Here is a 57,026-nt window from a genome sequence, read left to right as displayed (position 1 = left end):
AATATCGGTGACATATTCCCAAATTTCCATTTTGTAGGGATCAATCCATTTAACACCAGCCTTGTCTGACCAAATCGTACCATCTTTTCGCTTCAACGCAAATTCGTTTTTATGCTCTGCTAAATACGGATCCTTGAAAGTAACAATTCGAGCAATGGTGTAGATATCTTCTTCCTTTAAACGCTGTATGAATGACTGAAGGTCAGCAACAGTGGGGTCAGAGTCAGAGCCAACTTCATCTACACGGTCGACATTGGAGTCATAGCTAAGTTTACCGTAGTCATCTTTAATATCAATGACAACTGCGTTAAGGTTTGAGGATTTCACTAAGTCAATATACGTTTCAATATTTTCATCTTTAATTGAATTTCGATTGAGGTAAATACCTTTTACGTCTTTCTTACCTGGTTTTTTAGGTTCTTCCGTTGTTAGTTGCTGTTCTTCTTTTGATGGTTCATTTTGTTGTGCTTCTTCGTCTTTGTTAGTCACTTCATTGTCAGTGGCGTTTTTCAATTTATAATTATTTATTTGATCGCCTTGATTATTTGTGTTTTCAAATGAAGAAGGCGTTTCTTTGGTTTCGTGTTGTGATTCATTTGAGGTACATCCAGTACCGGTTAGCAAAAGTATAATGATGAAATGAAATATTATTCTCAGCATCAATCCCTCCTTTTAACTTTACGTTGTGTTTTTCTCGCTTTTATATTCGAGTCATTTATTTACAACTTTAGTTAAGGTAGGAAAATGCATGACAGTGAAAATTTTGGGAAGACTATTTTGTAAGAAAATGATTAAATTATTTTTATCCGCTCATTGATTGAATTTTTCTGAAAAATAATACAGGTAAATATACCTATATTTAACGTAATGTGGTATAGTGAAATTAGAAGAAATTAACTACTTGGCTCGTGAAAATTTTAACAAAGAGCGTGATAATAATGGTCGATAGAGATTTGTTTTATAGTAACATTTTAATGAACGGAATAAAGGATATGGTCTATGTAATGGAAGTAGATAATGGCCAATTTATCTATAAGTTTATTAACCAGGTTGTTAAAGAACTTGCGGGCTTTACGGACTCTATCATAGGAAAAACATTTCAAGACGTTTTACCGAAAGAAAAAGCTAGCTTTTTAATAGATAAATATAATGCAGTTCTTAGGTCGAAGGAAATAGTAGTTTATGAGGATGATTACCCCTCCATTAAGGGTGAAATTCGTTATGGAGAAAACACTCTTAGTCCTATTTACAATGAACATAATGAATGTACCCATATTGTTGGTGTTGTGAAAGATATAACAGAACAAAAAAAGGCGGAAAAGGTAGCAGAAAAGTCTAAGGAGATGTTAATTGAGGGAAAGGAAAGATATCAATCTCTATTTGATTACAACTTAGATGCTGTTATAACGCTAGATATTAATGGATTACTGATTACAGGCAATCATTCTTTGGAAACAATGACTGGATACCACATTCATGACCTGACAGGTAGCTCTTATTTGCGACTAATTTTTCCAGGTCAAATAAAGAAAGCGAAAAAATATTATGAGCAAGCATTAAATGGGGTTCCAGAAGAATTTCGTCTTACAATTAAGAACAAAGATCGTAAAAAGGTAGAATTGGTTGCTAAGTTTTCTCCAATCGTTGTAAAAGAAGAAATTGTTGGAGTTTATGTTATCTGTAAGGATATTACTGAACAAATTAAGTTTAAGGATAAGTACAATGAGAGTGAAAATATATTTGAGATTATTACAGAACATTCGAGAGACCTCATTACGATGCTGAACAGTGAAGGAGAATATATTTATGCCTCACCTTCCTATAAAGATGTACTAGGGTTCACTCGGGATGAATTTTTAGGAAAGAAATTCTATCATAATATTTATCCTGATGATATAGAGCATCTAAAGAAAACCTTCTATTTATCTAAGAAAAAAGGGGAACCATGGAAAGAACAATTTAGACAAAAGCATGAAACGGAAGGATACATTTGGTCTGAGTTACATGGTTCACCAGTATATGATGATCATCATAATTTTAAACAAATGGTAGTTGTCTCTCGTGATATTTCTACACGTAAAAACTATGAATCTAAGTTAGAGGCATTTGCTTATCATGATGAATTAACTGGATTACCAAACCGAAGATACTTTATTGAGAATCTAGAGAAATCGTTAAGCGAAAAACGAAGTCTTAAAAATCGGTTTGCTGTTATTATGATCGACCTTGACAAACTTAAACCAATTAATGATACGTATGGTCATGATGTTGGTGATGAATTCTTAAAAGAATTTTCAAAACGAGTAAATCAAGTGATCAGAGAAGGTGATACATTTGCTCGTTTAGGAGGGGATGAATTTGCTATTTTTATTCCTAAAATTGACATCATACAAAATGTATCAAATGTAGCTAGAAGGATTATAAAGGTGTTAGAACAACCATGGGATATTGATAATAATTCGATATTTATTAGGGCTAGTGTTGGTATAGCTATTTCAAGTTTCAAAGCAGAGTCTGTGCAAAACTTACTAAAGACAGCAGATGAAGCTCTTTATGAAGTGAAAGATATGGGTGGAAATAATTATAAATTGAAGTATATCTAAATGCGCGCTTAACAAGTTATGTTTGGCATGTTTTTTTCTTGCATATCATCAACAAATCCCTCATGATAAGGATTAAGCAAAATTGGGGGAGAGTAAAATGAACTACGTGATACGTTGGACCTTCTTTATCGTTGGGCTTATCTTTTTTAGTTTAGGTATTTCGGTTACCATTAATGTTCAACATTTAGGGGTCCATCCATGGGATGTATTGAGTGTGGGCCTCTTTGAAAAAATTGGCCTGTCAATTGGTACATGGAATATACTGATCGGTATGATGCTAATTATTGTTACGTGGGTTCTTGATAAATCGTATATCAAATTAGGTACCTTCTTGAATGCTTTTATAGTAGGGTCATTTGTTGATCTTTTTTTGTGGCTTGATTTTTTACCAAAGGCTACACATACATGGATAGATATGATTACTATGCTCGTTGGGATTGTTTTGATGGGCATAGCTGGTGGAGTTTATAATGCTGCAAGAGTCGGATCTGGACCAAGAGATGGTTTTATGCTTTCGGTATCAGAAAAATTAGGAGCACCAATTAGGAGAGTACGAATCATTACGGAAAGTTCTGTTCTTGTAGGAGGATTGCTTTTAGGAGGACCGGTCTTCGTATTTACTTTCATTTTTACCTTCATACAGAGTCCATTATTTCAGTATGCATATTTACACTTTGTGAGATTGATAGATCGTTTAAGTGCGGAAGAGAATTTAATAAAATCAAAAGCTAGATAGTTGAAAAGTATATGCCTTTTTCTGTGAAATGAGGAACCACTTCATAGATCTATCGGTTCCTCATTCCACTATTTTCTAAAATTTTCTTGTGATCATAACTAAACAATATTCGTTTAGGTTCTCTGTACATCCTCTTTAATATGCATGATATAATAACCATTCGCATTTTCATCAATATCATGCTTTTCTATGAAATCTTTAATGTACAACCATAATAAAGCAGTTACTATTAACGTAACAAAAACAATAGATAGTATTAGGAGTTTTCCTTTCAAAATACCCCTCCTCCGTCTTTCTGTAGTGCTCCGGCAACATCATAATCCTCTAAATTAATGTCAATCTCTTCTCCGAGAGCTAATTTAGCTAATTGTATTCCAATGAATGGTCCAGTGGTTAATCCAGAGGCACCAAGACCATTAGCAAGTAAAATACCTTTAAATCCAGGAAGAGGACCGACTACTGGTAAAAATCCCGGTGTAAACGGGCGGAAGCCTACTTTTGTTTTCTTCATCGTACTATCGGATAAACCTGGAGCAAAGCTTATTGCTTTTTCAATTATTTCGTGTATCGCTCCTGCAGTAACACGATGATCAAAACCAACGTCATCTTCATGTGTTGCTCCAATCACAATGTGATCATCAAAGGGAACAATTGCTTGATCCGATGGAGGCATCACAAGTGGCCAGGTGGAAGTGTCTGTATTAGGAACCTGTAAGTGAATAAGCTGGCCACGTTGAGATGTCCCTTGGAAATTTACCCCTAAAGGCTCGAGTAAATGATTAATCCATGCGCCAGCAGTAGCAATCACCGTATCTGCCTCAAATTTCAAGTCATCAACCATAACCCCAGTCACATGTGAATTTGTAAAGTCTAATTTAGCATCGCCAATTATAAGTTGTGCACCATGTTTCTGTGCACCACGTAGTAACGCTGCCCTTAATAATGTTCCGTCTACGCGAGCAGCTCCACTAATATGAATAGAGCTATATTTTTTATCTAGTAATGGAAAAAATTCACGAGTTTTCTTTGAACTGAGAAGGGAAATCTCTCCAATTTCTGGAGCATCTTCTCGACGCTTTAATGCTCTTTCCTTCATTTGTAGTAGCTTTTCTTCATTATCACGAATACTTAATGCGCCAACTTTCGCATAGCCTGTGTCTGTCTCGCCATCTTCTACTAACTCTTGAATTAAACTCGGGTATATTCTAGCACCATTTTTAGCTAGATGGTACCAGGCTTTATTCCTTCGCTGCGACAACCACGGGCAAATAATACCTGTAGCAGAACTTGTTGCTTGTCCAGGCTCTTCCCGATCGATTATGGTTACATCTGCCCCATTTTTTGCTAACTTATATCCAGTTGTTGCACCTAAAATTCCTGAACCTATAATAATAACTTTTGTCATAGAAAAAAATCCTTCTCTTGTTTATTTACTACGTTCTACCATTACTATAAAAATAGTTTACACAAATGTAAATAAAAATGGAGGGAAAAGTATGTATAATAAAGAATAATTATGGTATAGAAGGGAGAGGTTTGATGAAGGAAAATATGATAGCAAAAATTCTATTTATAATAGGGATTGTTAATATAGTATTAGGGTTTATAATAGGATTAGTCGGAGCAGCAGAGGATCAAGTTGTTTATGATGCCTTTGGAATGGGGCGAGTACAATCAGGATTTAACTTTACATACTTTATTTCATGGGCAACAGGTGGATTTGTAACAGGTATGCTATTTATTGGCTTTTCAGAAATAATCAAGCTGTTGCATGTTATTAACTGGAAAACGCCTATGCCCCAACAAGTATCCAATAAAGAAAATCTCTTAAAAGAAACAACTTCACCGTCCAACAAAACAGTCCAAACATCGGTTGATTGGACATTGGGGGAAACGGAAGTTGAAAAAATCAAAGAGAAATATGCAGAATATCATATTTTAGATATCATTCCTTCTAATGTGGAGGGCTATTGTGTAGTCAGATTACAAACCGGAGCAGAGGAATTTGTTCATGTTGTGGACATTAATGGATTTGGTGTAGTAGAAGTAAAAGATGCAGGGATAAAAAAGACGATTATTTCGTGGTATAATGACCTCCAAAAATAAGTAAATTGCTATTCATTAAATGTCTATTTATGTTAATCTTGTAACTGGATATAACATTGAAATAAAAAAAGATCTACATATATAAAGGAGAAATGAACATGGGAAAAACATTGATTTTTGGACATAAAAATCCAGATACAGATACAATCTGTTCTGCATTAGCTTATGCTGATTTAAAAAATAAATTAGGAGTTCACGCAGAACCTGCAAGACTTGGAGAGGTAAACAAAGAAACACAATTTGCTTTAGATTATTTTGGGGTAGAATCTCCACAACTAATCGAAAAAGTAGCGGATGATGTTGAGAACGTTATTTTAGTAGACCATAATGAATTCCAGCAAAGCGTTGATAACATTAAAGATGTACGCATTAGTGAAGTAATCGATCATCACCGAGTATCTAACTTTGAAACAAAGGAACCTTTATACTTCCGTGCTGAGCCTGTAGGGTGTACTGCTACCATTCTGAACAAATTGTATAAAGAAAATGATGTGGAAGTAAGTAAAGAAATCGCAGGACTCTTAGTTTCTGCTATTGTATCAGATTCTCTTTTATTAAAATCACCAACTTGTACACAGGAAGATGTGGATGCAGCTTATGAATTGGCGGAAATTGCTGGTGTAGACCTCGAAAAATATGGATTAGATATGTTGCAAGCTGGTGCTGATTTAAGTGATAAATCACCTGCTGAGTTAATCTCAATGGACGCAAAAGAGTTTGCAATGGGTGATGCAAAAGTTGAAATTGCGCAAGTAAATACAGTTGATGCAAGCAAAGTGTACGAAGCACAGGCGGAAATTGAAGCAGAGATTAACAAAAATATCACGGACAAAGGTCTAGATTTATTCTTGTTTGTGGTAACGGACATTTTAAATAATGACTCAGAAGTGTTAGCTGTTGGAACTGGAAAAGTTAAAGTAGAAACAGCGTTTAATGTCTCACTAGATGATAACAACAGGGCATTACTTAAAGGTGTTGTTTCTCGTAAGAAACAGATCGTCACAGCGTTAACAGATGCGTTTACAAAGTAATAACAAGTAACAATTCACGAGGTTAGGTATAAGGAATAAACTCCTTATACCTTTTTTTATATTTTACAATGAGAGGTGGTAAATTACATTAAAACAACCCAAGTTCACGAGCACGGGCCACAGCTTCGGTTCTGCGACGGACTTGAAGCTTGCCAAAAATTCTGCGATTGTGTCCTTTGACGGTATCGAGGGCCAGGTATAGCTGCTTTCCAATCTCATCGTTCGATAAACCTTGCGCAATGAGCTGTAAAACTTGTAGTTCACGCTTGGTTAATGGCTCTACAAGTGATTTTGTAGAAGAAATTTGTGTGTCTTGTTGTACATCTCCAGCTGACAGTAGTTGACTTGTATAGCTCGGCATCCATCCTCTAACATGTGCTTCTTTTAAAAGCTGCCTCATTGGCTCACCCTCATCTGCGAAGAGACGGATGTAGCCGCCTGGCTCTGCAAGCTTCAAGGCTTCTTCCAGTATTTGTAGAGAAGCTTCTATCTTATGGTCAGTTTGCAGGATTGCAGCCTTAATAACTAATATCTTTAGCACCTCATATTTTTGACGTTTTCGATCCATTTTTTGTAACATTAACTCAAGTAGTTTCCGTGCTTCTGTAGTTTTTCCTTGTGCCCATAGGACACGTGATCGGATGATAGTATTGGTGTCATTTGGCTTCTCTGTCAACTTGTCAGCAGCGGTAAACTGCCCTCGACTAAGTAGTAGCAATCCTTGTACTTCGGTTAACTCAGGCATTTGATATTGAGGATGTCGACTATGCAGGAACTCCTTAGCTTGCTCTATATATGATGCAGCTCTATTGTTATCTTTTTGCGCTAGCTTTATCCTTGCAAGAAGTACATAGCAGGCAGCGGGAGTGTCGATAGTTTCTAGCTTTAAAGCTAACCTTACTCCCAGTTGTCCGTACTCCTCAGCCTCATCTAAGCGATTCCATTGATAAAGTAGACGGGCCATTCCGAAATACGCTTCGCAGGTACTGGGCAACGGCGGATCCCCTGCAAGTTGTAAAACTTTCTTGAATTTCTCCTTAGCCGAATGTAGCATGAGTTCGGCTTCCTGTACCTGACCTAAACAGATGGTAGCAGCAATTGTGATTAGTAAGTTGTCTGTAGCCTTAGCCGATGCAATTGCTTCGGTGTAGGCCTTGCTCGCCAATTTATAATCGCATTTAAGCTGATAAGCAAATCCTAGTGTCCAAGTAGCGGATGTCCGAATCGACAAATTGTCTGGCCGAAGCAGCTCTAAAGCACATTTGGAATGAATTTTTATCGCCTCGGCATCATTCTTAGGAATGGCTAACATCGCTCTTATAGCGGAGACATGACCGGTAAGATCACTTTTTTCTTCACTTGATTCCTTCTGCTGTAGTGCTAGCTCAGCCATCCTCAGCTTTTCTTCTACGTTGCTGATGGGATGCCCAGACACTGTTAATGTGGATGCATACGTGACCCACAAGTTAGGTCTGTCATCCAATATGGATCTGTCGAGTGATTCTAACCAGTGCAGAACTGGAGCAGTAGCACCTCTTAGATGTAGAGGCATACCGTCCCCTTCAAGTAGACGTGCAGCCCGGTCGATATCATTTGCCTCACTTGCATGATGGAAGGCTTCAATAAACAGACCTTTCATTTCATACCATTTGCTCGCTTGGATATGAAGTACTGGTACACGGGTAGTTGAACATCGTAGCAGCCTGTGTCGAAGTAGATCTGAGAATAAATGGTGATACCTGTACCAGTATCGATCATTGTCGAGGGGAATGATAAACAAGTTAATCCTCTCTAAATATTCCAGGATGTCTTGTCCTGTGCCGTAATCTCTTTCAAGTTCATTTTCGGACAAAGCGTCACAGAGCGAACCACACATGCGATCTAGGACTGCGGTTCGCAGCAAAAAGTTTTGTATGGGCTTCGGTTGCTTCTTCAACACTTCTTCTAATAGGTAATCCAATACTAGATGGTGATTGCCACTGAAGGAGCGAATGAACTCATGGTAATCTGTACTATTTCGCATGGAAAGCGCGGCTAACTGTAGCCCTGCAATCCATCCTTCGGTACGGGATTCAAGTAAATGTACTTCTTCAGGCTCGAGTGTAAGCCCCATCGTATGGTTCATGAACCTCTCCGTTTCTGATTTATTAAATTGCAAATCTTCGGCACGTAGTTCTGTAATCTGGTCTCGAACCCGTAATGAGGATAAGCGCAGCTTTTTCGTCTCACGAGTAGAGATCACCAAGTGCATCTCAGACGGCATATATTCAATTAGAAAATGAATTGCATCGTAAATTGGTTCAGATTGAATGACGTGGAGGTCATCCAAGATAAGAATACAGGGAGTTTGAAACGTGGATATTTCATCGACTACATAGGTCATGATTGTTTCCACAGGAAGTGACTGAGAGGAACGAACTAATGGAAGTATCCTGTCTCCAATTGATTCTGATATGCTCTGTAACGCTAAAACGAGGTAGGTTAAAAAACGTGTGAGATCATTATCTTCCTGGTCTATCGAGAACCACGCAATCTCTTGTTTGCATACTGTAAGCCATTCACTGATCAAAGTAGTTTTACCGAAACCTGCCGGTGCTGAGACCAGTGTTACTTTACGATAGAGCCCTTCGCTCAGTCGTTCACTCAATCGAGTGCGAGGAACAATATATTTACGCAGTATAGGAATATGAAGTTTGGTAGCTAGTATACCATCATCTTTCAATTGAACACCACCACAGCTTTCTATTGAGTACTTTTAACCTACAGTAACCCGTAGTGGGAAGGATTGCAACCCTAAATCCTATACTTGCAGAAAAGCTCTGCTCTATGCTGAAAACTAAGATGGAAAACCTTTCCTCCCTCTAATAAATAGCCAGATAATCAATAGTAACTCTCCGATAAAAGTATATATGGAGATTTCAAAGCTATAATTTTTAAAGAAAAGCAAGCCAAGTGAATCCATGAGATATCCTAACCCTGCAATGAAGATTAAAACCCCTAATATTTTCGGAAAATAATTTGAATGAAGCATTAGGTATCCAAGTACTAGCAAATGGAGACCGAATATAATAAGACTTATATTCCACTCATTATTAAAAGCGTTTATATACAACATAGCATGTGCATAGTGTTCTGCAGGTTCCCAAATAGATAAGAACTCTGTATCGATCAAGATTTGTAATGCGTTATAAAGCTGGTGAATAGCAACTCCAAACATAGTTGCATACACAACGCGGAAGCATGCTGCTAGCAACGAAAGTGTATGATGGATGGGCTTAAACACCTTGTAGAGCGACCAAGCAATAATAACATCGAGAATCACTACAGCGACGAGACTTATGATAGCACTGCGAAACAATCCCTTTGAGGCCAGGATATTTGCTGCTGTTTCCACTGCATTATCATTTACAATCAAACTCTGAAGTACAAATAAATAAGCGAAGGGACCTAGTACGGACATCATAAGTAAGCTGTATCCTGCGATCCTGGCCGCCTTCTGCTGTGAAGCTAATTCCGTTAACATATCATCACATCCATTTGAATTATTTTTATCTATAGATTAGTGGATATCACACAGATGTGTATAGACACTAAAGTGTTTTTTTAAGGATGCTTTACCACTAGCGATCATTTTGGATAATATCTATGTTTTGATTTAGTTTAAGGTTGTTCAGCCCTTTTTTTGCTTTAATCTTGAATTTTATTCCGATAAGTTATAAAATAAAATTAATTTAAAGGAATCGGAGGTGGAGTTAAGATGTTAAATCGAGCTGTTTTAGTGCACGGATACTGGGCTGAGTTCCTTTATTTTTGCCGTGCAAAATTTGCTGTTGCAGTTGCTAACGGGACACGTGTGTCTTTTTTTAGCAACTAAATAGTAATCTAAAACGGTGAAAACATCTCTTAACCCACATAATAGTAGGACGGTTGAAAGGAGGGCATTTTCATGCTCTCCTTTTTCTAGAAGATAAGAATGATTTCTTATCTTCATGGTAAAATGAAGGCTTTGCCATATGGTAATAGTCAATATTTGAACAGAAATATGAAGCTGTTTTGAATCAGGTAAACGGCTTGATTAATTGTCCAATTAGTAGCCATGGGAAGGTATGTCTTCTCATGGCTTTTTTTGATAGTTAAGAAAGTATAAGCCTTTTAATCTGCTTCAGTACAAAGAAGGCTTTTGCATAAATAGCCAAGTTGTCTATTTAACTAAGAATTTACTACTTATTTTAAGGAGGAATAATCGGATGATTGTATGTAGTGTAAATAAGATAGCAAAGATGTATGGAGGAAACTCCATTTTTGAAGATATATCATTTGAAATAAAAGATAAACAACGTGTGGGTCTAGTAGGGAGAAATGGTAGCGGAAAAACAACTTTAATTCGCTTACTAGCAGGTGAGGAAACAGCTGATTCAGGTCAAATACACTGGAAAAAAGGTGCTACCATTGGTTATCTTACACAAATTCCAGAATACCATGATACGACAACGACCAAGGATGTATTACGCTTAGCTTTCTCCCCTCTATTGCAGCTAGAAGAAAAAATGAAAAAGCTTGAAATTAAAATGGGGATGGAAAGAGACGCAGAAAGGTTGGAAAAATTCATTGTCGATTACGGGAATTTACAAGAACAGTATACGATCAATGGTGGATATGAAATAGAATCTAATATCGAAAAAATCGTTCACGGCTTAAATATACACCCTTTACTTAATCAACCATTTGCTCAATTAAGTGGAGGCGAAAAAACAAAAGTTGGTCTAGGTCTGATGTTACTCAAACAGCCAGATTTACTGTTGTTGGATGAACCGACAAACCACTTAGATTTAATGGCAGTCGAATGGCTCGGAAATTTTCTTAAAGAGTATCAAGGGACAGTCCTTGTTATTTCTCATGATCGCTATTTCCTTGATGAAGTAGTGAATATGGTAATTGATTTAGAAGATGGGGGAGTAACTTCCTATCACACAAATTTTTCTGGCTTTGTACAAGAAAAAGAAGAGAGGCTCCTAAGAGAATTCCAAGCTTATGAGGAACAGCAAAAGAAAATTAAAAAGATGAGGGAAGCGATTAAACGATTAAGGGATTGGGCAAACAGAGCAAATCCACCAAATGACGGCCTGCATAGAAGGGCAAGGAACATGGAAAGAGCATTAGAACGAATGGAAAAGTTACATCGACCGATATTAAAACGAAAGAAAATGAACTTAGAAATGGAAGCTGCGGATCGAAGTGGGAATGATGTCATTATCCTTACCGATATTTCAAAAAGTTTTGATGAAAAGCAGTTATTTAAGAATGTAACTATGCATGTGTCTTATCAAGAACATGCTGCTTTAATAGGAGAAAATGGAACAGGAAAATCTACATTAATCAAATTAATCCTGCAGCATCTTGAACCAGATGATGGAGAAGTGCGGATTGGTAGTAATGTCAAAATTGGATACCTATCTCAAAATATTTTTTCTTCTATTGAAAATGAAACGGTTATGGATGCCTTTAGGAATGAGGTGAATGTAACAGAAGGAGAAGCAAGACATATCTTAGCAAGGTTTATGTTTTATGGGTACACTGTTTTTCAAAAAGTATCTCAACTAAGTGGTGGTGAAAGGATGCGTTTAAGGTTAGCTCAATTGATGTATCAAGACATTAATTTGCTTATCCTAGATGAACCAACCAATCATTTAGATATTGAATCAAGGGAAGTGTTGGAAGAAGCACTCGAAGATTATCAAGGTACTATTTTGGCAGTGTCCCATGACAGGTATTTTCTTAACAAGCTATTTGGAAAAATATATTGGATAGAATCAAAGAAGATCCATTGTTTTGACGGGGACTATAACTGGGCAAAGGAGAAAATGGCTGAATTAAGAGAAAATACCGTTCAGAAGTATGTGGAAGAAAAAACAAAATCTACCCTACGTAAACAGAAACCAGATAAGAAAAAGTATATCAAGACTGAAAATATAGAAAGGGAAATAGTTTCATTGGAGGAAAGCATAACAGAGATAGACAAAAAGTTATTAGAAGTAGAAGATTTGGAGCTATTACAGCAGGTATATAAAGAAAAAGAAGATTTAGAACAGAAATGGGAAAAGCTTTGTAACCAGTTGGAAAACGGTTAATATTTTCGTTAAACCGATCATTGACATCATACACAATAGTGATATCCTAATAATAGGAGAAATATGGAAGGTGGAATTAGATTTGCCAGCATACTTGTAATGGTTAAGCAACTAAATAGTACACTTCTTTTTGAACGTTATTGTTCGAACACGGGAGAAGTGTGCCTATTTTTAGCCATTACAGGGAACGCGGGATAATCAGTTGTTTTACATCCAAGCGGGATACCTATAAGGGATTCTGCTTTTTTTAGCAGATAAGAAAGTATAAGCTTTCTTATGCTGCATAAGTGCAACTAAGGCTTTTGCCATAAATGCTTGGCAAATGCCAAGTTTTCTAATGGGAAATCTTTCTCCATCCAACCGTTATTGGCGTTCCTCTGAAAAATAGGAGGAGCAGGTGTATGAGTTCTAATAATATAGAAACCTATGAGATCATTCCTCAGGAGACACCATATGTCATACGAAATTGTAGCAAATGTAAAAGGAACACAGAATTTTATTGTAGTGAGAAGTTCAGGGTAAATGCAAATCAGAAAACAGTTGATATCTGGCTCATCTATAGCTGTATTCATTGTGAGGGAACTTGGAATTACCCTATTTTATCAAGAATTAACGTAAATAAAATTGATTCTGTGCTACATCAAAAGTTTATGAATAATGATAAAGAAACAATCTGGTTTTATGCATTTCAAATCAATAAGCTAAGAAAGCATTGTCATCAAGTCAATACAAATATTAGGTACGAGATAAGAAAGGAATCGCTTGATCAAAAGTCTAAGCAAGTTACCATTAAAATTTGCTGTAAATATGATTTTGGTCTCAGGATAGATAAACTGCTAGCAGAAATCTTTAATATTTCAAGATCAAAAGTAATTAAATTGGCACAAGAGGGAATGCTTTTGCTTCATCCAGATATCAATCTAAAAAATAAATTGATTGATGACTTACAAATTACAGTTATGAGTGGATGGTAGCAAAGTTTGGCTGAATATTATTGTTTAACAAATAACAGTCTTGAGGTGTTTTTGAGGGAAATAAGTATATTATTTTAAGGAAAATCAACAAGAAATAGGGTTATGCTCTAAGAAGAGCATAGCCCTTTTCAAATTGTATAGAAGGTATTAAAAGTTGATTATCATAAATGGGGTTATTCCTATTCCACATAATTTGTGAATACAAAGTTTAATCTCGATAGTAATTTTAGAATATTATGTTATTATTGACGTGTGTTAAGTTATCAAAAAGACACTAGATTAAATCAAAAAGATTAATATAAATACGAGAGATTTTACTTAAAGCAAGTTATGCAATAATCAGTCATACATCATCACCTTTACAATAAAATTATAATGTCATCAACGTATGGAGGATAACTATGGATCAATCAATTAACTATAAACTATGGACAGTTTGTATGATTCAAAAAGAGGATCAGGTTTTACTTCTTAATAGACAACATGATAATTTCAAAGGTTTTATTCCACCAGGTGGCAAAGTAGAGTTTCCAGAGAGCTTAGTAGAAAGTGCCATACGAGAAGTGAAGGAAGAAACTGGATTAGAAGTTAGTAACCTAATCTATAAGGGATTATATGAATATGTTAACCCAATTGCAAAGGATAGATATTTAATTTTCAATTATATTACAAACGAGTTTAAAGGAAAACTATTAGAAAATCCTCCAGAAGGAAAATTAGAATGGGTAAATATAGATGATGCATATAATTTACCTATGCAAAAATCAATTCGAAGAAGGTTTCCTTTTTTCTTTAAGGATGGAACGTTTGAGATTCATGTTGAATGGAATCACGAGGAGAATAAAGAAGGTAAGGTTACTATTACAACTACATAAACTATATTCAACTTATAGTGGAAACACAAGATTTTATTAAAAGGAGAAATAATGAGCTCATATTTTTTTATTATGTCTGTTTTGACCGTTATCGTATGTTTTGCTGCGTTCTTGCTTCGAAACAAACGAGAAATCACAGCAAAAATTGGCTTTATATCTTGGATATCATTAAGTCTATATTTTATTATCGAGTTTATAGTCATTCGAGCATCTACTGTATCATACAATTTATTCACGCAGCCTATGAGTGACCTTGGGGTGACATCTTGTGGAATAGATACCTATGAACTTGCTAACTATGAAATTTGTTCACCCTATCATCTACTGATGAATTGGACCTTTACAATCACAGGAATTGTTATTTTTGTAGGTGCTATTTTTCTACACCAATTCTGGCCAAATAAAAGGCAAACAAGGATTGCAACCACACTATTGGCGATTTTTGGACTTAGTTTTACCATATCAGGAATTATCCCTGCCGATATTGGTTTTCTTTGGCATACATTTGGAGCTCTACCTGGTATGATTGTTCAAATTCCTGCTTTAATTTTAATCGGTCGAGCGATTCGTCATAACATGCCAAGATTATCGACTTGGACTTTTGTGTGTACATTGATCACTACAGGTAGTCTCATACTATTATTCTTTCAGACGATATTTATTCCCGGCGGACTATTGCAACGAATACTCTATGGATCTGTTTTTTTATGGATGACTGTTACTGCTATAGTGCTTTGGAAAAAGAATAACTAATGGATACAAAAAGAGTTGAGGAAGGTTGTACTTTCTAGAAATATATTCAATTTATTGAATTCTAAATTAAACAATACGGGAAGTGTCTACGGATATGGAGGATTTTTTAAAATCAGATTGTAAGAATTGCTTTGGGTTATGCTGTGTAGCTTTGCCATATGCGAAATCAGCAGATTTTCCAGCTGATAAAGCTGGGGGAGAACCTTGCCATAATTTATGTGTAGATAATCGGTGTAGTATACATAATAACTTGAGAGAAAAGGGTTTTCGTGGTTGTGTTTCGTATGAGTGTTTTGGAGCTGGACAACATGTTTCACAGTTCCTTTATGAAGGACGTGATTGGAGGAATAACGCTGAGCATTCTAGCGAAATGTTTACCGTATTTCCTTTAATTCAACAACTACATGAAATGCTTTGGTATCTCTATCAATCTATGAATTTGAAGGAAACAAAATCATTTCAATCTAGCTTGCAGGCAATTTATGATGAAACAATAAAACTTACGAAAAAAACACCTGATGAAATAATAAATATGAATATAACTTTACATAGAAGTAGAGTAAACGACTTATTGATAAAAACAAGTGAACTGTATCGCAAAAAAACAAGTGGTTTTAATAAAAGGAAAAAAGGACGTAACTATATAGGAGCAAACCTAGAAGGTGCTAATTTAATAGGTGCCAATTTTAGAGGTGTACTTTTGATTGCATCGAATTTGAGAAATGCTGATTTAAGAAAGGTAGATTTTATCGGTGCCGACATGAGAGATGCCGACATTAGTGGTGCTAACCTAACTGACTGTCTCTTTTTAACACAATCTCAGATCAATTCTGCTAAGGGGAATATTCACACGAAACTACCGAGCTATTTAGAGAAGCCAGACCATTGGTTAAAGTAAGTATAAGCTAGGTTGTCAGCATTACAAGATGAAAGGTTAAATTATGAAGCTGTCCCAAATTAATTTTTCACCAATAGTGGGAACTTAAATTATATTCGAACGTATAAAAGTAAAGATAGGGGTGAGGTGGTTGGAACCTTACTTAAGGAATGGGGGAGGAAATGAATAAACTACTATTACATGCTGAAGGCTTTGCCGTTTTAGCATTAAGTGTATATGCTTACGGATTAAATCAATTTAGTTGGTTATTATTTTTTATCTTGATATTAGCACCAGATATTTCAATGCTTGGCTATTTAGTAAATAATAAGATCGGAGCATTACTATACAATTTATTTCACACATATACCGTAGCGATTATAGTTATTTTTTTCGGTTTATTATTATCTAATCCAAGCACTATAGCAGTTGGAATAATATGGACTGCACATATTGGAATGGATAGGATGTTTGGATTTGGATTAAAATATCAGTCGGAATTTAAAGAAACTCATTTAAATCGTGTATGATTGAAAAAACTTTTAAATACTACTTTTAACGATGTATTTATCGCCCTTTGATCTATGTAGCTGTAGCCATTCATGTTATAAAAAGAATAAACCTCTCCATGTATGATTGAAGAGGTGTGGTTAGCTGGAGTAAAGCACCTATTTTTTAATTTGGTTAATAAGATTGTTTATGCGTTGTTGTAACGTTTCGATACTTGGTATATCTATACTTTTACGAGAACTAGTACGATTAAGATTACTGTTCACTTTCTGTTCCATTTCATTTATCTTTCTTTTAATTTCATCTATCATATTTAGTACCTCCTTTCTGATACTTAGAATATGATAGATTTTTATGATAGTTATATTTCACCTGTTATTATAAAATTAGTAGTTTTATCCAATAGAGTTAGAGATTACTTATCTGAAAGCATTTTTGACATCAGTTCTGTCATTTTCTTCATTTGTTCTTCATCATCCATCATTTCTTTCATTACGTCCATAGCTTGCTGTTTCATTTCTGGATCTTTCAACATATCTTTTAATAAATCAGGTGCATTTTCTGTATTACCAAAACTTTTAAATAGATCTTCAAGATTTAAATTCTTTGACATCGTTTTCATCACTCCCTTAATCGATATTTTTTTTTGCGTGTTCTTTAAAACTAGCCACTTAAACTCTTCACATATGCAATTCCTTCTTCTGTTTTCAGTGTGTTGATCAGCCCTAGTAATTTATCTATTGCTTCGGTATCTATTTTTTTATTATTCCATTGCTGCTTTAGCTGAAATAGGAATTGTTCGCTACTGGATAACGTATTCTGTATATCATGATTTATTGTGAACGCTACATTAGAAGAGGTGTTTCTTTGATTGGGGATACGATGTTGCCTATTATATTTTAATTGTCGGTACTTTTGGGCTCCAGTTTTTTTATTCGGCTTCTTCAAATAATTTCAGCAACCTTACCATTAAATCTCTCAATACATAGGTATGTTTGAATCGAACAATGGAAAGTGTGAATGTCTATTTGATCTGTAAAATATATGATTACCTATTAATAATTAATAGGAATTTTTCTAATCCTAAAATCTAGTTTAAAGCGAATAGATAATAGGTTAGATTTCTATTAAAAATAACTATTTTTACGAGTTTCAAAGAATTTTGTGTCTTCGTTCAAACGGTAAACATAAATCCCATATTCTATTAATGTGAAATCTCATAGAAAGACTATGGGAGGTGAATAGGAATGTTAGTAGTAGCTTTACTTCTATAATTTGTCTGGTTCTTTAATTTCACACCAATTATTCTATTAATTGCCCTAGTTGCAGCTTTATTTTGTTAGTAGATTAATCTAACCCTCCAACTTTTACAATTCAGGTAGGTGCTTTTATTACAAAGTACCTACCATTTAAATTTAATCTGTATAAATTGATATCCTTCCCAAAAACTATACATGTATGCTGAAAGGGGGGATTTCTATTATGGCAGGTAAACCAAAAGGGCCAAAACAACAAAAGCAACCTGATTTACCACTTGGTCCAGAACAACCTTATGGTGAACCGTTAAGCGGATCTAAAAAGGTTAAGAATCGTAATCATTCAAGGCAAAAACAAAATCCACATCATGATTTTTAGATATGTTAAAAAAGGTAGTGAGGAGCTACCTTTTTCAATTATGCAGGATAGGGCATAAACTTTCCTATCCTGCATAATTGCAACTAAGGCATTCACCACTTGGCAAATTCCAAGTTTTTTAATCTCAATTGCGCAGTCTATCACGCTGGTCTACAATAGAATAGATAACGCAATACATAGGAGGAATATTAATGAAAGAAATTAATGATGAATGGTTTACAGTGCAGGAAATAGATTCGAAAACATTCGCTATTAGTGAATATGGCCACTGGGAAAAAGTACATTCCTTCTTGTTAATTGGTGAGGAACGATCCGCACTAATTGATACTGGATTAGGAATCGACAATATAAAACGAATCACAGACCAGCTTACCGATTTGCCAATTATCGTGATCACTACGCATGTTCACGTGGATCATATAGGAAGTCATGGAGAATTTGATACGATATTAGTCCATGAAGCTGAAAAAGATTGGCTAGTCAATGGAATAATGGGTTTACCAGTTGAACAAATTAGAAAAGATATTGGTCGAGATATTACGAAACCAACTCCTACAACATTTGACCCTAGTACATATACACCATTTCAGGGACAACCAACAGAGACATTATCTGATGGAGATTTAATTGACTTAGGTGATCGTTTATTAACGATCTTACATACACCTGGCCATTCACCAGGTCACATTTGTATTTTGGACAATTCTAGGGACTTTTTATTCACTGGCGATTTATTTTATACAGGAACTCCTATTTATGCATTTTATCCAACGACAGATCCAGAGGATTTAGTGAATTCATTAGAAAGAATATCTTATCTAGAGGGTGTTCAGAAGATATATGGCTCACATAATCAGTTAGGAATCGATCCAATTATTTTATTTGAGGTATTAGAAGCGGTATATGAGCTACGAAGTAAAAATGTTGTTCGACATGGGACAGGTATCCATCATTTTAAATCGTTTAGTGTTCAATTTTAGTGAGGGAGATGCTAGTGGATTGGATTCAGTATATGGCATTTCACGGTGGTGAGCTTGACCGAGGGGCAAAAGGATTTATGGAGAGTAAATATACAGCAAGGTATCCGATAAGCAAAACATGATGAGTACGTCTTAAGTCTGAAACATTTTCAACCCAAGGACCGTAGAGATTATAGGGCACAACATATAGAATGTAACCTGTATTAGAAAAAGAAAGGGATGGGGATATGGAACCTATAATCAAGGTTGAAAAACTAAAAAAGTCTTACAAAAAAAGAAAGTCAAAAGAAATCGTGAAAGCAGTAGATGATATCTCATTTACGGTGAATAAAGGAGAGATACTTGGACTACTTGGACCAAATGGTGCAGGAAAAACGACTACAATTAAATCCATTTGTGGGTTGCTAAAGCCTGACTCTGGAGTGATCACGGTTAATGGTATCAACAATCAAAACAAAAGATTGCAGGCATTGAAGCATATAAGTGCTGTGTTAGAAGGAAACAGAAATCTATATTGGCGTTTATCTGTTCGAGAAAATCTTGAATACTTTGCTGGAAACAGAGGACAATCCCGAAAAGATGTTGCAGGAAAAATTGATGATCTACTTGTAAAATTCAATTTGAAAGAAAAAGAAAATGAGTTAGTTAATCGACTATCAAGAGGAATGCAGCAAAAGCTCGCTATTGCTGTTGCAATGCTTGCAGAGAGTGAGGTTATACTACTCGATGAACCGACCTTAGGATTAGATGTAGAAACTGGCTATGAGGTACGAGAAATGCTACGAGAGATTGTTAGGGACTATAACCGAACAATTATCATTAGCTCGCATGATATGGATGTTATTCAAGATTTATGTGATCGTACAGTGATCATTAATCATGGAAATATTGTAACTGACGATAAGGTGGAAAATCTGTTGCGTTTATTTGAAGTGCGGGCATATTCCATTACGCTAGGCGGTTTACTAAGTGAACAGCAACATCAATTATTACTTCAGAAATTCCCACAACTAGAATATACTCCAGATACAGTTCAATCCATTTTAGAAGTTGATCTAACAAAAAGTGAAGAGATTTATGATTTATTTGATGTGTTAAAGCTAGAGCATACCCCTGTCGAAGCAATTGATCGTAAAACCGTTAATTTCGAGGAAATATTTATGAGAATTGTAAAGGGGGAGAAGCAACATGCACTGGTTTAACCTTCTTAAAGCAAATGTACGAAAAGAATATATAGAATTAAAACGGTATTTGCCAAATACACTTGCCATGTTATTTACATTTTACTTTGTTTTTCTTGGTATGTTTTTAGGAATTCAAGTGATTGGTGATCCAAGCTCACAAGATGTAAATACACAGTACGCAATTGTTAATTATATTTTTTGGTTTTTAGCCTTCACGGTTATCAATAATATCGGTTGGGAAGTTATTAATGAAGGAATGAGAGGAACGTTAGAACAACTTTCTATGTCACCAATGGGAATATGGAAAATCATGACGACAAGACTCTTTGCGACAACAGTTCTTAACTTTATTATTGTCATTATCTTACTTTTCCTATCGATGATAACCACTGGTCAGTGGCTCAACATAGATGTTCTCACAATTTTACCCATTCTACTCTTAACATTAGTCAGCATGTTTGGGATTGGGCTATTCATTGCAGGGATTTCCATCATACTGAAGCAGGTTCAAGCATTTCTGCAAATTTTACAGTTTATCTTAATGGGATTAACGTTTGTTCCATTATCTGTTGCTCCATTTTTAGCGTACTTTCCTTTTGTTAAGGGGGTAGATCTAGTACGTAATGTCATGATTAATGGAGTTACTTTAAATGAAATAAGCATGGGTGATTTTGTAATACTTGGAATCAATGCTATTGTATATTTTGCTGTCGGTCTTGCAATCTTTTTGTATTGTGAGAAAGTTGCTATGAGGAAGGGCTTGTTAGCACATTATTAATGTGGGCGGTTCCCAGTCATAATGATATTTTCACTAAAATAGGTTACTGTCTTATACAAGTATCGGTCACCTGTCATAGTTTATTAGTGAACTTATCACAAGAAAGGGGATATTTATGAGACATCGAAGACCACATTTTGGGTGCCCTAAACAAGTTGTTCACCCAACCAAGCAGGATGTTGTACATTGTTGCTCAAAGGAAGTTGTGCAACATGTACATCCATCGCATACGACAGTAATGAATCACCATCTAATTGAAAATCAACATGTTTATCCACATTCAACTTCAACAGTGAATACAGTGAACAGTATTGATGTATTTGGTGGAGCTTATAATGTACCGGCACCAGGGCCGGGAGTAGCTCCTGGGCCTGGAGTTGGCCCTGCAGCAGGACCAGGAGTGGGTCCAGTAGGTGCACCAGGAAGACCACCAGTACCGGGTGCAAATCCTTGGAGATAGTTGTATAAATGATGGTAACATGAAAGAGCTGGCAGCTAATTGTCAGCTCTTGTACATATTTGAAAAGGATGTTTTCATATGAAGGTCCTAGCTGTAACAGGATATAAACCGATGGAGTTAAATATATTTAAAGAGAATGATCCTAAGATCGCATTTGTCAAGGCGGCTATTACGAAAAAGCTGGTAGGCTTTATTGAAGAAGGATTAGAATGGGTGATAGTTAGCGGTCAAATGGGAGTTGAATTATGGACAGCAGAAATTGTGCTTGATCTTAAGGAGGAGTATGACATTCAAATTGCCATTATTCCTCCCTTTGAAAATCAGGAAAACCGGTGGCCAGAGCCTTTACAACTTAAGTATCAAGAATTAACCATGATAGCAGATTTTTATCAGCCGATGTACCAAGGCGATTATAAAGGTCCATATCAATTTGTTGCTAAAAATAAATGGTTGGTGGATAAAAGCGACGGTTGTTTGCTACTATTAGATGAAGAGTATCCAGGAAGCAATCGTTATTTTCACGAAGAAGCAAAAAACGCGTCTAAAGACTACCCAATCTACGTAATTACTCCATTTGATCTGGATGAAGTCGTAGAAGAAATCCGTATGTCCGACCCAGATAATTGGGGATAATATAATATTTTTCGACAAGTGACAGGCACCGACAAAAAATAATGCTGAGTGGAGGTAGGTTCATGAGTGATGGGAAGAAGAGGGAGTATGAAGTTGAGGAACGTTTGCAATACAAGGATCATATGACAGAAATTATTAGGAAGGCTGAAGATGAGGGGCATTTTGAAGATCTTCCTGGTAAAGGAAAGCCTCTTCATCTTGGGCGTAATTATGGTGGAAATTCCTATGAGGCACAGCTAAACAAAACATTAAAGGATAATCATGTTCTTCCTAGATGGGTAGAATTAGCGAATGAGATTGATCATTTGAAAGAGCAGCTCCAAACAAGGGAAGGGAAAGAGCGAAAAAAGCTGGTTAAAGAAATCAATAAAAAGATTAAAGAGTATAATTATGCTTGTCCTCCATCATTACAACGAAATAAAGTAAGTGAATAACATGAAAAGGAGTGGATTAACCTTCCACTCCTAGATGATTACCATAAATATTCGATCATTTCACCTGTAAATAGATTTGTGTCAATATTACAAGTTTCCGCATCGATTGCGTACTGCCAACCGTACAGCAATGCATTTTCAGGTCCTTCAGGGTTATATTCTGGAGCGTTTTCCTTAGTTGTTACATCCTCTTGAGGATAAGCTGACCATACAACTGTATCTTCTTGAACGCCTTCTTCCAATCCGTTAAACGCTTCAAATAATTCGCTACCTTCATCAAATACTCCATAGATAGCTGGCTCATAATTGGAATCATTTAATGCATCATACCAGCCTTCCATAAATGCAGCATCTACTGGATATTCTGGCTCGATATCAACGAATAACGCAACACCTTCAGGAACACCTAAGTCATTTGCATATTGAATAGCTGTTTCCCCGTGTTCGACACCATGGTCATATCCTCTTGCATCATTGACATGGTTGTAAATAACGAGAATTTGAATATCGTTTTCATGGAAGTAGTCAACTTCATCACTATCCATTCCTTGAGAGACGCCTTCACGATCACCTAAATAGCGTCCCCACACTTCTGGTTCACCAAAGTTGTCTACAACACATGAATACATATTTTCATCCGTATAGCTTGCGGAGTCTACGCCCCATACAACTTCATCGCTATTGTCGTTATTTTGGTCTCCTTCTTCACCAGAACCATCAGTGTTTCCTTGATCACTTTCTTCTTCATCATTGCCGTCATCTGAATTATTATCTTCATTTTCCTCTTGAGGCGGGTCCTCTCGTGGTGAACTATCTTGGTCATCAAAAACTGCTAAATTTAAAAAGATCGGGATTGCAATTACAATGGCAAGACTAATTAGTGTGAATATCTCGTATTTTTTCATGAAATAACTAAAACCCTCCTTTCATCCCTTATTGCAGTCTATTTAGGGATAGGCGGATTTGTGTGGGCGAAGGTAGGAGGGGTGAATAGTTATTCATTTTTTTTAGTTAGGTCTTAAGGTTTATTGTTTGGTATAATTGGAGGTGATGAATTTGTTAGTGCTTATACATATTTAAGGAGGGTTCTTTGTGGGAGAATTTTTTGCGTTTTTAATGCAAATGGTTATCTATATGGTTCCATTTGTAATTTTATTTTTTGTCATCCAGGCTGCAGTACGTAATGGAATTAACTATTCTGAGGTAGGTAAGTACATAAAAGAAAAACGAGAAGCAGAAGCAGCTAAAGAAGTAAAAAAGAAAAAATAGATAGCACCATTTGTGAGAGCATTGTAATTGGGCAATGCTTTTTTTGATGCAAAAATGTTATTTGAACCTGTTGTTAAAGTGTTATAATGGTTTAAAATATTAGAATTTATCGTTAATTTTCAAGGGGGGGAGACGGAATGCAGATCTTTAACTTTAAACAAGAGGTTGGAACAAAGATTACCCATTTTGATTCTAATTTTGTTATGTCACGAATTTTGAATACACAAGGATCTGTTCATATAGGTTGTATGCATTTAGAAATAGATGGTGTAATAGGCTACCATCAAGCAACGGTTTCTCAACTTCTGTTAATTGTAGAAGGAGAAGGTGAAGTTAGGGGGGAAGAGGATAGATTTATCCGTGTTACCAAGGGTGATGCTGTATTTTGGGAAGCTAGAGAGTGGCATGAAACGAAAACAGAATGTGGACTTACTGCAATTGTTATTGAGGGGAAAAATATAAATCCAACTAGCTTAATGCCAAAAAAGGGAGGAGGCATATTATAATTCTTCATTACTCTTCATTACCCATTTTGATGTACATAATCTATTAAAAGGAGATGGAAGTTTTGAAGGAATGGTTACTAGTTGTGATCGTCCTTGTCGAAGTTATTATCGCTCTGATCATCGGGTTATGGTTGACAATTTTTGTGATAACACCTTTTTATGAATCTGTTGGAATTACCGTCTATGGGGATGTCTGGGTCCTTTGGTTTGCAGTCGCTATTTTTCTTTACTCTATTTACACCATGATTTTTTCTTCAATTGTAAAATATCCACTTAAACGAAGGCTTCGATCGAATTTATTTTGGTTTCTTTTTGTTGTTTCTATTTTATTAATAGTAATCCCGTTTATTCAGGGAGAGGTTCCTTATTAATAGGAGGTAGTTTGCAAATGGTGAAGTATGAAAAGGTATTATCAAAAAATGAAATTGATAGTTTAAATAAAGTGGTTGGAGAAAGATTGAATTCTTTATATAGTCCATCCCTTAATTCGGAATCAATCACAAGTCCTTTATATCATTTTTATCAAACGGTTTTGCTAAGTTTTGAAACCTTCTACATAGCTGTCGATATTGAATACTTAGAAACGGAGGGTTGGGAAGAGTACTGGGATATTGAGATTAAGGAGCAATTAACTCCTGAACCAATAAAGTATAACATTGATCCAAATGATCAAATAACTATTTATCATCCACTAGTATCAATAGGGATTTGGAAAAAGGTAAGAGGATATGCAATATTTACTGAAGAACATAAGTCTGAAAAAGAATATATACATTCTGATGCAGCAATTATTTTTAATCTAGAAAATGATTGGAAGATTTGTCTATCTGGAAAGACGAATTGGTCTGCATTAGAGCTTACGTGGGATGAGGGAAGAATAGAAGAAATTATAGACGGTTGTTATGAAAGGTATAGTTATAGCTCGTAAAGGAGGAAGAGAATGATTCAAGCCGTGTTCATCGATAGAGATGGAACGATTGGGGGGAGCGATCAAGTAGAATATCCAGGTGAATTTGAATTATTTTCACATGCTCAAGAATCTATTAAAGTATTAAAAATGAATGGTAAGAAAGTCTATTCGTTTACTAATCAACCTGGTGTATCTAAAAGAGTAGTAACTAAGGATATGTTTGTACGTGAATTAACAGGATATGGGTTTGACCAAGTGTATCTATGTCCTCATCAACATGAACAGATGTGTGATTGTAGAAAGCCGAATATTGGTTTGTTAGTCCAAGCTACAAAGGATCATAATCTGGATTTGGAACATTGCGTGGTTATTGGTGACAGATGGACAGATTTATTAGCTGCTCATCGAGCGGGTTGTAAGAAAGTGTTGGTACAAACCGGTGCGGGTAAGGAAGCTTTTCATCAATTTCAAAAAGGGGACTATTTTGGTGAATGGGCTGATGTGGAACCAGATTACGTGGCAAAAGATTTGAAGAGTGCTGTCGAGTGGGTGTTATCTGATTAAGGAGTGAAGGGGAATTTCGTATGCTGAACGCTTTACGTACAAGGCTATTAGATAGGTTAAAATTTTTAAAGATACCTGAACTTGATGTCTCCGGTGATTCAATTACGGAATTTGAAAGCCTGTACGAGCAATATGTTTCCTCAGGTAATGGCGAATTAATTCCGTACGATCTACCTGATCCCAAATACATATTTCTAAATTATTTAATTGAAAATAAAAATATAGTAGTGCATGGATCCAATAATCCTAATATCAATATATTTGAACCGAGAGATCAAACGTTATTTAATGGGAAAAAGGTAACCGCTGTCTTTGCGGCTTCTGATAGTATTTGGTCTATGTTTTTTGCAGTTATCAATCGAAGCCAATATGAAGGTTCATTAAGAAATGCCTGTTTAACGGCGGATACTAAAAAGGGAGTTAAACGTTATTATTATTTCTCACTTAATAAAGATTATCATGGAAAACGTTGGACAAACGGAATGATTTATCTATTCGATAAAGATGGCTTTCAACAAGGTGGAGCTAAAAATGAATGGATTTCTGAAAAGGAAGTAAAGCCTATCGCAAAAATACCAGTTGAACCTAGTGATTTTATTTTCAAAGATTCTATTAAACTACATGATGAAGCAACTTCACATGTGAAAAATATGATGAGAGATTTAACTAGGAAGAGATAGAATACGTCTAATGTATAGGAGATAACGAATGGATATATTGATCAAAAAGAATTTAATAAATTCGTATAATAAGCAGGCAATGAATAGAGATTCAATGTTAATACCTGATTGGAAAACAAAAGAGAGAGACCACTTTATGGAGTGCTTAATAAACGAAAATAAGAAAAACATACTTGAAATAGGTGCAGGACCTGGAAGAGATAGTTTGTATTTTAAAGAAAATGGAATGGAAACGATGAGTATTGACCTTTCTCCTGAAATGGTTAGATTATGTAAGGAAAAAGGGTTGAATGCAAAAGTCATGAGCTTTGAAAATCTTGATTTTCCAGATGAATGTGTTGATTCCATCTGGGCACTAAATTGTTTGTTACATGTACCTAAGTCACATATAAGAGAAGTTCTTGCTGAAATCAGACGTGTACTAAAACCATCAGCCCTTTTTTATTTGGGCTTGTATGGAGGCATGAATTGGGAAGGTGTTTGGCCAAATGATTCGTATGAACCGAAGAGATTTTTTTCATTTTTCGAAGAGGAGTCGATTAAAGAACTACTAGCTGATTTCTTGGAAGTGGAATATTTCAATGTACTTCCAGCATCAGTAGTCGGTGGAAGCCTTAGTTTTCAGTCTATTATATTGAGAAAGTAAATTCCTAGGTAGAGGTGTAAGTATGAGGCAAATTGAATTGATCCGATCAGAAGAAAAGAAATACCACGATTATTGCTACGATAATTATAAGTTGTTTGAAGCGGGCTCTTGGCTACACAGACCTGTTAAGACTGTCATGGAATTATTACCGTACTTTGATATATATGAGGAGATAAATGTACTGGATTTAGGATGTGGTGTTGGTAGAAATAGTATTCCAGTAGCTAAAGCCTTTGTGGATAAACAATGCCGGATAGATTGTGTTGACTTACTAGATTCAGCTATCAGAAGATTGAAGGACTATAGTTCAGAATATGGTGTTTCGAATCTAATAAAAGCAGTCAAAGCGAATATAGAAGATTACCATATAAAGCCCAACGAATATGATTTTATCATTGCAGTGTCTAGCATAGAACATGTTGATTCACAGAAGCAATTTGATCGTGTAATTCGACAAATGGCTGCGGGTACGAAAAATGGAGGAATTAACTGTATTATCGTTAACTCTGATGTGAAAGAAATGGATATAGAAACGGGTGAGAAGCTTCCTGTTCAAATGGAAATTAACATTTCGACTAGTAATATGAAAAAGAAACTAGAGGAGATGTATGGTGGGTGGAATCTAGTTAAGCAAATCGTAAAGCCGCTAGAATATAATATTAATAGAAATGGAAAAGAAATTTTACTAAGAACAAATGCAATTACCTATGTGGTAAGGAAATAGGCTGAAGGGGGGATAACGGTGGACAAATGGAAGACGCTACAATCAAACTATATATTCAAAACTCCTTTTGGAAACGTGCGAAAAGATACTTGTGAATTACCGAATGGTCATCTAATCGAAAGCTATTACGTAAATGAGTATGATGATTGGGTCAATGCTATAGTTGTAACAAAGGAAAATCAAATTGTCTTAGTAGAGCAGTATCGACATGCAGCACAAGATTTCTTCTTAGAGGTTCCAGCAGGTAAACCAGAGGATGGAGAAACATATCGTGATGCAGTAATAAGGGAGGTAAGAGAGGAAACAGGGTATATATCAGAGAAAGACCCAATATGCTTAGGTGAATACTACGTAAATCCAGCAACGCAGACGAATAAAGTGATCACCTTTTTCATTCAAGATGCTTATCTAGCGTATGATCAAAACTTAGATGCTACAGAGTTTATTGATATACATTTAGTAGATATAGATGAGATGGAAGCTAAGATATATGCAGGAGAAATTAATCAATTGTTTACTGCGAATGCATTTTTTATGAGCAAGTCTTTTTTTAATGGGATTTCAAAAGACTAATATGCCAAAAGGACGCTTTGTTGGGACTTTTCATATGGAAACATCTCCAGATTTGTTACTTTCAGATGTTGTGAACCTTTTGTCGCGGAGTAAACAACATGAGGTACGGTTAGTTATCAATCCAAATAAATGGGGGGAAATCGATGAAACTATACGGAGACTATACAAAAGAAGATTGGATGAAAAACTTAGGAATGAAGGAAGCTTATATTCCAGGGACGTTTATTATTCATGGCGAGTATGAACATGAAGAAAATATGGAAACTTGGAAAAAACTCCTAACCAAAGAACAGTGGCATCCTACCTGGAATTTAGTTGTAGGAGAGCATAACAATCAGCAAATAGGTTTTGCGAATGTCTTTGGTGGACCATCTGCTTCGATGGTTGCCCATCGATTTGCATTAATGGGAACGGAAAATTTGATCCAAACCGGATATTATGGTGGATTATCTTTAGATATTGAGTATGGTGACATTTTAATTGTAACAGGTGCTTATATGGAAGATGGAGTATCTCAGTGGTATGCCCCAGGTGAAACGATGGTATATGCTAATTCTGAATTGGTTTGCGCTGCAATCGATTATTGTGAAGAAAAAGGCTATCGATACGTGACGGGATCGGTATTTTCTACAAGTGCGATGTTAATGGAAACTGCAGAGCTTGTTAAGAGTTGGTCACAGGATGGTCATATTGGAGTCGATATGGAAACTGCAACAACATTTGCCATAGCGAGGAAATTTAATCGAAAATCGATTGGATTACTTAATCTTTCCGACCATATTATTGAAGGGGATACATTTTACTCGCGAGCGAAGCATATCGATGATGTTATGGATGAAACCGATAGGCGAATACGTGAAATTTCTTTATACCTTGCAGAGAAGTTTTAATCGAAAGGCTGAGGGAAAATGGCAACTCCTCAGCCGTTTTGATTGCCATGAATATCCGTGATTAATGCAAATTTCATTACTTTTTCCTTTTAAATAATAGTTGATTAAATTCTACTTTAACATCTCCACCTCTTCCACCAACCTGGGGGATAACATTTACTAATTCCCAGCCTTGACTACCATATTCATTTAATTTTTCCTCGAATTCTTCACGATCTGCTGAAGTGATTCCTAATGTCCAAGTTTCTACTGCATACTCCCATTTTTCCAATATAAACACTCCTTTTAATATAAATAATCAGATAGGGAAATTGTGTAAATTTTTTTCAGTTAATTATATTCTATCATAGATTAGGTGTTATAATATTTTTAATATTATATTGATTTGCTAATTATAAAAATCAAGGAGGATACGATGAAAGAATCGCTAGTAAGAGTTGGAACAACATATTTGCCAGTAAAGGATGTTCAAGAGTCAACGAATTGGTATATCGATCATTTAGGTGCAATTCTTAATTACATAGATGAAGAAAAGGCAATTTTAGATTTTGCTAATCAAAGCTTCTTTTTAGTTAGGGCTAAAAATGGGGAAAATGTAAATTTCTATGATGCGCATGGTCGACAGCATTTTTCCTGTACGTTTGAGGTGAATGGATTAGAAGCACTAGAAGTCTTACATGAGGAGTTTAAAGTGAAAGGGATTACTGTTGGGGAAATAGAAAATAGGGGACATACAGGAAGGAATTTTGTTTTTTCGGATCCAAACGGAAATATGTTTGATGTGTGGAGTGAGCTAAGTGAAGAATTTAAGAAAAGGTATGGTTATTAAATAAATGAAAAAGGCTATCATTATGAGAAATATACTGAATGTAATTGGATTTCCATTATATTTGATTAATAGAACCATTCATAACAAAAGGAGACAAGCACCAATTGGTGACTTAATAGAAGTAGGAGGTAAAAAGATCCATACGATTGTAACAGGAGATAAAGACGCAAGGTGTACGGTTATTTTAGATGCGGGGCTAAGTTGCTGTTCGCTTGATTGGGTACACATCCAACCTGAATTATCTAAATTTACTAGGGTAGTTTCATTTGATCGTCCCGGATATGGTTGGAGTACGTTGGCTAATGGAAAATATACAAGTGAAGATATGGTCAGCGATTTACATCAATTGTTAACAGAATTATATATTGAAGGACCTCTCATCCTAGTAGGGCATTCCTATGGTGGTTTGAACATGCGTTTATTTGCTAGCAAATTTCCAGAAAAGGTTGCGGGGATAGTGTTAATTGATTCTGTACACGAAAATCGTTATATAAGCAATTATTGGGACCAATCCCGTAAGAAGGAATATAAAAAAAGTAACAGACTATTTCAATTAGGATTTATAATGTCAGAAATAGGGATTCCTAGATTATTAGGACTTGCTGTGGGGAGGAAGTGGTTGCCAGCTCCCTATCAAGATGTAGCTCATTATACAAGTTATCAACCTAGTGCTTACGAAGCCGTCTGTAAGGAATTTATCTATGCTGAAAAATCTGCACAGCTGGTTAAACAAGCATCGCCATTAGAACAAAATTTACCGGTAACAGTCTTAAGTTCGAAAAATAATGATCCAACATGGAAACAACAACAAGAACTTTTAGGTAATCTTACAAATAATGTCTCAACAATCCAAACGAATCATGGTCATTCTATGCATCTAGAAAACCCAAAATTAGTTATTGAGGTTATAAAGGATTTAGTTTTAATCATAAAAGGAGAGTTAAATGAAACCAATAATTAGAAACTATGAAACAAAAGATGAAAAACAGCTAAAACAATTAATAAGACTAACGAATCAAGAGGATTATTTCGTTCATCTACTTGCTAGCGGCAATACGATACAAGCTTTTTCTGCAGTATTTGAAGAAAGATTGGTCGGTGTCATCATTGCATGGAAAAGCAAATTTCATCCATATTGTACCTATATACGCATTGTTAGCAATCCTATATTAAGTTACTCCATATTCGAAAGAGATTTACTGGAAATGGTTGAAACCAATTTAGCAAAAGTAGATTATCCGTTGCAAGTGTCTGTATGGGATTCATCGGTAGGGTTAATAGATTTCTATAATCGTAATGGTTTTGAACTTATCCGAAAAACATATATGACGAAACTACAACTCGATCATGTACAAGATTTATTATTCCCAAATCAAACAGAAGATATAAAATCACTAGCTGAAATCATAGAAGATGAGGTAAGAATGAGGGAACTTACCAAACTAGTAAAAGCTAATTATGAAGAAACACATCGTTCTAATCCGGTTGCAGACTTTGATGAAAATAGATGGAAGGCACTTATATTGGAGGATATTTTGTTAGATGGTAGCTTTATTCAATTTGATCAAACGATGGACAATATTCTCGCTTATTCCTTTCTTCATCACTCTGATGATCATGTGGAAACATTGGAATTAGGTTGGTGCGGGTGTAGAAGTAGAAATGATCGAAGTTACATACCAAATTTAGTTATAGCTCAGATACAGTATGGGTTAGTAAAAGGGTACACCTTCTTACAAGGGGAATTTGATACGACAGATGACTATGCACTAGAGGTATTAAGAAATATACCATTTCCTCCTTGTGCTGCTTGGAATACCTATCAAAAGAAGTGACTAGAAACGGAGGAAATTAGCTGAAAACAATTGGGTTGAATGGAGAGAAGTGTTGGGAATCAACAATAGAATATTATCTGATAATTGCTGATGCAGTAAATGAGAAACTGGGTGGGCTACATTCAGCCTAAATCCTTTTGTATAGTGTTACACGCCTTTGAAGCGGTGCTTTAGATTAATTAGTAAAGGAGAAAAATTATGGAATTCAAGGATTTTAATGCTGCTCAAATACGAGTTGCTCGACCAACAGACAAATTTGATCAAGTTATTAGCTTTTATGAAAAAGGAGTTGGACTACCACGAATTGGTGATTTTGAAGGTCATCGTGGGTTTACTGGTGTGATTTTTGGACTGCCTGATTCATCCTACCAATTAGAGATTACGAAACATGTTGATGGAAGTCCTTGTCCAGCTCCAACAAAGGATAATCTACTCGTGTTCTATATACCTAGTAAAGAAGAATTAGATCATGTAGCAAAACGATTATCTCTAATGGGGTACTTTGAGGTAGAACCAGAAAACCATTATTGGAAAGAGAAAGGGATTACGATAGAAGATCCAGATGGATGGCGAATTGTTCTAATGAATACGAATGGAATATAAGCTTATCCTGCATATAACTAGTAGGGACTTCGAGATTAGAATGGAACAGTATTAATATGGAGTTGTTATAATGGATAAATTGATTAATTTTGAGGAGACAAGATGGATCTTTGATGAACTAGATACAAGCCACTACTCCCAGGGGATGACAGTAAAACATGTTATTCCACCCAGGTTTTTGAAATATGGAAAGATTCTACAGCCATTATTTCGAGATAACCTTATTAAGAATGAATCTTTAACTTTTGAAGACTGTAGGGATAGTGATTTAGATGAAATGGACCTTGGTGAAAAGTTTACATATAAGGATATAGCTTGTAAGTACGGAATGCCATACGACAGTGAAATAACTACAGCCACTTTTATTTCTTTCTTTGGAGGATCACTACCTTGTTACCTAATTACCTCTGAGGAAGGCGATCTAGACAGAGGTATTGTAGAATCTCTTGTAATCTTACTTCGGGAATTTACGGGAGGTAAGTGTTATTTCTACTATGCTCCCAACAGTTGGGTTAATGAAGAGCTATTATTTTACGGGAAACTTACCGAATTAATCGCTCTAATAAATGAGGTTGGTAGCTTTCCAACCTACTGTTGGTCTGAAGAACGATCTTGGTGTATTCATATGAATTACAATGTAGACTTTGCGTTGATAGGAGGACAAAAGCAATTAATCGACCAATTAGCTAACTCGGATATAGAAATGTTTAAGATAGAGTACTCTGATATAGTATTAAAATACAGGTGATAAAGATGAAAATAAGTAGGTTCTACGTAAATCACGATGAAATAGAAAAGGTAGTTCAATTATACGACCTAGTTTGGGATCAACAGGATTCCGAGATGTTAAATAGATTGAAACGGCATTCCTCCTACCCTGGATTTGTTGGATTGGTAGCCCATAGTAAAGATAATGAAATAACTGGATTCATTTATGGTTATACATCATTAACGGGTCAATACTATCATGGCATACTTCAAGAAGGTTTAGAGGAAGAAAAAGATTTTTGGTTACATAATTGCTTTGAACTTGTTGAGATAGCGGTTCATCCAGAGTATCGAAAGAAAAAAGTAGCAGAATCATTGTTGAATAATCTACAAACATATTTGCACCATAGAACAGCTATTTTAACAACACAAACGAATAATATACCAGCTCGAAGACTATACGGGAAGAATAATTGGTTAACGATCAGAGATGATTTTTATCCAGTAAAAGAGGGGCCGCCTTATGTTATTATGGGTAAATTACTTCTCTCCGAATAGTTTATTTAACTAGGAGGTCTTAGATTGACTAACGTTTCACTACTTACAGTTACACATGATCCAAAAGGAAAATCTATAAGTTTAATTAAAAGTGTTCAGCATGTGCTGGAATCCATATATTCAGGGCTTTACATTACGGTTAGTGAGGAGTCCTCGACAGAGTTAATCACTCTTTTAAGGAATAGCACGTTACATGTGAAAATCATACCCAAAAAAGGGGCTGCTCATGCAAGAAGAGAAGCTGTTAAATTTGGTTTATCTAGTAATAGTGGATATTTTCACTATGCTGATTTTGATAGAATCCTAGCATGGGCAAGCTATCATGAACAAGAGTTAAAACAAGTTGTTGCTGAAATATCCAATCAAGACTATTTAATCATTGGTAGAACAGAAAGAGCATTCCAAACCCATCCAGTAGAATGGGTGGAAACAGAGAAGATAACAAATAAAATTTGTTCTTTGGAATTAAATCAAGAAGTTGATATTACAGCAGGGTCGTGTGCATTCTCAAAAGAAGCTGCAAACTACATTGATCTGTATTCGAAAGAAAAAATGACTGATGCCGAGTGGGCAATGATTGTACATAGAATTGCAGGATTAAATGTGGCTACTTGTAAAGTAAATGGATTAGAGTACCGGGAAGAAGTTAATGGTGTCAACTATAGTACGAGTACTGCGGAAACATGGCTTAGTCGATTAAAGCTTAGCATGATTATTAGTGAGACAGCATGTAGAGTTGGAAAATAATTGATGGAATGAAGTTCTTAAGTAATTAAGAACTTCTAAATTAAGTACATTTAGAAAGGAACTTAACATGTTAAAATACACAATTGCTTTTATTAAACGAGGAGAAGAAATTCTATTACTCAACCGTGAATCATCTACGTGGATGGGAAGCTGGAATGGAGTCGGGGGGAAGCTAGAAAAAAATGAAACACCGACAGAGTGTATTATTCGCGAGATTAAAGAAGAAACCAATATTGATTTAGAGCGTATAGAATACAAAGGTACGGTTACCTGGGATTCGGACACAGCTAATTCAGGTAATGGTATGTATGCTTTCGTTGTTGAATTACCAATTACATATGACTATCAATCTCCGATTAAAACAGTTGAAGGAATTTTGGATTGGAAAAAGATAGATTGGATTTTACACCCCAAAAATACAGGTGTCGCTAACCTACCATACTTTCTTCCGTGTATGCTAGAAAGTAGCCGTATTTATAATCACCATTTTATATACAAGAATGGTGACGTAATAGATTTCAAATCCTCACCTATAAATGAGGGCGCTTATACATAATTAACTGAAATATGGAGGAAGTATTATGACAGGAAAAGAGATTTTAGGTAAATTTGGCTTTGAAGTAGAGTCAAATCCTGAAAGTATTTATCCGTTTTCACCAGTTTATAAGATTACTAGTGAAGGAAAGGATTATATTGTAAAACGAACACAGAAACAACCTCATGGATTGATGAACTATGTAAACATGCTACGGGAACATGAGATAAGAGTTGTGTCACCAGTAGAATTAGAAGTAGAAAACCCACAAACTATAGGTGATGAAACATATGTTGTTTATCCATTCATCCTGGGTAAACCGTATACTGGTAGTAAAGAAGAAATCTATGAGGCTGGAAAACTACTCGGTAACATACATGCTCGGTCACCGAAAGAAAATACGTATCAACTTGGAGAGTATGATGTATATGATTTTAATGAAGAGGAAATAGACACGAGTGTTAAAGATATCGTAAATCATGCTACTAAAGTGAATATATCAATTGATAGTAATAGGCTCGAGAAGAAGTTATTAGAAATTGTTTCTCATCAAGTTGAGTTAAAAAATAGCGAATTACCATATATTGCTACGCCGCATGATTATAAAGCGAATAATTTAGTCTACACCCCTTCTCCGTACTTGATTGATCCAGATAACGCAACGTGGATTCCAAGGATTTTTGATTTAGCTTTAGCATTATTGTTATTTCATAATGAAATGAACGGGGCACCTGATAGATTATTTACAAAGGAAGAATGGGACGTATTTTTGTCAGGCTATAAAGAGTCGATTAACTTAGAAGAAAAGGAAATAAGCTATTGGACGAAAGCAATTGAGCATGTTTTCTTAGACGAAGTTATGTGGCTAATGGCCGAATACGAGGAGGATTGGGAACGCCCAGCTCAACAAAAGTTATTTATTAATTTATTAGAGACTCTATACGATAGTTCCGAGTATCCGCTGAGGAGGTAGTGAAAATGAATATTTCCCGTACCTATGACTATGAACTGATAGCAAAGCTAAATAAACCAGTTCATGAGTTGCATGTGAATTTGTACCCAGAGTTTTTTAAAGAATATAATTCGGAGTTGATAACAGAAGCTTTTAAAACGATTATGCAAAATAAGCAGCAACTGTTTTTTGTAATTATAAAAAATAAAGAAGCTTTAGGTTATATTTGGACTGAAGTCGTTCAGTACCAGGAAAATGTGTTTCGTAACAGCTATCAAACGTTATTTGTACATCAATTATGTGTAAGTCAAACCGACAGAAATAAAGGATATGGTACGAAACTAATGGAGAAGGTCTATCAAATTGCAAAAGAAAAAAAGATACATAGAATTGAACTAGATTATTGGGCTGGCAATGATATCATGAAGTCTTTTTGCGATAAACATGGATTTCAGAAACATCGTCAATTTATGTACAAGCAGTTGTAATAAGCTTAGTTACTTAGGAGTGGTCATTATTGATTTATTTAAAATCAGTAACCATGAAAAATTACAAAAAAACTAATAATTATCCCTTTAATCTTCCTTTCATTATTGCTACGCATTCTCCGATGTTAATGGCGTTTCCAAATGCTGATAATTTTATGATAGAGAATAACTTTATCTATCAAACATCATGTGAAGAGATAGAGCATCCAAAATTACCAGGGATTTATTGAATAACCCAGAAAGCTTTTTAAGGCATTTATGAAATATATTTCATTAAATTAATAGTAAATTTTTACTAATTTTTGAAACTTTTTTCTTGGTTAATACGTCTAATATATATATAACTATGGAATTAGAAAAATACAGGCTTTTATGATAAATGTTTTTCAGGAGGAGAAAATGAAAAAGTCCTTATCTATCTTGATGTTTATTGGGTTAATTGTTGTTTCAGGTTGTTCACATTCTACATTGAAAGAAGCGATAGATAATAGTGGTCTTGCACAATATGATGAACCTGAGATATTATATCGTAACGATGATGAGGGTATCGTCATATTTTTAACGAAGGATGCAGAAGGAAGCTACATTGTTTGTCGTGGTACATATACGAAAAAAAATGATCGCTTTAAAGTAGATGATAGCAGTCATTTTGCTAGAAACGTAGATATTGTAAATAAATATGAATTTCTAACGATTGATTCAATTGAAGATGAATCCAATAATCCAAAGAGGTTTATTTGGGGCGGGGTATTTCATTATCCTCAAGCTGAAAAAGTTCAATATATTATTAATGATGAAGAAGGCAATGAACTACACCAAAATAGTACTGAGATAAATAATAAACATATTTTTCTTGATACAATACCTGACGATGTTAAAGATCTACATGAAGTTAATTATCAAGTATTAGATGCAGAAGGAAATATTTTATATGATCAAAGTTAAACAACAGGATGTCCTTAGGTTGGGATATCCTGTTTTTTTGTATTTTTGGGAAGAGAATGCTAACTCGAAACGAAAATCGATAAATCAGAACGAAAGCCATATCTCGGAATGAAATCCGAATCCTCCAAATAACCCTATTAGCATACCACATCCTCTTACTCGAACCGTAATTAACCAACTAGAAAAAATTACATTTTTATTTTCAGTTGGTATTGGGAATTTTATTAAGGGTAGTGTGTAAGGAGGATAACTATGGAGCGATCGAAACAAGAAGAAAACAATATGAAGTGGTGGCAATTATCCCTGTTTGGTGTAGGCTGTACGATAGGTACAGGCTTTTTCTTGGGTTCTAGTATAGGAATCCAACTAGGTGGTCCTTCTATCATTATTGGGATCATTTTAGCAGGTATTACTACGTATATTGTTTTTGATGCTCTAGCAAGATTAACCGCGAAACATCCTGAAAAAGGAGCATTCCGAACCTATGCTAAACAGGCATTTGGTCATTGGGCTGGTTTTAGTATTGGTTGGATGTACTGGTTCGCAGAAATATTAATCATGGGAAGTCAGTTGACCGCACTTTCTATTTTCTCTCGTTTTTGGTTTCCAAATATCCCATTATGGTTATTTGCGTTGGGGTATGCGATTATCGGGATTTTTGTATTATTAATAGGTGCTAAAGGATTAAGTCGAATCGAAAATGTTTTTGCTGTCATGAAGCTTGCTGCAATAGTTATGTTTATTTTTATCGCAGGTGCATTTGTATTTGGGTTTGTAGAAGGAACGGACAACTTAAACACACCGAGTTCATTAGAGGAACTGTTTCCTACGGGCATGATGGGATTTTGGGCAAGTTTAATTTTTGCGTTTTATGCTTTTGGAGGCATTGAAGTTATGGGCTTAATGGCTGTAGAGTTAAATGAGCCAAAGGATGCTCCAAAGGCTGGTCGAGTTATGGTTTTATCCCTTGTTACTATTTATGCCATCTCATTAGCATTAGCTTTGGTTTTAGTTCCTTGGGATGTTTTTAACACGGAAGAGAGTCCCTTTATTGTAGCTTTTAAGGATTTCAATCTAGGGTTTGTTCCTCATGTTTTTAATGGGGCTTTAATTATTGCTGGTTTTTCTACGATGGTTGCTTCCTTTTACGGTGTTACAACCATACTCGTCTCCTTAGCTAACGATGGAGATGCCCCTGCTATTTTCGCTAAGGAGGGAAGGCTAGCTGTTCCACTTCCATCGTTAGGTATTCTTGTTTTAGGTCTTGCTGCTTCAATCATTATGGCGCTTGCTCTACCAGAAAAGATTTATACGTATATTACAACTGGTGCGGGGCTGATGCTATTGTACAATTGGTTATTTATCATATTATCTGCTCGAAAACTACAAAAAGTAACCATAAAACAACAAATAAAATATATTGTAGGAATAGTATTCTTGTCTGCTGGAGTAAGTGGAACCTTAATAGATCAAACGAATCGACCAGGATTTTTTATTAGTCTCGGTATAGTTACATTAATTGGAATTGTAGCTTACTTCATGAATCGTAAATGGAAAAAAGAAGCTAACCATCACTAGTGTTCTATTAGTAGGGAGATTCCTTGTGTTCCAAAATATAATCCAAAACCAACGAGTGCTAATCCAGAGATAACTGCAATACCGGTAAGGATTCGATCATTAAGTACCTTTCTGAAACTGCTCGAAACTGCAGCCATCACAATGTCCCACGATAACAAACCAATAAATATCGCACTACTATAAAGAATTAGTGCCTGATAACCATAATTGGCTGCCGTTTTTGCTAAAACAGAACCATAAATTCCTAACCAAAACAAGATTGTTAAAGGATTAGTAATTGACATAATGAATCCTGCGAAAAAGGATTTATGTAATGGTTCTACATTTCTATCTTCACTTGCTTTTACTTCCTTGGCACTAACCATGCTTTCAATTCCTGTATAAATTAAAACAAATCCACCAAATAACCATAAGAATGTTTTAACGAAGGGTGTTTCAATTACGTGAACTACACCTAAATAAACTATTAACATATAAATAGCATCAGCCGTTATTGCACCGAGTCCTACGAACCAAGCTGGTAAAAATCCACCTTTTATTCCCCTATCTAATTGAGCGGCATTAACTGGACCGATTGGTGCCGCAAGAGACAATCCTAATAAAACATAGCTAAAAAACACACTCAACGTATACACTCCTTTACTGCTGAAACGTCCTACTTATGTCTATTCACAACAGAGTGCTTGTACAACTAAAAAATAAAAATAACAGGAAAATAGCTAATGACATCGAATAAGTAATAAAGACGTTTTGAGGAGAGAAGCGGATGGATATTGAAAAAGTCGTGATGAAATTAATTGGAGATCAAGTTAAAGAATATACGAAAATTGAAGGCGGATTGGATAGTTTAGTTTGGAAGATAACCTCTGTAGAAGAACATACATATGCATTACGGGTGCTACCTAAACATAGATATCACCAGTTCGTTCAGGAACAATCCACTCTCAAACTGGCTGGGAGAGCAGGGGTACCAGTTCCTAAGGTTCATAAAGTGGATTGTTATGATCAATATACTGTTATGTTAATGGATTGGTTACCAGGAAGAACAGTATTTGAAGAAATAAAAATATCCCCAGAAAGTGTAGATAAGTTTGGATTTGCGTTTGGGGAAACACAAGCAATTATTCATTCAATTCATATGGAACAACCTAGGATATCTAATTGGTTAACAGCAGGAAATAAAGAAGAAGAAAAGCTGATCGAGTCGATAGATAATAAATATCCACAAGCGAATACATTAATTCACCTTGATTATCATCCGTTAAATGTCATGACGGATGGTGAAAAAATTACTGGTGTTATTGATTGGATGAATGCTTCCGTTGGGAATTATCAATATGATATTGCTCGGACAATGGCTGTGTTAAAAATAGACGGAGAAAAGCTAATCGAACCACAAGTATTGGAATTATTCATTGAAGCTTGGATAAATGGGTATGAAAGCGCTGGTCAACCGGTTGGAGATTTATCTTTATTTTATAGCTGGGCTAAGGTTCGCATGATCAGAGATGCTAAAGAGAGAACATAAAAATTACTAGATCAGAGATGAGGATAATATAATGAATATAATAATAAAAAATATGACGGAAAAATTTGCTATCGAAATTCTAACTTGGAAGTACGAAAGACCCTATGATATGTACAATAATGTCTTAAGTGGAGATGCTATTATAGAACTTCTTGATCGATCTTATAAAGCGATTACAGACGAAAATCATAATTTAATAGGTTTCTACTGTGTAGGGAAATCTGCTCAAGTTCCTGCAGGAAGGAAATATCAAGCTTATGTAGATGATTGTATTGACCTTGGGATTGGTATGAAACCAGAGTTAACAGGGCAAGGGTATGGAACTCATTTTTTGGCACAAATATTAGAGTATATAACTAAACATGATGAAAAAAGAGACATTCGTTTAACAGTTGCAACCTTTAACAAGCGAGCCATACATCTCTACGAAAAATTTAACTTTATCAAGAAAATGACGTTTCATAGGGATGATACAGAATTTATAACGATGATTAAAGAAAATACAAATGAGGTGAGTCGATGAAAATAAAGGGGATTAACCACCTCCTTTTTTCCGTTTCAAATCTAAAAACTTCTATTACATTTTATAAAAATGTATTTGATGCAAAACTTTTAGTGAAAGGAAGGAGTACTGCGTATTTTGATCTCAATGGGCTGTGGCTCGCACTAAATGAAGAAAAGAATGTACCACGAAATGAAATTCATCAGTCTTATACTCATATTGCATTTTCAATTGATGAAAAAGATTTTCAGGCAGTATGTGATAAACTCGAAAGATTAAACGTAACTATATTAAAGGGAAGAAAGAGGGACAAGCGAGACAAACAATCAATATATTTTACAGATCCAGATGGACATAAATTTGAGTTTCATACTGGTACACTTAATGATCGTTTAGATTATTACAAATCGGAAAAGACTCATATGCAATTTTTTAATTAGAATTGGGTTAGCTACTATCAAGAATAACAAAATTCCCAATCCAACTTCAATTGGAGGGGTAATATGTACAAAGTAGTTATAACTGTATTAATCGTTTCTTTCATTGTGTTACTAAGTGTTGCAGGATGGCATGTATACAAGATGTTTACCAACAACGAAGAAGCAACAGAAAATATATCAGATGAGGAAATGGAAGCTGCAAAAGAAGAGCTTGAGCAACAAAGAATAGAGATTCAGGGAAACATTAAAGAGGAAGATTTAAACCGTTTTGCTGATGAAGGATTAAATCCCTTTGGTCAAACGAAACAAATGCATGAGCTAAACGATATTATATACCAAGAATATATACATGGTATGGCTCATCAAAAGGTAAAGGCAAGTGAAAAATGGGGATTCTATGAAATTCATCCAGAACGTATTCAATGGTTATTAGATGGATTAAATGAAGTTAACCTAAAACATGAAACTATTTATCGCGATATTCTAGAAAAATGGGCAAAAGGGGACTTCTCCTCTGCAGATGCTGATCACAATACAATTTGGAGACTGCAAGGTGGAACTATTGGCAAAGCAACAGGCGTGTATAGTCCCGAAGAGGAGAAGGCATATTTAGAAAAACAGTCAGATGAATAAAGGGAATCTTCATCAATCAGTGTGAGAGTGGTGGTTTTACTCCACGTTATATACGGGATAAAAATAAAAAATTTCATAATAATTTTCTCCATGATTTAGTTTTGGTATGATAAACATAATGAGGCAATTGGTTTTAAACTAATTGCTTTTTTCGTAGGCAGGTAGGATAGTATGAAACATTGCTGCCCTGCTTAATGGAACTGCGGCTTGGCAAAAACAAGAAAATGGTGGAGGAATGATTGTGGACAAGACCTGGTGGAAAGAAAGTGTCGTCTATCAAATATACCCAAGAAGTTTTAATGACAGTAATGGTGATGGAATTGGTGATATAAAAGGGATGATTGAAAAGCTAGATTACTTGAAGGAACTAGGAATTGATGTAATTTGGCTATCTCCTGTATATAAATCACCCAATGATGATAATGGGTATGATATTTCAGATTATCAAGATATTATGGATGACTTTGGAACAATGGCGGATTGGGAAGAGCTTTTATCTGAAATACATAACCGGGGAATGAAATTGATTATGGATTTAGTAGTAAATCATTCGTCAGATGAGCATGAGTGGTTCCAAGAGTCAAGAAAATCTAAGGATAATCCTTACCGTGATTATTATATATGGCGTCCAGGAAAAGGCGAAAAAGAACCAAATAATTGGGAATCTACTTTTAGTGGACCTGCATGGGAATATGATGAACAAACAAATGAATATTATTTACATATTTTCAGTAAAAAGCAACCCGATTTGAATTGGGAAAATCCTAAGCTTCGCAATGAAATTTATAAAATGATGAAGTGGTGGTTGGATAAAGGAATTGATGGGTTCCGTATGGATGTGATTAACTTTATTTCAAAAGTACCAGCCTTGCCTGATGCACCAAATCCTGAAGCGAAGAGATATGTATCTGGAAGTCAATACTTTATGAATGGTCCTCGAATTCATGAATTTTTACAAGAAATGCATAAAGAAGTTCTTTCCCTCTATGATATCATGACAGTTGGAGAAATGCCTGGTGTTGACGTGGAAGAGGCCAAGAAATATACAGATCAGAATCGTGACGAATTACAAATGGTTTTCCAGTTTGAACATATGGATTTAGACTCTGGCCCAAATGGAAAATGGGATTTAAAACCACTGGATTTGAGAGACTTGAAAGAAAGTATTTCGAAGTGGCAAACAGGACTACATGGTGTTGGTTGGAATAGCCTATATCTAAATAATCATGATCAGCCACGGATCGTATCCCGATTCGGTAATGATAAAGAATACCGAGTGGAATCAGCAAAAATGCTAGGTACATTCCTGCATATGCTACAAGGTACTCCTTATATCTATCAAGGTGAAGAGATCGGCATGACAAATATAAAATTTGATTCGATCAACGATTATCAAGATATAGAAATTCTTAATATGTACAAAGAGAAAGTGACCGAAGGCAACGAAGATCATGATAAAGTAATGGAATCGATTTATGTAAAAGGAAGAGATAATGCTAGAACGCCAATACAGTGGGATGATACAGAAAATGGTGGATTTACTACTGGAGATCCTTGGATTCAGGTGAACCCGAACTACAAAACAATTAACGCTAAACAGGCTGTTAAAGATGAACATTCGATCTATCATTACTATCGAAAATTAATCAAATTACGTAAACAACATGATTTGATCGTATATGGTGAATACCAGTTAATATTACCAGATCATGAGCAAATCTATGCTTATATGCGTTCTTATGAAGGAGAAAAGCTACTCGTTGTTACCAATTTCAGTGAGCAGTATGTGGCGTTTCAGCTTCCAGAGGACGTGACATTTAAAGCAGAGGAAGTGCTAATTGGAAATTATGATATTGATGGCATAGAGGATTTCTCTTCCTTTACGTTAAAACCGTATGAAGCTAGAGTTTATAAAGGTATATAATAAATTTGCCCAGGTTATAAAATAGCCCGGGCAAATTTTTAAATTAATTTCCGAAAAGGATGAAAGTAAAGTCTTATAAATAGGAGGAAAAAAATACACGCTGAGACCGAAAACAAAATTGGAATTGGTAGCCACTCAGCCCATAGTCCAGCAATAAATAATCCAAACGGAAGGGTTAGTTTCATAAGCATGGATGAGGTGCCCGCAACACGTCCCAACAAGTTGTTTGGTGTGAATTCTTGTCTAATGGTAAAGTATACGATATTTGAAATGGTTGTTGAAAATGTTCTTATAGCCAGTGAAATCCCAATCACCCACCACGAAGGTGCAACGATCAGACATAACATAGCTATGAAATCAATCAAAAGACAGAACGTATAAATATTTCCCCTGCCAAATCGCTTTCTAATTTTACTAATAACCATTGCACCAATAAGACCTCCAATAGCAGAGATGGAAAACATTAGACCAACCTGTGCCTCAGTTGCAAGTAGCTGATCAGTGACATAAAAGACGAGTACACCAATCACTAAGCTTGAAGCGAAATTAATAAACAAAACTGTTATCGTCGGAGTTAATAACGTTTTATTCTGAAATAGCTCTTCGATTCCTTCTTTTATCTCTTTCCGAAAACTATGCTGCTTTTTTTCTTTATGGCCATCAGAGGGTAAATAAACGAATTGAATACTTATAAACAAGATACCTAAACAGACCGTGTAAATCATTAATGTTGAAGTGAAAGAAAATAATACGAGTACAGCCCCAGCTAAACCTGGTCCAATGGTTTGGATAAATGTACTTACAAATGACAGTTTTGCATTTGCTGAGGTTAATTGCTCTTTTGTTACAATTTGCGGTAAGACAGAATGGTGTGCATTCCAAAATGTATATCCTGCAGAAGATAATAAAAATCCTAATATGTATAGGTGCCATAATTGAATTTGATCCGTAAAAAGTAACAATACGATACCTAACATAGATAATACTTGTATAAAACTAGCCCATAACATCATTTTCTTTCTGTTAAAGCGATCAACGAATACACCAGCAATAATCCCTAGAAATATATTAGGAAAGAATTCAATTGCCCTCATCGTACTCATTGCCAGAGCTGATTGACTGATATGGTAGATTAATAGGGGAATCGCAATCGTATACATTTGTGAGCCAAAGCTTGAAATGGTTGAACCTCCCCAAATTAACATGAAGTTTTTATTTTTCCATAGTGTTGATGACTTTTCTTCTAATTGAACTGCTGCATCTACTTTCATATTACATACCTCCTATTGCGTATTCCATTATTAAATTGTAAATTGATTAAAGGTGAAGAAAAAGCGATGATATCATAAAAATATAGTTCACCTTTTTTGGAGGGGGATTTGATGAAATACATGGAATATGTAAGGATTTTAACAACTTACTTTACTAAAAATGTACAAGTAGAAACTACAATTGCACAGCTTGCTAGATTATTTAATTGTTCCGAACGTCATACGAAATCAATTGTTAATTACCTAGACCAACATAATTGGATTAAATGGGAAGTACAACGAGGACGGGGAAAGAAACCAAAACTAACCTTGTTTGTTCAAAGTGATGATATCCTATACCAGGAGGCAATAAATAAAGTTGGATCAGAAAAGTATCAAGAAGCATTTCGTTTACTACAACAAATGGATTCAATGTACCAAGATAGATTTCAAACATGGTTTAAAAAGGTTCTAGGTATCTCTCAAACCAAGACGGAAGATGAAGAACCACTAGACGTACTAAGGTATCCTTTTTATGAAACGATGCTCTCTATGGATCCATTAACAATCATGTCTAGACATGACAGCCACATGGTTCAACAGATTTTCGATCGATTAGTAGCGTACGATCCAAAATCAGACAAGTTAATTCCACAGATTGCGCATCACTGGGAGACCGTTGATGGTATACGGTGGTATTTTTATTTGCGAAAACAGGTGATGTTTCATCATGGACGAGAACTTACCAGTAATGATGTCAAAGCGACGATAGATCGTCTTCCGAAATATGATGTGATTAAGAAAAACTTAGTAACGATAGAAATAAGGAATCAAACCGTGATTATATTTAAATTAAAGGAAACAGATTATCTATTCCCCAGATATTTAGCAACTATGAAAGCATCCATTATTCCAATAGAAATGGTCGAACAAAACGAAATCAATTTTCGAAAAAAACCAATCGGAAGTGGACCTTATCAATTAACAAGGCATGACCAAGAGAAAGTTCAACTTGATGTATTTTTAGATTACTATGGATATCGGCCATGGTTAGATCGAATCGAGATTATAAAAACGCCTGAGAAGTTAGTGGGCAATCAATCACACCCATTTCTATTGTCAGCACCAGACTCATCTTGGAAGGGAATAAAAGTACAAGAGGAGGGGGCGGATTATATTACGTTTAACTGTCGAAAAGATGGCCCATTGAAAAATATTTATTATCGTCGATTATTATGTAATTTGATTGATGAGAAGGAATTTTGCCTTCATAGTAATCATGAGAACGAATCAGTAGCACATAGTTTTTTAACAGAAAGATCGAAGGAAAAGACAAGTAAAACGAAAGTACATGACAATGTAAATGAAGATATGTTTTTACAAATTGCTGCTCAGCAAATCCGAGAAGGTGTGAATCACAAAAGAGAGGCTTTGATTTTACAAAGTCAGCTTGAAAGAGCTGGTATTTCTTCATCTGTTGAAATAGTTAATGCCCAAGATTTAGGGAATCCACAAGTGTTGAATAAATTTGATATTGTTGTTGCTGGAATTGCTTTAACAGAAGATCGTTTACTGTCTGTATTAACAGCTATCCAATCCAGTCAGCTAACCATATACCCAAGTTTGAATGAACAGATGAGAAATGAAGTGGATCAACAAGTTTCTGCATTAAAAAAGCTTCATGATACGACTAGACAATGGCAAATGTATGTTGCGATTGAAGACTATTTAAAATCAAATCATGCTATCTTCTTTTTAAATCATCGGACACATACGGTGTATGAGCCAAATAATAGTCAATATATGAATATTAAACTTGATAGTAATGGAAGGGTAGATTATCGCAAAGTTTGGAAGAAGGAGTAATGAATTGCTCATAGGGAAAATAGTAATTAACTTTATCAATAAAAAAGAGGTCTGTCCAAAGCAAATTTCATGACTTTTGGACAGCCTCTTGACTCAATCGTTATTCTAATTCGGTTACATGTAGCAAATCAACTAGATAACCAGATTCTGTTTGCCGCTTATTTATAAACTTCCAATGTGGTTCAAACATCTTTTCCAACGTTTCAAGTTGATCTTCATTCAACGGAATGTCATAGAACTTTGCATCTTCCATTCGATAATTTGTACCTTCTTGTAGTGAAAATTTTAAATCAAGAAGTTTTTTAATCCCAAATTTAGATACATATTTAATTCTATAATCTGATTGAATTGCCTCGATAATTGTTGCGTTTGCCTTATTACTTGCTTGTATTAACTCTGCATAATCAAACGTGTCATCAAAATCATTTAATGCTTTACTATCTTCGTTTTGTAGATAGCTGATTAATGTTGAGCTACTCATTCCTTTAGCAAGTAGTGTTTCAACCATATAGGATTCCCACAAAGAAATAGCTGGAGTCACTGGAATTCCTCCTTTAAAATATTATTCACTTAGAGTAATCTCATCAACATAATAAAGCTCGTCCAATCTAGGTGTATAATTGATGCGGTCATTCACACCGTAACGTCCCTCTAATTGGAATAGATAAACTACAGGAAGTTCATCGGCAAAGATTTGTTGAATTTCTTGGTATTGTGCCGCTCTTTCTTCTTCATCCATGTTATATGCTGCAGCATCAAGTAATTCTTCGACTTTTTCATTCGAATAGCTAGTTACATTATCTTCTTTAAAAAGTTCAAGAATACTTCCATCAAACATGTCATTCCCCCAACCAACGAATACTCCTTCACGAAGGTCTTCGTTAAACAGGCGGTTTGCGAACTGACTTTGTTCAATTAGTTCAATGTCAGCAGTAATTCCAACTTCTGCAAGCATTCCGACAACTACCTCTGCCATCTCTGTGTAGTAGTTATTCACAGAAATCTCAACAGTGACACCATCTTCATAGCCAGACTCTGCTAAGACTTCCTTCGCTCGTTCTGGGTCATAACGATACGTGTCATATAATGATTCATCTGCTCCGAAGTTTCCTGGTGTTACATGTGTTCTTGTTGCAGTTGCAGAACCTAGTAAAATTTCATCAATAATTACTTGGTTATCAATTGCTAAATCAATTGCTTCTCTAACAGCTGGATCAGCGGTTGCTGCACCCTCTTCAGTAGAAAGCCATAATTGTATAACACGTTGGATTGGTGCAAGAGCTACATGTGTACCATCATTTTCATTGATACGGTTCATGTCTGCAGTAGGAATGTTGAATGCAATATCGATTCCATCTGTTAATAATTCTGATACACGAGTAGAATCTTCCGGTACGACTGAGAAATGTACCGTTTCCCATTTAGGTTCACCTTCAAAATAATCATCATACTTAACAAGCTCTACATGGTCATCACGTTCCCATGTGCTAAATTCATAAGGACCAGTACCTACTGGGTTATTGAAGAATTCGTCAGCTCCAACTTCGTTGAAATAAGTGGATGGAAGAATACTTGCAGCAGGTGTAGATAGCCGGCTTAGAAGCTGTGGATCTGGTTCTGTTGTCACCACTTGTACCGTCGCGTCATCGATAATATTTACTTCTTCAATTTGTCTAAATGTTGAATTTTGTTGTAGTGTTGTATCGGTTGCAACACGTTCAAGAGAGAATTTTACATCCTCAGCAGTAAACGTATCTCCATTATGGAATGTTACGTTTGGCTCTAAGTTAAATTCCCATGTATTATCATCAATTTTTTCCCAAGAAGTAGCAAGATCAGAAACAATCTCTCCTGTTTCATCTCGTTTTACTAACTTGTTATAGATATTTACAAGTACAGCAGAGGTAGTAATTACACTATTGTTATGTGGATCTAATGTTGTAATGTCTGCTGGATTTGCAACAGTTAGTAGTTCATAACCATTTCCTTCTTTTTCTGTAGAATCTGAGTCTGGATCAGAAAATCCACATGCTGAAATAAATAAAGTGATAAATAGCATGGTGCTAATGATAGATAATTTTTTCATGAAATTATTCCTCCTAGTTTTCTCTATTGCTAGCTTGTTCAGGATAATGACAAGCATATTCATGATGTTTCTCATGCTCTATAAGCTCTGGAGCATTTGTCTTACAATCTTCTTTTGCATTCATACAGCGATTGTAAAAGGGACAACCGCTAGTGGTAATATCAAAGCTTGGTGTTTCCCCTTGAACAAGCGTTTTTTCTTTACGTAAACGTGGGTGAGACGGGGGAACCGCGTTAAGTAAAGCTTTTGTATACGGATGCTTAGGGTTTTTAAAAATTTCCTCCTTATCCGCAATTTCTACAATTTTCCCTGCGTACATTATGGCAATACGATCACTAATATGTTTAACGGCTGGTAAACCATGTGCGATAAAGATAAAGGCGATCCCGTAGTTTTTCTGTAATTGTTTAAGCAGGTTTAGGATTTGCGCTTGGATAGATACATCTAAAGCGGATACTGCCTCATCACATACTATTAGATCTGGTTTTAAAGCAATTGCCCTAGCAATGCTTAATCGCTGCCTTTGTCCACCACTAAATTGATGGGGATAGCGATTTAGATGCTGCATGCCAAGTCCAACTTCCTCTAGTAGTCCTAGAGCTCGCAATTCCAATTCCTTTTTTGATAGTTTTTCATGAATAAGTAGTGGCTCTGTTACAATTTCTTTGGCAGTCATTCTTGGATTTAGGGAGCCATATGGGTCTTGAAATACCATCTGTAACTTTTTCTGGGTTTGCTTTCTATCTTTTTTAGATTGTGTAAACACATCATTACCATGAAAAACAACTTGTCCATCTGTGGGCTGTAGTAATTGCATGATTAATTTAGCAACGGTTGATTTTCCTGATCCTGATTCCCCAACTATCCCAAGGGTTTCACCGGCATTTATATAAAAATTAACACCATCCACCGCTTTTACATAAGCTTGTTCCTGTTTCTTCTTTTTTCTTGGGAGTGGGAAATGCTTTTTCAAATCTGTAACTTTTAGCAAGGCATCTTCATTGCTCATGGTTATTGCCTCCCTTCCCAGGGTATATACAGCGGGCAGAATGATCATTTAATATGGGATTTAATTCCGGTATCTTTTCTACACATTTTTCCGTTGCTAATGGACATCTTGGATGAAAAGGACATCCTTTCGGCTTATTAGCAATATCAGGGGCATTTCCTGGTATGGGATCTAATAAGTCCGATTGTGTCTCTAGTGTTGGCATTGCCTTCATGAGCCCCATCGTATATGGGTGTTGTGGGTTCTCAAATAGGTCGTACACTGTTGCTTCTTCTACTATCTTTCCAGCATACATAACAAGTACTCGGTCAGCGATATCAGCAACAACACTAAGGTCATGCGTAATAAAAATGACTCCGGTACCGTTACGACTGTTTAAGTCTTTTATTAAGGCAAGTATTTGCGCTTGAGTGGTAACATCTAAAGCTGTTGTTGGTTCATCTGCAATTAATAAATTGGGTTCTCCTGCTAATGCAATGGCAATCATTACTCGTTGACGCATCCCGCCAGATAACTGGTGGGGGAAATAGGTCGCTACCGTTTCTGCATTAGGAATCTCTACCTGTTTAAGTAGCTCAATTACTTTTTCCATTCTTTCTTTTGGTGATTGCTTTGGGACATGGATTTTCAATGCTTCAGCTATTTGCGTTTTTACTCGTAACATCGGATTTAGAGAGGACATTGGCTCTTGAAAAATCATAGACATTTCTTTGCCTCGTAATTTTCTGCGTTCTTTTTTTGACATCTCTACCAAATTATGTCCTTGATACAGGATTTCCCCATTAGCAATTGTTCCACCACTCTTTAACAGCCCCATAATAGATTGAGAGGTTATGCTTTTTCCACTTCCAGATTCTCCGACAATCGCAACAATTTCTCCAGGTTTCACATCGAAGGAGATATCATCGACTACTGTGATGTTTTTCTTTCCTTTTGCTGGAAATTGGGTAACTAAATGGTTTACCGAAAGAAGGGCATCTTGATGTGAATCATGAGTCATCTTCGTCCCCTCCTTTTTTTAATTTAGGATCAAGTATATCGCGTAACCAATCTCCTAGAAATGTAATCGCTAAAACGGTAATGGTTATTGCAAGTCCTGGAAATGTAGCAATCCACCAACTTGTTGCAATATAGTTTCTTCCATCATTCAGCATGCTTCCCCAAGTAATGTCAGGTGGTTGTACACCTAGACCTAAGAAACTTAGGGAGGATTCTGTCATAATCGCTGTTGCGATCCCAATAGTAGCAACTACAATAAAGGAAGATAATACATTGGGAATAATATGCTTTCGAATAATATGGGTATTACTAGCTCCTAATGTTTTAGCAGATTGAACAAATTCTCTTTCTTTCACACTTAGTACTTCTCCGCGTACTAATCTAGTATATTGAGCCCAGCTCGTAAGACCGATTACTAGAATTAAAGTAACTAATCCTGGGTCAAACACAACGATGGCTACTAAAACTAATAATAGAGTAGGAATGGCAAGCATAGCATCTACAATTCGCATGATTGCTTGGTCAACCAAAGTCCCTCCAAAATAACCGGATATTAGTCCGAGAAATAACCCAATCGCTCCAGCAATAAGTACTGAAAGTATTCCTACCAATAAGGACACACGACTTCCATATATTAGTCTGCTAAGGATATCACGTCCAACATGATCTGTTCCTAATATATACGTGCTTGATCCACCATCTATCCATGCAGGTGGGGTCAAGCGCTTAGTTGCGTCAATTACAAATGGATCATGTGGAACAATCCACGGAGCAAATATTGCCATTAATACAATGATACTAACAGTAATAAAACCTATAATCCCTAATGGTGTGGAAAGTTCCATCAACCGGGAGCGAACTTTCTTGATTTTGCTTAAATGTGATAGATTGTTATTCAACGTAAGACGCTCCTAATCTGTTTCTGATCTAGTTATACTTAATTTTAGGATCTAGTACACGGTAAATAATGTCAGTTAACATGTTTGCTAGAATAGTAATTATAGCAATCACAAATACGATGGCCTGTACGACTGCCATATCACTAGTTTCAATAGCTGTTAACAGTAGCCTGCCAATACCTGGCCATGCAAAAACAGTCTCAACAACGATTGCTCCACCTATTAGCTGTGGGAATTGCAATCCAATGATGGTTACAATAGGGATGAGTGAATTTAGAAAAACATGTTTTCCAATAACAATGGACTCTTTTTGTCCTTTGCTTCTAGCTGTTTGTACATATTCCTGTTCAATTACCTCTAATACACTAGCTCGTACTAGTCTAGTCATTTCTGCTGCAAGTGCAACACCTAGTGTAATAGAAGGTAAAATGAAATGGAGTGGGGTATCTGCCCCAGACACAGGGAAAATAGGTAGTGTTACAGCAAAGAAAAGAATTAACATGATTCCAATCCAAAAATTAGGCATCGCTTTCCCAACAACGGAAACACCAGAAACAAGAAAATCAATAATGGTATTTCGTTTTATGGCAGCAAGTATTCCCAATGGAATCGAAATAAAAATCGCGACTAGCATAGCCATTAAAGAAAGAGCAATTGTAGCAGTAAGCCGTTCTGTAACTAATTCCAATGCTGGCTCTTGGTATTGGTAGGACATACCAAAATCACCACGGATTAGGTCACCTACGTATTGAAAATATTGAATATGAAATGGTTGATCTAGACCAAGCGATTCACTAAGTATTGCACGATCCTCTGCAGTTGCATTTTCTGGGAGCATTTGTGATACAGGATCACCAGCAACGTAGACGAGTGCAAATATAATAAGCGTTAATATCAATAAACTAGGTATTATTTGTAACATAGATCGCTTTAAATAGCCCAAGAAATCACCCCAATTTACTAAAAAATAGGTTGCTGAATTTATCAAATTTATTTGTTTCAAAAAATATAATTTGACAAAATTAACAAAAACCAATAATCCCACTATATTTAGTATGAATTGAAAAGTCAAGAAGATAAACTTGCCCTCCAATTGGGCGATATTGGTAATAGTGGTACTCAAGAGTTATAATAGATAACATACAGGAGTAAACACTAAATGAGGTGCTTATATGAAAAAAATTAAATTAGGAACAAGTAATATACCCGTATCTAATATAGCTTTAGGTTGTATGAGAATGGGGGAGTTGTCGAGCTCAAAAGCAGCAGTTGTAATGAATCAAGCCTTAGAGTTAGGAATTGATTTCTTTGATCATGCAGATATTTACGCTGGTGGTAAATCAGAGGAAATTTTTGCTGAAGCAATTGGTATGAATCCTTCTATTAGAGAGAAGATGGTTTTGCAAACTAAGACTGGTATTCGAAAAGGGTATTTTGATTTTTCAAAAGAACATATTATAGGATCAGTTGATAAAAGCTTACAGCGTTTAAAAACAGATTATATTGATGTATTACTTCTTCATCGTCCGGATACACTTGTTGAACCAGAAGAAGTAGCAGAAGCATTTGCTACATTAAAGGAAAGTGGAAAAGTTCATCACTTTGGCGTAAGTAATCATAATCCGATGCAAATTGAGCTGTTAAAGAAATATGTAGAGCAGGATTTAATTGTAAATCAATTGCAATTTAGTATTATGCATACGGGTATGATTGACACAGGTTTACTTGTAAATATGAAGCATGAAAATGGAGTGGATCGGGATGGAAGTGTATTAGATTATAGCAGGTTACATAATATAACTATTCAAGCATGGTCTCCATTCCAATATGGCTTTTTTGAAGGTGTATTTGTAGATAATGACAAATTTCCTGAGTTAAACAATAAGCTTGCAGAGATCGGTGATAAATATAACATTTCTAAATCAGCAGTAGCTATTGCATGGATTTTACGGCATCCAGCGAAGATTCAGCCTGTAGTAGGTACGATGAATCCAGAACGTCTGTCAGAGATTGCTAAAGCAGCTGAGGTAGAATTAACAAGAGAAGAATGGTATGGTATCTATTTAGCAGCTGGTAATATGTTGCCGTAAGAATGTAACGATTTGTTCTTTTGTGCTATTGAATTAATATGATTAGGTCATAGAAAAATGCAATGTATAGGACTATTCCATGAAAGGGTGTTTTTGTTGGGATTTGCAATTGCACTATTAACACTTTTATCATCAGTTGGATTCCTGTATTATTTGGGAAAACTTAGTTAGGATTAACATGGTAAAATAAAGAATGTATTTTAAATGGACAAGCTTTTTTCTAATAGCTTGTCTTTCTTTATTTTAGAAACGGGTCAATTGTTATATTAATGATGTTTTTGTATAATTTAACAAGAATAACTAGGTTTATAATTTTTCTAAAAATCAATAAAGCAGAGGGGAAGAAAATGGTACATACAATTATTCAACCCGATGATACATGGATTCTTTGGGCGTTTTTAGCTGGTTGGGCAGCAGTGAGTATTTACTTAGAACAGAAATACGAGTGGGCATCGAAAATTTCAGGAGCAATCATTGCACTAGTTGGAGCAATGCTATTAGCTAACTTCAATGTTATTCCAACTGATTCCCCGGTATATGATACGGTATGGAGTTATGTTGTTCCGCTGGCAATTCCGCTACTATTATTTCAATCTAACATTCTAAAGATATGGAATGAAAGCGGAAGGCTATTATTGATGTTTTTAATTAGTGCAATTGGAACAGTAGTTGGAGCAATTGTTGGTTTCTTCCTATTAAAAGATCTAATTCCAGTTTTGGATAAAGTAACCGCAATGATGACAGGCTCATATATTGGGGGAAGTGTGAACTTGGCGGCTTTATCTGCTAGGTTTGATACACCTGGTGAGTTAGTTTCTTCGGCTGTAGTAGCTGATAATTTGATGATGGCATTATATTTCCTTGTACTGATCTTAATTCCAGCATTAAGCTTCTTTCGAAAAAGATTTAAGACGCCGTATATTGATGAGTTGGAACAAAATAGTGAGGATGGAAATAGTAATCTAGCTGCTTCCTATTGGAAAGGGAAAGAGATTTCTTTAAAAGATATCGGACTAGCTGTTGGGACAGCATTTGTACTTGTAGCGATTTCCTTTAAATTAGCTGAGCTTTTCGGAAGGATCATACCATCGGGTGTAGATGCTCCATTTCTATTGAATGCTATAAGTGGGATTTTGGGCGATAATTATCTAATGCTTACTACGATTACATTACTATCAGTTACAATTTTTTCTCGGTATTTTGAACGTATTAATGGAGCACATGAAATTGGGACGTATTTGATTTATATTTTCTTTGTTGTTATCGGTGTTCCAGCATCTCTTCCAATCATTTTACAAAATGCGCCGTTGTTACTTGTACTGGTGTTTATTATGGTTTCGATGAATATGATTATTTCATTTGTACTCGGTAAAATCTTTAAGTTCAACCTAGAAGAAGTAATTATTGCGAGTAATGCCAATATTGGTGGACCAACTACGGCAGCAGCAATGGCTATTTCAAAAGGCTGGAGTAAGTTAGTAGCACCGATATTAATCGTTGGTACACTTGGATATATTATTGGAAACTATATTGGGGCTGTAATTGGTTATTGGTTTGGGTTGTATTAAGAAAAGGAACAATCCACTTTCGGATTGTTCCTTTTCGTTTAATTTTCACTCTCGACTTCTGTGGTTACCATTTGTTTTTCGTTGTTTTCATTTTCGTATCGAATTCGATTAAAATCGATATCATCTGGTAAATTCTTTTTTCCTACGATATTTTCTAGTAATTCTTTAACATCGATGCCGGATGATGCTTTTAGAGACTCTTGTAATGTAGCCATTAAGTCTGTGGCATAGCCAGATACTTTATTCGCACCACCATCGCTACCACTGCTACCAGTATCAACAACTGTAATCTTATCAATATTAGATAATGGACTTGCCACTTCTTTAGCATACTCAGGAAGCATTTTGACAATCATATCGAGGATCGCTGCTTGACCATATTGATCGAATGCCTCGGCAATTTTTCGTTTCGCTTCTGCTTCTGCTAGACCTTTTAGGCGGATAACCTCTGCTTCGGATTCCCCTTGAGCTCTTTGGGAATCGGCTTTTGCAAGACCATCCACTCGAACTTGTTCCGCTTCAGCTTTTGCTTGTGATTCAATTCGGTATTGATTCGCATCTGCATCAGCAATTTGTTTCGCTTTTTCTGCAATGGCAGCTTGCTCGACAGCGTAACGGTCTGCGTCTGCTTTCTTCTTAACTTCAGAATCGTATTGTCTCTCACGACGTAGAATCTCTTTTTCTTCCAATTCGATTTGTTTTTGTCGCTCGATAATTTTAACTTGCATTTCGTGCTCGGTAACTTCCTGCTTAGAACGTGCTGATTCAAGATCATAGGCTTGGTCTGCACGTGCTCTTGCGACATCTTGTTCACGACGATAATCGGCAGTTTTCATTTGATTTTCTTTTTCAGCTTCTGCTATTTCAGTTGCACGTTCTAATTCTGCTTTTTTCGCATCTTTTGCTGCTTCAGCTTGTTTAATACGTGTTTCTTTATCTGCTTCCGCAGTTGCGATATCGGCATCTCGTTTTACTTGAGCGATTCTTGGTTTACC

67 protein-coding genes and 1 pseudogene (2 of these 68 cut by a window edge) are annotated in these 57,026 nt (G+C 35.7%); 49 read left to right on the top strand and 19 right to left on the bottom strand.

Annotation, left to right across the window (positions count from 1 at the left end; translation table 11 throughout):
• Positions 1-660, bottom strand: the 5' portion of a protein-coding gene (locus GMD78_RS11140; protein WP_155668903.1) for a putative glycoside hydrolase. It extends 579 nt beyond the left edge of the window; 660 of the gene's 1,239 nt are visible here — the first part of the coding sequence; it begins with the start codon at positions 658-660; its stop codon lies beyond the left edge, outside the window.
• 278 nt (positions 661-938) lie between these two features.
• Here GMD78_RS11140 and GMD78_RS11135 point away from each other — a divergent pair, with 278 nt between their 5' ends.
• Both GMD78_RS11135 and GMD78_RS11130 read left to right on the top strand, forming a co-directional pair.
• Positions 939-2,603: a diguanylate cyclase domain-containing protein gene (locus GMD78_RS11135; RefSeq protein ID WP_155668902.1), complete on the top strand. Its 1,665-nt coding sequence runs from the start codon at positions 939-941 to the stop codon at positions 2,601-2,603.
• Between the two features lie 97 nt (positions 2,604-2,700).
• The gene (locus GMD78_RS11130; protein ID WP_155668901.1) at positions 2,701-3,339 is read left to right on the top strand and encodes a YczE/YyaS/YitT family protein; all 639 of its coding nucleotides are present in this window, start codon (positions 2,701-2,703) and stop codon (positions 3,337-3,339) included.
• Between the two features lie 113 nt (positions 3,340-3,452).
• Here GMD78_RS11130 and GMD78_RS11125 read toward each other — a convergent pair whose 3' ends face one another.
• Both GMD78_RS11125 and GMD78_RS11120 read right to left on the bottom strand, forming a co-directional pair.
• Positions 3,453-3,614 carry a hypothetical protein gene (locus GMD78_RS11125; protein WP_155668900.1) on the bottom strand — a complete coding sequence of 54 codons (162 nt, stop codon included), beginning with the start codon at positions 3,612-3,614 and terminating at the stop codon, positions 3,453-3,455.
• On the bottom strand, positions 3,611-4,744 hold the full coding sequence (locus GMD78_RS11120) for an NAD(P)/FAD-dependent oxidoreductase (RefSeq protein WP_155668899.1): 1,134 nt from the start codon (positions 4,742-4,744) through the stop codon (positions 3,611-3,613). The genes GMD78_RS11125 and GMD78_RS11120 overlap by 4 nt, the downstream gene beginning before the upstream one ends.
• A 134-nt stretch (positions 4,745-4,878) precedes the next feature.
• Here GMD78_RS11120 and GMD78_RS11115 point away from each other — a divergent pair, with 134 nt between their 5' ends.
• The gene (locus GMD78_RS11115) at positions 4,879-5,445 is read left to right on the top strand and encodes a hypothetical protein (protein ID WP_155668898.1); all 567 of its coding nucleotides are present in this window, start codon (positions 4,879-4,881) and stop codon (positions 5,443-5,445) included.
• A 98-nt stretch (positions 5,446-5,543) separates the two neighbouring features.
• Complete coding sequence (locus GMD78_RS11110; protein WP_155668897.1) at positions 5,544-6,476, top strand: manganese-dependent inorganic pyrophosphatase; 933 nt, start codon at positions 5,544-5,546, stop codon at positions 6,474-6,476.
• An 88-nt stretch (positions 6,477-6,564) separates the two neighbouring features.
• On the opposite strand, the gene GMD78_RS11105 is transcribed toward GMD78_RS11110, so the two are convergent.
• Together GMD78_RS11105 and GMD78_RS11100 are read right to left on the bottom strand one after the other, a co-directional pair.
• On the bottom strand, positions 6,565-9,198 hold the full coding sequence (locus tag GMD78_RS11105; RefSeq protein ID WP_155668896.1) for a winged helix-turn-helix domain-containing protein: 2,634 nt from the start codon (positions 9,196-9,198) through the stop codon (positions 6,565-6,567).
• Between the two features lie 114 nt (positions 9,199-9,312).
• Positions 9,313-9,999 carry a DUF4386 domain-containing protein gene (locus GMD78_RS11100; protein ID WP_155668895.1) on the bottom strand — a complete coding sequence of 229 codons (687 nt, stop codon included), beginning with the start codon at positions 9,997-9,999 and terminating at the stop codon, positions 9,313-9,315.
• Between the two features lie 234 nt (positions 10,000-10,233).
• Between GMD78_RS11100 and GMD78_RS21740 the strand changes: the two genes are divergently transcribed.
• From GMD78_RS21740 to GMD78_RS11070, 7 genes are all read left to right on the top strand, one after another.
• Positions 10,234-10,350, top strand: coding sequence for an RAxF-45 family protein (locus GMD78_RS21740; protein WP_281349700.1), 117 nt, complete (start codon positions 10,234-10,236; stop codon positions 10,348-10,350).
• A gap of 373 nt (positions 10,351-10,723) precedes the next feature.
• Positions 10,724-12,604, top strand: a complete 1,881-nt coding sequence (abc-f, locus tag GMD78_RS11095) for a ribosomal protection-like ABC-F family protein (RefSeq protein ID WP_155668894.1) — start codon at positions 10,724-10,726, stop codon at positions 12,602-12,604.
• A 401-nt stretch (positions 12,605-13,005) separates the two neighbouring features.
• Positions 13,006-13,578, top strand: a complete 573-nt coding sequence (locus tag GMD78_RS11090) for a DUF1062 domain-containing protein (RefSeq protein ID WP_155668893.1) — start codon at positions 13,006-13,008, stop codon at positions 13,576-13,578.
• Between the two features lie 401 nt (positions 13,579-13,979).
• Positions 13,980-14,453 (top strand): 8-oxo-dGTP diphosphatase, encoded by a 474-nt coding sequence (locus tag GMD78_RS11085; protein ID WP_155668892.1) that lies wholly within the window; start codon positions 13,980-13,982, stop codon positions 14,451-14,453.
• Positions 14,454-14,504: 51 nt separating this feature from the next.
• On the top strand, positions 14,505-15,206 hold the full coding sequence (locus GMD78_RS11080) for a DUF998 domain-containing protein (protein WP_155668891.1): 702 nt from the start codon (positions 14,505-14,507) through the stop codon (positions 15,204-15,206).
• A gap of 94 nt (positions 15,207-15,300) precedes the next feature.
• Positions 15,301-16,104 (top strand): pentapeptide repeat-containing protein, encoded by an 804-nt coding sequence (locus GMD78_RS11075; RefSeq protein WP_155668890.1) that lies wholly within the window; start codon positions 15,301-15,303, stop codon positions 16,102-16,104.
• A gap of 161 nt (positions 16,105-16,265) precedes the next feature.
• Complete coding sequence (locus GMD78_RS11070; RefSeq protein WP_155668935.1) at positions 16,266-16,613, top strand: DUF4260 domain-containing protein; 348 nt, start codon at positions 16,266-16,268, stop codon at positions 16,611-16,613.
• Between the two features lie 138 nt (positions 16,614-16,751).
• On the opposite strand, the gene GMD78_RS11065 is transcribed toward GMD78_RS11070, so the two are convergent.
• The 3 genes from GMD78_RS11065 to GMD78_RS11055 form a co-directional block, all read right to left on the bottom strand.
• On the bottom strand, positions 16,752-16,904 hold the full coding sequence (locus GMD78_RS11065) for a hypothetical protein (protein ID WP_155668889.1): 153 nt from the start codon (positions 16,902-16,904) through the stop codon (positions 16,752-16,754).
• Between the two features lie 104 nt (positions 16,905-17,008).
• Positions 17,009-17,206, bottom strand: a complete 198-nt coding sequence (locus tag GMD78_RS11060) for a hypothetical protein (RefSeq protein WP_155668888.1) — start codon at positions 17,204-17,206, stop codon at positions 17,009-17,011.
• A gap of 50 nt (positions 17,207-17,256) precedes the next feature.
• On the bottom strand, positions 17,257-17,541 hold the full coding sequence (locus GMD78_RS11055) for a hypothetical protein (protein WP_155668887.1): 285 nt from the start codon (positions 17,539-17,541) through the stop codon (positions 17,257-17,259).
• Between the two features lie 534 nt (positions 17,542-18,075).
• On the opposite strand from GMD78_RS11055, the gene GMD78_RS11050 reads away from it, so the two are divergent.
• The 7 genes from GMD78_RS11050 to GMD78_RS11020 all read left to right on the top strand — a co-directional run bounded on the left by GMD78_RS11050 (position 18,076) and on the right by GMD78_RS11020 (position 22,697).
• On the top strand, positions 18,076-18,228 hold the full coding sequence (locus GMD78_RS11050) for a small acid-soluble spore protein P (protein WP_155668886.1): 153 nt from the start codon (positions 18,076-18,078) through the stop codon (positions 18,226-18,228).
• Between the two features lie 191 nt (positions 18,229-18,419).
• Positions 18,420-19,208 (top strand): MBL fold metallo-hydrolase, encoded by a 789-nt coding sequence (locus tag GMD78_RS11045; protein WP_155668885.1) that lies wholly within the window; start codon positions 18,420-18,422, stop codon positions 19,206-19,208.
• Positions 19,209-19,435: 227 nt separating this feature from the next.
• Positions 19,436-20,410 carry an ABC transporter ATP-binding protein gene (locus GMD78_RS11040; protein ID WP_155668884.1) on the top strand — a complete coding sequence of 325 codons (975 nt, stop codon included), beginning with the start codon at positions 19,436-19,438 and terminating at the stop codon, positions 20,408-20,410.
• A complete protein-coding gene (locus GMD78_RS11035) occupies positions 20,397-21,170 on the top strand; it encodes an ABC transporter permease (RefSeq protein WP_155668883.1) in 774 nt (257 codons plus the stop codon). The genes GMD78_RS11040 and GMD78_RS11035 overlap by 14 nt, the downstream gene beginning before the upstream one ends.
• A gap of 115 nt (positions 21,171-21,285) precedes the next feature.
• The gene (locus GMD78_RS11030) at positions 21,286-21,630 is read left to right on the top strand and encodes a CotD family spore coat protein (protein ID WP_155668882.1); all 345 of its coding nucleotides are present in this window, start codon (positions 21,286-21,288) and stop codon (positions 21,628-21,630) included.
• Between the two features lie 78 nt (positions 21,631-21,708).
• Positions 21,709-22,263 carry an SLOG family protein gene (locus GMD78_RS11025; RefSeq protein ID WP_155668881.1) on the top strand — a complete coding sequence of 185 codons (555 nt, stop codon included), beginning with the start codon at positions 21,709-21,711 and terminating at the stop codon, positions 22,261-22,263.
• 62 nt (positions 22,264-22,325) lie between these two features.
• Positions 22,326-22,697, top strand: a complete 372-nt coding sequence (locus tag GMD78_RS11020; protein ID WP_196493782.1) for a DnaJ family domain-containing protein — start codon at positions 22,326-22,328, stop codon at positions 22,695-22,697.
• A gap of 38 nt (positions 22,698-22,735) precedes the next feature.
• On the opposite strand, the gene GMD78_RS11015 is transcribed toward GMD78_RS11020, so the two are convergent.
• Complete coding sequence (locus tag GMD78_RS11015; RefSeq protein WP_155668879.1) at positions 22,736-23,602, bottom strand: glycoside hydrolase domain-containing protein; 867 nt, start codon at positions 23,600-23,602, stop codon at positions 22,736-22,738.
• 187 nt (positions 23,603-23,789) lie between these two features.
• Between GMD78_RS11015 and GMD78_RS11010 the strand changes: the two genes are divergently transcribed.
• The 10 genes from GMD78_RS11010 to GMD78_RS10965 all read left to right on the top strand — a co-directional run bounded on the left by GMD78_RS11010 (position 23,790) and on the right by GMD78_RS10965 (position 29,459).
• Positions 23,790-23,966, top strand: a complete 177-nt coding sequence (locus tag GMD78_RS11010; RefSeq protein ID WP_155668878.1) for a hypothetical protein — start codon at positions 23,790-23,792, stop codon at positions 23,964-23,966.
• Positions 23,967-24,103: 137 nt separating this feature from the next.
• Positions 24,104-24,472, top strand: a complete 369-nt coding sequence (locus GMD78_RS11005) for a cupin domain-containing protein (RefSeq protein WP_155668877.1) — start codon at positions 24,104-24,106, stop codon at positions 24,470-24,472.
• A gap of 62 nt (positions 24,473-24,534) precedes the next feature.
• Positions 24,535-24,843 carry a hypothetical protein gene (locus GMD78_RS11000; RefSeq protein ID WP_155668876.1) on the top strand — a complete coding sequence of 103 codons (309 nt, stop codon included), beginning with the start codon at positions 24,535-24,537 and terminating at the stop codon, positions 24,841-24,843.
• A gap of 17 nt (positions 24,844-24,860) precedes the next feature.
• Positions 24,861-25,400: a hypothetical protein gene (locus GMD78_RS10995; protein ID WP_155668875.1), complete on the top strand. Its 540-nt coding sequence runs from the start codon at positions 24,861-24,863 to the stop codon at positions 25,398-25,400.
• Between the two features lie 12 nt (positions 25,401-25,412).
• On the top strand, positions 25,413-25,946 hold the full coding sequence (locus tag GMD78_RS10990) for an HAD-IIIA family hydrolase (protein ID WP_155668874.1): 534 nt from the start codon (positions 25,413-25,415) through the stop codon (positions 25,944-25,946).
• A 20-nt stretch (positions 25,947-25,966) separates the two neighbouring features.
• Positions 25,967-26,626 (top strand): hypothetical protein, encoded by a 660-nt coding sequence (locus GMD78_RS10985; protein WP_155668873.1) that lies wholly within the window; start codon positions 25,967-25,969, stop codon positions 26,624-26,626.
• Between the two features lie 28 nt (positions 26,627-26,654).
• Complete coding sequence (locus tag GMD78_RS10980) at positions 26,655-27,272, top strand: class I SAM-dependent methyltransferase (protein ID WP_155668872.1); 618 nt, start codon at positions 26,655-26,657, stop codon at positions 27,270-27,272.
• Between the two features lie 22 nt (positions 27,273-27,294).
• Positions 27,295-27,996: a class I SAM-dependent methyltransferase gene (locus tag GMD78_RS10975; protein ID WP_155668871.1), complete on the top strand. Its 702-nt coding sequence runs from the start codon at positions 27,295-27,297 to the stop codon at positions 27,994-27,996.
• A gap of 18 nt (positions 27,997-28,014) precedes the next feature.
• Positions 28,015-28,569 carry an NUDIX hydrolase gene (locus GMD78_RS21590; protein ID WP_343042262.1) on the top strand — a complete coding sequence of 185 codons (555 nt, stop codon included), beginning with the start codon at positions 28,015-28,017 and terminating at the stop codon, positions 28,567-28,569.
• Between the two features lie 143 nt (positions 28,570-28,712).
• Entirely contained in the window at positions 28,713-29,459 is a 747-nt protein-coding gene (locus GMD78_RS10965) for a phosphorylase family protein (RefSeq protein ID WP_155668870.1), read from the top strand.
• A gap of 76 nt (positions 29,460-29,535) precedes the next feature.
• Here the strand turns inward: GMD78_RS10965 and GMD78_RS10960 are convergent, their stop codons facing one another.
• Positions 29,536-29,730: a DUF4177 domain-containing protein gene (locus GMD78_RS10960; RefSeq protein WP_155668869.1), complete on the bottom strand. Its 195-nt coding sequence runs from the start codon at positions 29,728-29,730 to the stop codon at positions 29,536-29,538.
• A 144-nt stretch (positions 29,731-29,874) separates the two neighbouring features.
• Between GMD78_RS10960 and GMD78_RS10955 the strand changes: the two genes are divergently transcribed.
• From GMD78_RS10955 to GMD78_RS10900, 13 genes and pseudogenes are all read left to right on the top strand, one after another.
• Positions 29,875-30,288 (top strand): VOC family protein, encoded by a 414-nt coding sequence (locus GMD78_RS10955; RefSeq protein WP_155668868.1) that lies wholly within the window; start codon positions 29,875-29,877, stop codon positions 30,286-30,288.
• Between the two features lie 22 nt (positions 30,289-30,310).
• Entirely contained in the window at positions 30,311-31,249 is a 939-nt protein-coding gene (locus GMD78_RS10950) for an alpha/beta hydrolase (RefSeq protein ID WP_246187632.1), read from the top strand.
• On the top strand, positions 31,233-32,123 hold the full coding sequence (locus tag GMD78_RS10945; protein ID WP_155668866.1) for a hypothetical protein: 891 nt from the start codon (positions 31,233-31,235) through the stop codon (positions 32,121-32,123). Before GMD78_RS10950 ends, GMD78_RS10945 begins: the two co-directional genes overlap by 17 nt.
• A gap of 20 nt (positions 32,124-32,143) precedes the next feature.
• Positions 32,144-32,251, top strand: a pseudogene (locus GMD78_RS21585) (aspartate racemase); the annotation flags it as partial.
• Positions 32,252-32,321: 70 nt separating this feature from the next.
• Positions 32,322-32,726 carry a VOC family protein gene (locus GMD78_RS10940; RefSeq protein WP_155668865.1) on the top strand — a complete coding sequence of 135 codons (405 nt, stop codon included), beginning with the start codon at positions 32,322-32,324 and terminating at the stop codon, positions 32,724-32,726.
• A 70-nt stretch (positions 32,727-32,796) separates the two neighbouring features.
• A complete protein-coding gene (locus GMD78_RS10935) occupies positions 32,797-33,474 on the top strand; it encodes a hypothetical protein (protein WP_155668864.1) in 678 nt (225 codons plus the stop codon).
• A 5-nt stretch (positions 33,475-33,479) separates the two neighbouring features.
• Positions 33,480-33,992, top strand: a complete 513-nt coding sequence (locus GMD78_RS10930; RefSeq protein ID WP_155668863.1) for a GNAT family N-acetyltransferase — start codon at positions 33,480-33,482, stop codon at positions 33,990-33,992.
• A 24-nt stretch (positions 33,993-34,016) separates the two neighbouring features.
• On the top strand, positions 34,017-34,739 hold the full coding sequence (locus tag GMD78_RS10925; protein ID WP_155668862.1) for a hypothetical protein: 723 nt from the start codon (positions 34,017-34,019) through the stop codon (positions 34,737-34,739).
• A 67-nt stretch (positions 34,740-34,806) separates the two neighbouring features.
• A complete protein-coding gene (locus GMD78_RS10920) occupies positions 34,807-35,295 on the top strand; it encodes an NUDIX hydrolase (protein ID WP_155668861.1) in 489 nt (162 codons plus the stop codon).
• Between the two features lie 25 nt (positions 35,296-35,320).
• Positions 35,321-36,247, top strand: coding sequence for a phosphotransferase (locus GMD78_RS10915; protein ID WP_155668860.1), 927 nt, complete (start codon positions 35,321-35,323; stop codon positions 36,245-36,247).
• A 5-nt stretch (positions 36,248-36,252) separates the two neighbouring features.
• Positions 36,253-36,714: a GNAT family N-acetyltransferase gene (locus tag GMD78_RS10910; RefSeq protein WP_155668859.1), complete on the top strand. Its 462-nt coding sequence runs from the start codon at positions 36,253-36,255 to the stop codon at positions 36,712-36,714.
• Between the two features lie 399 nt (positions 36,715-37,113).
• Positions 37,114-37,659 (top strand): hypothetical protein, encoded by a 546-nt coding sequence (locus GMD78_RS10905; protein ID WP_155668858.1) that lies wholly within the window; start codon positions 37,114-37,116, stop codon positions 37,657-37,659.
• 252 nt (positions 37,660-37,911) lie between these two features.
• Positions 37,912-39,237 carry an amino acid permease gene (locus GMD78_RS10900; RefSeq protein ID WP_155668857.1) on the top strand — a complete coding sequence of 442 codons (1,326 nt, stop codon included), beginning with the start codon at positions 37,912-37,914 and terminating at the stop codon, positions 39,235-39,237.
• On the opposite strand, the gene GMD78_RS10895 is transcribed toward GMD78_RS10900, so the two are convergent.
• Positions 39,234-39,863: a LysE family transporter gene (locus GMD78_RS10895; protein ID WP_155668856.1), complete on the bottom strand. Its 630-nt coding sequence runs from the start codon at positions 39,861-39,863 to the stop codon at positions 39,234-39,236. The two genes, GMD78_RS10900 and GMD78_RS10895, sit on opposite strands and share 4 nt — an antisense overlap.
• 140 nt (positions 39,864-40,003) lie before the next feature.
• Between GMD78_RS10895 and GMD78_RS10890 the strand changes: the two genes are divergently transcribed.
• The 5 genes from GMD78_RS10890 (at position 40,004) to GMD78_RS10870 (ending at position 44,264) form a co-directional block, all read left to right on the top strand.
• Positions 40,004-40,765 carry a phosphotransferase family protein gene (locus GMD78_RS10890; protein ID WP_155668855.1) on the top strand — a complete coding sequence of 254 codons (762 nt, stop codon included), beginning with the start codon at positions 40,004-40,006 and terminating at the stop codon, positions 40,763-40,765.
• Positions 40,766-40,796: 31 nt separating this feature from the next.
• Positions 40,797-41,288 carry a GNAT family N-acetyltransferase gene (locus GMD78_RS10885; RefSeq protein ID WP_155668854.1) on the top strand — a complete coding sequence of 164 codons (492 nt, stop codon included), beginning with the start codon at positions 40,797-40,799 and terminating at the stop codon, positions 41,286-41,288.
• Positions 41,285-41,707: a FosM family fosfomycin resistance protein gene (gene fosM, locus GMD78_RS10880; RefSeq protein WP_155668853.1), complete on the top strand. Its 423-nt coding sequence runs from the start codon at positions 41,285-41,287 to the stop codon at positions 41,705-41,707. The genes GMD78_RS10885 and fosM overlap by 4 nt, the downstream gene beginning before the upstream one ends.
• Positions 41,708-41,770: 63 nt before the next feature.
• A complete protein-coding gene (locus tag GMD78_RS10875) occupies positions 41,771-42,340 on the top strand; it encodes a DUF6241 domain-containing protein (RefSeq protein WP_155668852.1) in 570 nt (189 codons plus the stop codon).
• Between the two features lie 241 nt (positions 42,341-42,581).
• Entirely contained in the window at positions 42,582-44,264 is a 1,683-nt protein-coding gene (locus GMD78_RS10870) for a glycoside hydrolase family 13 protein (protein WP_343042257.1), read from the top strand.
• 38 nt (positions 44,265-44,302) lie between these two features.
• Here the strand turns inward: GMD78_RS10870 and GMD78_RS10865 are convergent, their stop codons facing one another.
• Complete coding sequence (locus GMD78_RS10865) at positions 44,303-45,535, bottom strand: MFS transporter (RefSeq protein ID WP_155668850.1); 1,233 nt, start codon at positions 45,533-45,535, stop codon at positions 44,303-44,305.
• 111 nt (positions 45,536-45,646) lie between these two features.
• Here GMD78_RS10865 and GMD78_RS10860 point away from each other — a divergent pair, with 111 nt between their 5' ends.
• The gene (locus tag GMD78_RS10860) at positions 45,647-47,380 is read left to right on the top strand and encodes an ABC transporter substrate-binding protein (protein ID WP_155668849.1); all 1,734 of its coding nucleotides are present in this window, start codon (positions 45,647-45,649) and stop codon (positions 47,378-47,380) included.
• 100 nt (positions 47,381-47,480) lie between these two features.
• Here GMD78_RS10860 and GMD78_RS10855 read toward each other — a convergent pair whose 3' ends face one another.
• From GMD78_RS10855 to GMD78_RS10830, 6 genes are read right to left on the bottom strand one after another with little or no spacing between them, the layout of a single operon-like run.
• On the bottom strand, positions 47,481-47,921 hold the full coding sequence (locus GMD78_RS10855) for a hypothetical protein (RefSeq protein WP_155668848.1): 441 nt from the start codon (positions 47,919-47,921) through the stop codon (positions 47,481-47,483).
• A gap of 21 nt (positions 47,922-47,942) precedes the next feature.
• Positions 47,943-49,466: an ABC transporter substrate-binding protein gene (locus tag GMD78_RS10850; RefSeq protein ID WP_155668847.1), complete on the bottom strand. Its 1,524-nt coding sequence runs from the start codon at positions 49,464-49,466 to the stop codon at positions 47,943-47,945.
• 13 nt (positions 49,467-49,479) lie between these two features.
• Positions 49,480-50,475 (bottom strand): ABC transporter ATP-binding protein, encoded by a 996-nt coding sequence (locus GMD78_RS10845; protein WP_155668846.1) that lies wholly within the window; start codon positions 50,473-50,475, stop codon positions 49,480-49,482.
• Entirely contained in the window at positions 50,465-51,475 is a 1,011-nt protein-coding gene (locus tag GMD78_RS10840; RefSeq protein WP_155668845.1) for an ABC transporter ATP-binding protein, read from the bottom strand. The genes GMD78_RS10845 and GMD78_RS10840 overlap by 11 nt, the downstream gene beginning before the upstream one ends.
• Positions 51,465-52,373 carry an ABC transporter permease gene (locus tag GMD78_RS10835; protein ID WP_343042254.1) on the bottom strand — a complete coding sequence of 303 codons (909 nt, stop codon included), beginning with the start codon at positions 52,371-52,373 and terminating at the stop codon, positions 51,465-51,467. The genes GMD78_RS10840 and GMD78_RS10835 overlap by 11 nt, the downstream gene beginning before the upstream one ends.
• A gap of 28 nt (positions 52,374-52,401) precedes the next feature.
• Complete coding sequence (locus GMD78_RS10830) at positions 52,402-53,316, bottom strand: ABC transporter permease (RefSeq protein WP_246187631.1); 915 nt, start codon at positions 53,314-53,316, stop codon at positions 52,402-52,404.
• Between the two features lie 229 nt (positions 53,317-53,545).
• Here GMD78_RS10830 and GMD78_RS10825 point away from each other — a divergent pair, with 229 nt between their 5' ends.
• Positions 53,546-54,463: an aldo/keto reductase gene (locus GMD78_RS10825; RefSeq protein WP_155668844.1), complete on the top strand. Its 918-nt coding sequence runs from the start codon at positions 53,546-53,548 to the stop codon at positions 54,461-54,463.
• A 347-nt stretch (positions 54,464-54,810) separates the two neighbouring features.
• Complete coding sequence (locus tag GMD78_RS10820) at positions 54,811-56,031, top strand: DUF819 family protein (protein WP_155668843.1); 1,221 nt, start codon at positions 54,811-54,813, stop codon at positions 56,029-56,031.
• Positions 56,032-56,069: 38 nt separating this feature from the next.
• Here the strand turns inward: GMD78_RS10820 and floT are convergent, their stop codons facing one another.
• On the bottom strand, positions 56,070-57,026 hold the 3' portion of the coding sequence (gene floT / locus GMD78_RS10815) for a flotillin lipid rafts scaffold protein FloT (protein WP_155668842.1). 609 nt of this gene lie beyond the right edge of the window; 957 of the gene's 1,566 nt are visible here — the last part of the coding sequence; the start codon falls outside the window, past its right edge; the stop codon is at positions 56,070-56,072.

It is taken from the genome of Ornithinibacillus caprae (genome assembly GCF_009728145.1).
GTDB classification, from domain to species: Bacteria; Bacillota; Bacilli; order Bacillales; family Amphibacillaceae; genus Ornithinibacillus; species Ornithinibacillus caprae.
The sequence above is the reverse complement of the archived record's forward strand: the minus strand, read 5'-3'. Positions and strand labels throughout refer to the sequence as shown.

Excerpts from the sequence above, each read along its gene's own strand:
- GMD78_RS11135 (WP_155668902.1), top strand. The coding sequence starts at position 939 with ATGGTCGATAGAGATTTGTTTTATAGTAACATTTTAATGAACGGAATA.
- GMD78_RS11130 (WP_155668901.1), top strand. The coding sequence starts at position 2,701 with ATGAACTACGTGATACGTTGGACCTTCTTTATCGTTGGGCTTATCTTT.
- GMD78_RS11120 (WP_155668899.1), bottom strand. The coding sequence starts at position 4,744 with ATGACAAAAGTTATTATTATAGGTTCAGGAATTTTAGGTGCAACAACT.
- GMD78_RS11115 (WP_155668898.1), top strand. The coding sequence starts at position 4,879 with ATGAAGGAAAATATGATAGCAAAAATTCTATTTATAATAGGGATTGTT.
- GMD78_RS11110 (WP_155668897.1), top strand. The coding sequence starts at position 5,544 with ATGGGAAAAACATTGATTTTTGGACATAAAAATCCAGATACAGATACA.
- GMD78_RS11100 (WP_155668895.1), bottom strand. The coding sequence starts at position 9,999 with ATGTTAACGGAATTAGCTTCACAGCAGAAGGCGGCCAGGATCGCAGGA.
- GMD78_RS21740 (WP_281349700.1), top strand. The coding sequence starts at position 10,234 with ATGTTAAATCGAGCTGTTTTAGTGCACGGATACTGGGCTGAGTTCCTT.
- abc-f (WP_155668894.1), top strand. The coding sequence starts at position 10,724 with ATGATTGTATGTAGTGTAAATAAGATAGCAAAGATGTATGGAGGAAAC.
- GMD78_RS11090 (WP_155668893.1), top strand. The coding sequence starts at position 13,006 with ATGAGTTCTAATAATATAGAAACCTATGAGATCATTCCTCAGGAGACA.
- GMD78_RS11085 (WP_155668892.1), top strand. The coding sequence starts at position 13,980 with ATGGATCAATCAATTAACTATAAACTATGGACAGTTTGTATGATTCAA.
- GMD78_RS11080 (WP_155668891.1), top strand. The coding sequence starts at position 14,505 with ATGAGCTCATATTTTTTTATTATGTCTGTTTTGACCGTTATCGTATGT.
- GMD78_RS11075 (WP_155668890.1), top strand. The coding sequence starts at position 15,301 with ATGGAGGATTTTTTAAAATCAGATTGTAAGAATTGCTTTGGGTTATGC.
- GMD78_RS11070 (WP_155668935.1), top strand. The coding sequence starts at position 16,266 with ATGAATAAACTACTATTACATGCTGAAGGCTTTGCCGTTTTAGCATTA.
- GMD78_RS11065 (WP_155668889.1), bottom strand. The coding sequence starts at position 16,904 with ATGATAGATGAAATTAAAAGAAAGATAAATGAAATGGAACAGAAAGTG.
- GMD78_RS11060 (WP_155668888.1), bottom strand. The coding sequence starts at position 17,206 with ATGTCAAAGAATTTAAATCTTGAAGATCTATTTAAAAGTTTTGGTAAT.
- GMD78_RS11050 (WP_155668886.1), top strand. The coding sequence starts at position 18,076 with ATGGCAGGTAAACCAAAAGGGCCAAAACAACAAAAGCAACCTGATTTA.
- GMD78_RS11045 (WP_155668885.1), top strand. The coding sequence starts at position 18,420 with ATGAAAGAAATTAATGATGAATGGTTTACAGTGCAGGAAATAGATTCG.
- GMD78_RS11040 (WP_155668884.1), top strand. The coding sequence starts at position 19,436 with ATGGAACCTATAATCAAGGTTGAAAAACTAAAAAAGTCTTACAAAAAA.
- GMD78_RS11035 (WP_155668883.1), top strand. The coding sequence starts at position 20,397 with ATGCACTGGTTTAACCTTCTTAAAGCAAATGTACGAAAAGAATATATA.
- GMD78_RS11030 (WP_155668882.1), top strand. The coding sequence starts at position 21,286 with ATGAGACATCGAAGACCACATTTTGGGTGCCCTAAACAAGTTGTTCAC.
- GMD78_RS11025 (WP_155668881.1), top strand. The coding sequence starts at position 21,709 with ATGAAGGTCCTAGCTGTAACAGGATATAAACCGATGGAGTTAAATATA.
- GMD78_RS11020 (WP_196493782.1), top strand. The coding sequence starts at position 22,326 with ATGAGTGATGGGAAGAAGAGGGAGTATGAAGTTGAGGAACGTTTGCAA.
- GMD78_RS11015 (WP_155668879.1), bottom strand. The coding sequence starts at position 23,602 with ATGAAAAAATACGAGATATTCACACTAATTAGTCTTGCCATTGTAATT.
- GMD78_RS11005 (WP_155668877.1), top strand. The coding sequence starts at position 24,104 with ATGCAGATCTTTAACTTTAAACAAGAGGTTGGAACAAAGATTACCCAT.
- GMD78_RS10995 (WP_155668875.1), top strand. The coding sequence starts at position 24,861 with ATGGTGAAGTATGAAAAGGTATTATCAAAAAATGAAATTGATAGTTTA.
- GMD78_RS10990 (WP_155668874.1), top strand. The coding sequence starts at position 25,413 with ATGATTCAAGCCGTGTTCATCGATAGAGATGGAACGATTGGGGGGAGC.
- GMD78_RS10985 (WP_155668873.1), top strand. The coding sequence starts at position 25,967 with ATGCTGAACGCTTTACGTACAAGGCTATTAGATAGGTTAAAATTTTTA.
- GMD78_RS10980 (WP_155668872.1), top strand. The coding sequence starts at position 26,655 with ATGGATATATTGATCAAAAAGAATTTAATAAATTCGTATAATAAGCAG.
- GMD78_RS10975 (WP_155668871.1), top strand. The coding sequence starts at position 27,295 with ATGAGGCAAATTGAATTGATCCGATCAGAAGAAAAGAAATACCACGAT.
- GMD78_RS10965 (WP_155668870.1), top strand. The coding sequence starts at position 28,713 with ATGAAACTATACGGAGACTATACAAAAGAAGATTGGATGAAAAACTTA.
- GMD78_RS10955 (WP_155668868.1), top strand. The coding sequence starts at position 29,875 with ATGAAAGAATCGCTAGTAAGAGTTGGAACAACATATTTGCCAGTAAAG.
- GMD78_RS10950 (WP_246187632.1), top strand. The coding sequence starts at position 30,311 with ATGAGAAATATACTGAATGTAATTGGATTTCCATTATATTTGATTAAT.
- GMD78_RS10945 (WP_155668866.1), top strand. The coding sequence starts at position 31,233 with ATGAAACCAATAATTAGAAACTATGAAACAAAAGATGAAAAACAGCTA.
- GMD78_RS10940 (WP_155668865.1), top strand. The coding sequence starts at position 32,322 with ATGGAATTCAAGGATTTTAATGCTGCTCAAATACGAGTTGCTCGACCA.
- GMD78_RS10935 (WP_155668864.1), top strand. The coding sequence starts at position 32,797 with ATGGATAAATTGATTAATTTTGAGGAGACAAGATGGATCTTTGATGAA.
- GMD78_RS10930 (WP_155668863.1), top strand. The coding sequence starts at position 33,480 with ATGAAAATAAGTAGGTTCTACGTAAATCACGATGAAATAGAAAAGGTA.
- GMD78_RS10920 (WP_155668861.1), top strand. The coding sequence starts at position 34,807 with ATGTTAAAATACACAATTGCTTTTATTAAACGAGGAGAAGAAATTCTA.
- GMD78_RS10915 (WP_155668860.1), top strand. The coding sequence starts at position 35,321 with ATGACAGGAAAAGAGATTTTAGGTAAATTTGGCTTTGAAGTAGAGTCA.
- GMD78_RS10910 (WP_155668859.1), top strand. The coding sequence starts at position 36,253 with ATGAATATTTCCCGTACCTATGACTATGAACTGATAGCAAAGCTAAAT.
- GMD78_RS10905 (WP_155668858.1), top strand. The coding sequence starts at position 37,114 with ATGAAAAAGTCCTTATCTATCTTGATGTTTATTGGGTTAATTGTTGTT.
- GMD78_RS10900 (WP_155668857.1), top strand. The coding sequence starts at position 37,912 with ATGGAGCGATCGAAACAAGAAGAAAACAATATGAAGTGGTGGCAATTA.
- GMD78_RS10890 (WP_155668855.1), top strand. The coding sequence starts at position 40,004 with ATGGATATTGAAAAAGTCGTGATGAAATTAATTGGAGATCAAGTTAAA.
- GMD78_RS10885 (WP_155668854.1), top strand. The coding sequence starts at position 40,797 with ATGAATATAATAATAAAAAATATGACGGAAAAATTTGCTATCGAAATT.
- fosM (WP_155668853.1), top strand. The coding sequence starts at position 41,285 with ATGAAAATAAAGGGGATTAACCACCTCCTTTTTTCCGTTTCAAATCTA.
- GMD78_RS10875 (WP_155668852.1), top strand. The coding sequence starts at position 41,771 with ATGTACAAAGTAGTTATAACTGTATTAATCGTTTCTTTCATTGTGTTA.
- GMD78_RS10865 (WP_155668850.1), bottom strand. The coding sequence starts at position 45,535 with ATGAAAGTAGATGCAGCAGTTCAATTAGAAGAAAAGTCATCAACACTA.
- GMD78_RS10860 (WP_155668849.1), top strand. The coding sequence starts at position 45,647 with ATGAAATACATGGAATATGTAAGGATTTTAACAACTTACTTTACTAAA.
- GMD78_RS10850 (WP_155668847.1), bottom strand. The coding sequence starts at position 49,466 with ATGAAAAAATTATCTATCATTAGCACCATGCTATTTATCACTTTATTT.
- GMD78_RS10845 (WP_155668846.1), bottom strand. The coding sequence starts at position 50,475 with ATGAGCAATGAAGATGCCTTGCTAAAAGTTACAGATTTGAAAAAGCAT.
- GMD78_RS10840 (WP_155668845.1), bottom strand. The coding sequence starts at position 51,475 with ATGACTCATGATTCACATCAAGATGCCCTTCTTTCGGTAAACCATTTA.
- GMD78_RS10825 (WP_155668844.1), top strand. The coding sequence starts at position 53,546 with ATGAAAAAAATTAAATTAGGAACAAGTAATATACCCGTATCTAATATA.
- GMD78_RS10820 (WP_155668843.1), top strand. The coding sequence starts at position 54,811 with ATGGTACATACAATTATTCAACCCGATGATACATGGATTCTTTGGGCG.